Annotated in this window: 52 protein-coding genes, 1 pseudogene and 3 other annotated features (1 of these 56 cut by a window edge); of the genes and pseudogenes, 8 read left to right on the top strand and 45 right to left on the bottom strand. The window is 36.9% G+C overall.

From position 1 onward, the window contains the following. Positions 1-91: 91 nt before the first annotated feature. Together H9655_RS01150 and zapA are read right to left on the bottom strand one after the other, a co-directional pair. Complete coding sequence (locus H9655_RS01150) at positions 92-631, bottom strand: CvpA family protein (protein ID WP_191810089.1); 540 nt, start codon at positions 629-631, stop codon at positions 92-94. 8 nt (positions 632-639) lie between these two features. Further along, positions 640-903, bottom strand: coding sequence for a cell division protein ZapA (zapA, locus tag H9655_RS01145; protein ID WP_225230364.1), 264 nt, complete (start codon positions 901-903; stop codon positions 640-642). 110 nt (positions 904-1,013) lie between these two features. On the opposite strand from zapA, the gene rnhC reads away from it, so the two are divergent. Continuing rightward, positions 1,014-1,961, top strand: coding sequence for a ribonuclease HIII (gene rnhC / locus H9655_RS01140; protein ID WP_191810086.1), 948 nt, complete (start codon positions 1,014-1,016; stop codon positions 1,959-1,961). 410 nt (positions 1,962-2,371) lie between these two features. Here the strand turns inward: rnhC and pheT are convergent, their stop codons facing one another. From pheT to H9655_RS01125, 3 genes are all read right to left on the bottom strand, one after another. Then, entirely contained in the window at positions 2,372-4,786 is a 2,415-nt protein-coding gene (pheT, locus tag H9655_RS01135; protein ID WP_191810083.1) for a phenylalanine--tRNA ligase subunit beta, read from the bottom strand. Positions 4,787-4,803: 17 nt separating this feature from the next. Next, positions 4,804-5,841 carry a phenylalanine--tRNA ligase subunit alpha gene (pheS, locus tag H9655_RS01130; RefSeq protein WP_191810081.1) on the bottom strand — a complete coding sequence of 346 codons (1,038 nt, stop codon included), beginning with the start codon at positions 5,839-5,841 and terminating at the stop codon, positions 4,804-4,806. Between the two features lie 54 nt (positions 5,842-5,895). Further along, positions 5,896-6,144, bottom strand: a binding site (T-box leader). 73 nt (positions 6,145-6,217) lie between these two features. After that, the gene (locus tag H9655_RS01125) at positions 6,218-6,976 is read right to left on the bottom strand and encodes a TrmH family RNA methyltransferase (RefSeq protein ID WP_191810079.1); all 759 of its coding nucleotides are present in this window, start codon (positions 6,974-6,976) and stop codon (positions 6,218-6,220) included. 127 nt (positions 6,977-7,103) lie between these two features. On the opposite strand from H9655_RS01125, the gene sspI reads away from it, so the two are divergent. Then, positions 7,104-7,310, top strand: coding sequence for a small acid-soluble spore protein SspI (gene sspI, locus H9655_RS01120; protein WP_095372333.1), 207 nt, complete (start codon positions 7,104-7,106; stop codon positions 7,308-7,310). 33 nt (positions 7,311-7,343) lie between these two features. Here sspI and H9655_RS01115 read toward each other — a convergent pair whose 3' ends face one another. Beyond that, entirely contained in the window at positions 7,344-8,429 is a 1,086-nt protein-coding gene (locus tag H9655_RS01115; RefSeq protein WP_191810077.1) for a M42 family metallopeptidase, read from the bottom strand. A gap of 134 nt (positions 8,430-8,563) precedes the next feature. Beyond that, a complete protein-coding gene (gene dut, locus H9655_RS01110; RefSeq protein ID WP_191810075.1) occupies positions 8,564-8,998 on the bottom strand; it encodes a dUTP diphosphatase in 435 nt (144 codons plus the stop codon). A gap of 215 nt (positions 8,999-9,213) precedes the next feature. On the opposite strand from dut, the gene H9655_RS01105 reads away from it, so the two are divergent. Then, entirely contained in the window at positions 9,214-9,606 is a 393-nt protein-coding gene (locus H9655_RS01105) for a sigma-w pathway protein ysdB (RefSeq protein WP_191810073.1), read from the top strand. 180 nt (positions 9,607-9,786) lie between these two features. Here H9655_RS01105 and H9655_RS01100 read toward each other — a convergent pair whose 3' ends face one another. The 23 genes from H9655_RS01100 to H9655_RS00990 form a co-directional block, all read right to left on the bottom strand. Continuing rightward, the gene (locus H9655_RS01100; protein WP_191810071.1) at positions 9,787-10,374 is read right to left on the bottom strand and encodes a TVP38/TMEM64 family protein; all 588 of its coding nucleotides are present in this window, start codon (positions 10,372-10,374) and stop codon (positions 9,787-9,789) included. 83 nt (positions 10,375-10,457) lie between these two features. Further along, on the bottom strand, positions 10,458-10,721 hold the full coding sequence (locus H9655_RS01095; RefSeq protein WP_191810069.1) for a DUF1294 domain-containing protein: 264 nt from the start codon (positions 10,719-10,721) through the stop codon (positions 10,458-10,460). Positions 10,722-10,960: 239 nt separating this feature from the next. Beyond that, positions 10,961-11,320 carry a 50S ribosomal protein L20 gene (rplT, locus tag H9655_RS01090; protein ID WP_095372327.1) on the bottom strand — a complete coding sequence of 120 codons (360 nt, stop codon included), beginning with the start codon at positions 11,318-11,320 and terminating at the stop codon, positions 10,961-10,963. 25 nt (positions 11,321-11,345) lie between these two features. Next, complete coding sequence (rpmI, locus tag H9655_RS01085; protein ID WP_095372326.1) at positions 11,346-11,546, bottom strand: 50S ribosomal protein L35; 201 nt, start codon at positions 11,544-11,546, stop codon at positions 11,346-11,348. A 15-nt stretch (positions 11,547-11,561) separates the two neighbouring features. Next, positions 11,562-12,065, bottom strand: a complete 504-nt coding sequence (gene infC / locus H9655_RS01080; protein WP_191810067.1) for a translation initiation factor IF-3 — start codon at positions 12,063-12,065, stop codon at positions 11,562-11,564. 103 nt (positions 12,066-12,168) lie between these two features. Further along, positions 12,169-12,289: a sequence feature (ribosomal protein L20 leader region), on the bottom strand. Between the two features lie 232 nt (positions 12,290-12,521). After that, the gene (thrS, locus tag H9655_RS01075; protein WP_191810065.1) at positions 12,522-14,456 is read right to left on the bottom strand and encodes a threonine--tRNA ligase; all 1,935 of its coding nucleotides are present in this window, start codon (positions 14,454-14,456) and stop codon (positions 12,522-12,524) included. Positions 14,457-14,502: 46 nt separating this feature from the next. Continuing rightward, positions 14,503-14,735: a binding site (T-box leader), on the bottom strand. 47 nt (positions 14,736-14,782) lie between these two features. Continuing rightward, a complete protein-coding gene (gene ytxC / locus H9655_RS01070; protein WP_191810063.1) occupies positions 14,783-15,655 on the bottom strand; it encodes a sporulation protein YtxC in 873 nt (290 codons plus the stop codon). A 92-nt stretch (positions 15,656-15,747) separates the two neighbouring features. Next, a complete protein-coding gene (gene dnaI, locus H9655_RS01065; RefSeq protein ID WP_191810061.1) occupies positions 15,748-16,680 on the bottom strand; it encodes a primosomal protein DnaI in 933 nt (310 codons plus the stop codon). After that, positions 16,681-18,099 (bottom strand): replication initiation and membrane attachment family protein, encoded by a 1,419-nt coding sequence (locus H9655_RS01060; RefSeq protein WP_191810059.1) that lies wholly within the window; start codon positions 18,097-18,099, stop codon positions 16,681-16,683. 79 nt (positions 18,100-18,178) lie between these two features. Further along, complete coding sequence (nrdR, locus tag H9655_RS01055) at positions 18,179-18,640, bottom strand: transcriptional regulator NrdR (protein ID WP_191810057.1); 462 nt, start codon at positions 18,638-18,640, stop codon at positions 18,179-18,181. 146 nt (positions 18,641-18,786) lie between these two features. Beyond that, complete coding sequence (gene speD, locus H9655_RS01050; RefSeq protein ID WP_191810055.1) at positions 18,787-19,170, bottom strand: adenosylmethionine decarboxylase; 384 nt, start codon at positions 19,168-19,170, stop codon at positions 18,787-18,789. 477 nt (positions 19,171-19,647) lie between these two features. Further along, entirely contained in the window at positions 19,648-20,673 is a 1,026-nt protein-coding gene (locus H9655_RS01045) for a glyceraldehyde-3-phosphate dehydrogenase (RefSeq protein ID WP_191810054.1), read from the bottom strand. Between the two features lie 284 nt (positions 20,674-20,957). Then, entirely contained in the window at positions 20,958-21,560 is a 603-nt protein-coding gene (gene coaE, locus H9655_RS01040; RefSeq protein ID WP_191810052.1) for a dephospho-CoA kinase, read from the bottom strand. Positions 21,561-21,587: 27 nt separating this feature from the next. Then, positions 21,588-22,229, bottom strand: coding sequence for a sporulation membrane protein YtaF (gene ytaF / locus H9655_RS01035; protein WP_191810049.1), 642 nt, complete (start codon positions 22,227-22,229; stop codon positions 21,588-21,590). Positions 22,230-22,328: 99 nt separating this feature from the next. Next, a complete protein-coding gene (gene mutM, locus H9655_RS01030) occupies positions 22,329-23,162 on the bottom strand; it encodes a DNA-formamidopyrimidine glycosylase (protein WP_191810047.1) in 834 nt (277 codons plus the stop codon). 40 nt (positions 23,163-23,202) lie between these two features. Continuing rightward, positions 23,203-25,839 carry a DNA polymerase I gene (gene polA / locus H9655_RS01025; RefSeq protein ID WP_191810045.1) on the bottom strand — a complete coding sequence of 879 codons (2,637 nt, stop codon included), beginning with the start codon at positions 25,837-25,839 and terminating at the stop codon, positions 23,203-23,205. 426 nt (positions 25,840-26,265) lie between these two features. Beyond that, positions 26,266-28,020 carry a two-component system histidine kinase PnpS gene (gene pnpS / locus H9655_RS01020; RefSeq protein ID WP_191810043.1) on the bottom strand — a complete coding sequence of 585 codons (1,755 nt, stop codon included), beginning with the start codon at positions 28,018-28,020 and terminating at the stop codon, positions 26,266-26,268. After that, positions 28,017-28,730 (bottom strand): response regulator transcription factor, encoded by a 714-nt coding sequence (locus tag H9655_RS01015; protein WP_191810041.1) that lies wholly within the window; start codon positions 28,728-28,730, stop codon positions 28,017-28,019. Before H9655_RS01015 ends, pnpS begins: the two co-directional genes overlap by 4 nt. Positions 28,731-28,905: 175 nt before the next feature. Beyond that, a complete protein-coding gene (locus H9655_RS01010; RefSeq protein WP_191810039.1) occupies positions 28,906-29,379 on the bottom strand; it encodes a MaoC/PaaZ C-terminal domain-containing protein in 474 nt (157 codons plus the stop codon). A gap of 201 nt (positions 29,380-29,580) precedes the next feature. Beyond that, a complete protein-coding gene (gene mdh / locus H9655_RS01005) occupies positions 29,581-30,528 on the bottom strand; it encodes a malate dehydrogenase (RefSeq protein WP_318245431.1) in 948 nt (315 codons plus the stop codon). 231 nt (positions 30,529-30,759) lie between these two features. Further along, positions 30,760-32,031 (bottom strand): NADP-dependent isocitrate dehydrogenase, encoded by a 1,272-nt coding sequence (gene icd, locus H9655_RS01000; RefSeq protein ID WP_191811315.1) that lies wholly within the window; start codon positions 32,029-32,031, stop codon positions 30,760-30,762. 152 nt (positions 32,032-32,183) lie between these two features. Then, positions 32,184-33,302 (bottom strand): citrate synthase, encoded by a 1,119-nt coding sequence (gene citZ, locus H9655_RS00995; protein WP_191810035.1) that lies wholly within the window; start codon positions 33,300-33,302, stop codon positions 32,184-32,186. A 392-nt stretch (positions 33,303-33,694) separates the two neighbouring features. After that, positions 33,695-34,150, bottom strand: a complete 456-nt coding sequence (locus tag H9655_RS00990; protein ID WP_191810033.1) for a DUF441 domain-containing protein — start codon at positions 34,148-34,150, stop codon at positions 33,695-33,697. A gap of 209 nt (positions 34,151-34,359) precedes the next feature. Between H9655_RS00990 and ytvI the strand changes: the two genes are divergently transcribed. After that, the gene (gene ytvI, locus H9655_RS00985) at positions 34,360-35,481 is read left to right on the top strand and encodes a sporulation integral membrane protein YtvI (protein ID WP_191810031.1); all 1,122 of its coding nucleotides are present in this window, start codon (positions 34,360-34,362) and stop codon (positions 35,479-35,481) included. A gap of 186 nt (positions 35,482-35,667) precedes the next feature. Here ytvI and H9655_RS00980 read toward each other — a convergent pair whose 3' ends face one another. From H9655_RS00980 to dnaE, 9 genes are all read right to left on the bottom strand, one after another. Beyond that, positions 35,668-36,057 (bottom strand): FxsA family protein, encoded by a 390-nt coding sequence (locus H9655_RS00980; RefSeq protein WP_191810029.1) that lies wholly within the window; start codon positions 36,055-36,057, stop codon positions 35,668-35,670. Between the two features lie 100 nt (positions 36,058-36,157). After that, entirely contained in the window at positions 36,158-37,789 is a 1,632-nt protein-coding gene (locus H9655_RS00975; RefSeq protein WP_225230362.1) for an SLC13 family permease, read from the bottom strand. Positions 37,790-38,039: 250 nt separating this feature from the next. Beyond that, positions 38,040-39,800 (bottom strand): pyruvate kinase, encoded by a 1,761-nt coding sequence (gene pyk, locus H9655_RS00970; protein WP_191810027.1) that lies wholly within the window; start codon positions 39,798-39,800, stop codon positions 38,040-38,042. 29 nt (positions 39,801-39,829) lie between these two features. Then, a complete protein-coding gene (gene pfkA / locus H9655_RS00965; RefSeq protein ID WP_191810025.1) occupies positions 39,830-40,789 on the bottom strand; it encodes a 6-phosphofructokinase in 960 nt (319 codons plus the stop codon). Between the two features lie 368 nt (positions 40,790-41,157). Continuing rightward, positions 41,158-42,135: an acetyl-CoA carboxylase carboxyl transferase subunit alpha gene (gene accA, locus H9655_RS00960; RefSeq protein ID WP_191810022.1), complete on the bottom strand. Its 978-nt coding sequence runs from the start codon at positions 42,133-42,135 to the stop codon at positions 41,158-41,160. Further along, entirely contained in the window at positions 42,129-42,998 is an 870-nt protein-coding gene (gene accD, locus H9655_RS00955) for an acetyl-CoA carboxylase, carboxyltransferase subunit beta (RefSeq protein ID WP_191810020.1), read from the bottom strand. The genes accA and accD overlap by 7 nt, the downstream gene beginning before the upstream one ends. Positions 42,999-43,191: 193 nt before the next feature. After that, positions 43,192-43,773 carry a FadR/GntR family transcriptional regulator gene (locus H9655_RS00950; RefSeq protein WP_318245430.1) on the bottom strand — a complete coding sequence of 194 codons (582 nt, stop codon included), beginning with the start codon at positions 43,771-43,773 and terminating at the stop codon, positions 43,192-43,194. Positions 43,774-43,824: 51 nt separating this feature from the next. After that, the gene (locus H9655_RS00945; protein ID WP_191810018.1) at positions 43,825-45,063 is read right to left on the bottom strand and encodes an NAD(P)-dependent malic enzyme; all 1,239 of its coding nucleotides are present in this window, start codon (positions 45,061-45,063) and stop codon (positions 43,825-43,827) included. A 344-nt stretch (positions 45,064-45,407) separates the two neighbouring features. Further along, entirely contained in the window at positions 45,408-48,779 is a 3,372-nt protein-coding gene (gene dnaE, locus H9655_RS00940) for a DNA polymerase III subunit alpha (protein WP_318245429.1), read from the bottom strand. Positions 48,780-48,939: 160 nt separating this feature from the next. Here dnaE and H9655_RS00935 point away from each other — a divergent pair, with 160 nt between their 5' ends. Further along, entirely contained in the window at positions 48,940-49,278 is a 339-nt protein-coding gene (locus H9655_RS00935) for a YtrH family sporulation protein (RefSeq protein ID WP_191810013.1), read from the top strand. Then, on the top strand, positions 49,275-49,781 hold the full coding sequence (ytrI, locus tag H9655_RS00930) for a sporulation membrane protein YtrI (protein WP_095372297.1): 507 nt from the start codon (positions 49,275-49,277) through the stop codon (positions 49,779-49,781). Before H9655_RS00935 ends, ytrI begins: the two co-directional genes overlap by 4 nt. A 21-nt stretch (positions 49,782-49,802) precedes the next feature. Here the strand turns inward: ytrI and H9655_RS00925 are convergent, their stop codons facing one another. Beyond that, positions 49,803-50,747: a DHH family phosphoesterase gene (locus tag H9655_RS00925; RefSeq protein WP_191810011.1), complete on the bottom strand. Its 945-nt coding sequence runs from the start codon at positions 50,745-50,747 to the stop codon at positions 49,803-49,805. Positions 50,748-50,879: 132 nt separating this feature from the next. Between H9655_RS00925 and H9655_RS00920 the strand changes: the two are divergent. Next, positions 50,880-51,189: pseudogene (locus tag H9655_RS00920) on the top strand (YtpI family protein). Positions 51,190-51,298: 109 nt separating this feature from the next. Here the strand turns inward: H9655_RS00920 and H9655_RS00915 are convergent. From H9655_RS00915 to H9655_RS00905, 3 genes are all read right to left on the bottom strand, one after another. Next, positions 51,299-52,615, bottom strand: a complete 1,317-nt coding sequence (locus H9655_RS00915; protein ID WP_191810009.1) for a CBS domain-containing protein — start codon at positions 52,613-52,615, stop codon at positions 51,299-51,301. A gap of 79 nt (positions 52,616-52,694) precedes the next feature. Next, complete coding sequence (locus tag H9655_RS00910) at positions 52,695-52,940, bottom strand: hypothetical protein (RefSeq protein WP_191810007.1); 246 nt, start codon at positions 52,938-52,940, stop codon at positions 52,695-52,697. Between the two features lie 287 nt (positions 52,941-53,227). Next, on the bottom strand, positions 53,228-53,908 hold the full coding sequence (locus tag H9655_RS00905) for a metal-dependent hydrolase (protein WP_191810005.1): 681 nt from the start codon (positions 53,906-53,908) through the stop codon (positions 53,228-53,230). A 170-nt stretch (positions 53,909-54,078) separates the two neighbouring features. Here H9655_RS00905 and H9655_RS00900 point away from each other — a divergent pair, with 170 nt between their 5' ends. After that, positions 54,079-55,176: a M24 family metallopeptidase gene (locus H9655_RS00900; protein ID WP_191810003.1), complete on the top strand. Its 1,098-nt coding sequence runs from the start codon at positions 54,079-54,081 to the stop codon at positions 55,174-55,176. 39 nt (positions 55,177-55,215) lie between these two features. Here the strand turns inward: H9655_RS00900 and H9655_RS00895 are convergent, their stop codons facing one another. Together H9655_RS00895 and panF are read right to left on the bottom strand one after the other, a co-directional pair. Continuing rightward, entirely contained in the window at positions 55,216-56,712 is a 1,497-nt protein-coding gene (locus tag H9655_RS00895) for an SLC13 family permease (protein WP_225230361.1), read from the bottom strand. A 355-nt stretch (positions 56,713-57,067) separates the two neighbouring features. Next, positions 57,068-57,671, bottom strand: the 3' end of a protein-coding gene (panF, locus tag H9655_RS00890; RefSeq protein WP_191810001.1) for a sodium/pantothenate symporter. The gene runs 869 nt beyond the window's last position; the window shows 604 of its 1,473 coding nt (coding positions 870-1,473); its start codon lies beyond the right edge, outside the window; its stop codon occupies positions 57,068-57,070.

The raw sequence follows: 57,671 nt of genomic DNA, 5'->3' as shown, positions 1-57,671 counted from the left end.
AGTTCTAGACAGTCTTGACCCTTAATGGTAGCCCCATCCAATAAAAGATTGGCTTCAAATAAAGAAAACTTCTCTTCCTAAGGTAGAGAAGTTAAGAAGCTACATAATCAATCCATAACTCTTTTATCTGCTGGGAAAACACTGGTGTATGCTCAATAATAAGGTTTGCCATAAACGAGCCGTCCAGAGTTGACTGCACACTATCTATTGGCAATAATGCTGCTATGTATAATAAGATAAACATGATAAGATAAACTTCTATAAATCCTATAATACTTCCAGCCCAACTGTTTAATTGTTTTAATATCGGAAAACTTGCGAGAAAATCTAGCATACTGCCGATAATTTGTAATACAATCTTAACTGCAAAGAAAATGATTGCAAATGCAATTGCGCGATAATAAGCTGTCTCTAAGTCTGTGTTACCTAAAATCGTTTCAAGCTGTGAGTTCCCGAAGTTCGGATATGGAATCCATAAGGTTAATTTAGGAGCTAACGGCTCATAATATAGTCTTGCCACAACAAAGGCGACAATAAAGCCTAATAGATGGATAGCTTGAAGAATTAATCCTCTTCGTAGACCTATGAAAAACCCGAAGATTAACATAATAATAATGGCAAGATCAAGCATAATTCGTGTCAGTCCTTTACTCTATTTAATTCTTCTTTAAGACGTTCTACTTCGTCTTTAAGTTTCAAATAATCGTTCATTGTGTTCACAGCTGTTAAAACAGCAAGTTTACTAATATCGAGCGAAGGATTCTTTGCACTAATATCTCTCATTGTTTCATCCACCATGGATGCAACTAAACGGATGTGGCTGGAGCTCTCCGTGCCGACAATTGTATACGGGATACCATATATATCAACCCTTGTCCGGTTTTTATCAGTATTTGACAACATGTAAGCCCCCATTCTGAAGAATCCTAAACATTATCATAACACGAACCATTTTTTGAGGGAAGTCAAAGCTTGTCAAAAAGACAGAGGAATTGTCAAAATAGGAGGAATCAATGATGAGCCAAATTGTATTAAAAAAATCAACAGCAGAACTGCAACAAATGAAAACACATTACCAAGCTCTACTATCACCGAAACAGCCTCCCGGTAGTATTTTTACTGCTAAAACAAACAACTGTACAATAACTGCCTACAAATCAGGTAAAGTATTGTTTCAGGGAGCTGGCTGTCAATCGGAAGCAGATAAATGGGGTGGCTCTAGTAGTGCAGTCGCACCGAAAAAGAAAGCAAGCGCGCCGAAAGGATCTAAATTACCGGATCGTTTTGCATCCTTATCCGTTGTTGGCTCAGATGAAGTTGGGACAGGAGATTATTTTGGACCAATGACAGTGGTAGCTGCTTATGTAAGTGCAACGAATATCCCGCTATTAAAAGAGCTGGGCGTGCAAGATTCTAAGAATTTAAACGATCAAAGAATTATCCAAATCGCTAAGCAAATTAAAGAAGTCATTCCCTTTAGTTTACTTACACTTCATAATGAAAAATATAACAACATGCAACAAAAAGGAATGTCTCAAGGCAAGCTAAAAGCCCTCCTTCATAACCAAGCTATTAATAGTGTGCTTGGAAAAATGTCACCGGAGAAACCAGACGCTGTCTTGATCGATCAATTTGCTCAAGAAGGAGTCTATTATAATTATTTAAAATCTCAAGCCAATATCCAAAGAGAAAATGTATATTTCAGTACGAAAGGTGAATCTGTCCATCTCGCTGTCGCAGCTGCATCGATTCTTGCGCGCTATGCGTTTCTCCTTCGTTTCGAGGAATTAAGTAAAAAAGCTGGCTTCCCACTAACAAAAGGTGCCGGCCCTAAGGTAGACGAATGCGGAGCGAAATTAATACATATACATGGTGAAGATTCTCTAAAGTACTTTGTGAAACTTCATTTTGCTAACACCGAAAAAGCAAAGGCTCTTTATAGAAAAAAGTATAAAGCTTAAGGCAATAGGGTGAGGTTGGGACATAAGTATGCTAGCTAATGATTTATCCGAATGATTAGGAGTTCTAGCATCTAATCATTCGGTTTTTTGTTGATTTGAACCCTTATATGAAAAGAATAGTGAAATGGAGTAGAAGACACTCGACTCCTGCGGGAATAGAGGGAAAGCAAGTGACTGTAGCGCTATGGAACGGACTTTTTTTCAAATGATATTTTAAGATCAATTTGTTATTGTTCTTTTTTGAGGTTAGCTCATTTAGTTATGTCTCAGCCTTTTTTGAGACCTGTGATTCTTCCTTTTGCCCCCACTCTCTCACGCTTATTTCTATAGCGAAGTTCCCCTTTTACCTAAACTGTGCAAAAAAAGTGATACTACCGCAAAATAACGGTGAGTATCACTTTTATGATTATTTATCCGCGAAGGACAGCACCAGCTTTTTCTTCTAATGCTTTTAATACTTTGTCATGTGTTTTTACTACTTCTTCATCTGTTAATGTCCGTTCTGGATCAAAATATTTAAGTGAGTAGGCAATGGATTTTTTACCTTCTTCCATTCGATCGCCTTCATATAAATCAAATACATGAACGTCTTTTAATAATTTACCGCCTGCTTCACGAATGACAGTGCTTAATGCTTGAGCCGTTGTTGTTTGATCGACCACTAAAGCAATATCTCTCGTAATAGATGGGTAACGAGGAATAGCTTCATAGCGTAATGGATTCATTTCAGCATGTAGTAATTTCTCTAATGATAGTTCAAAAACATACGTTTCTTTTAAGTCTAATTCTTTTTCAACATTTGGATGAACTTGACCAATAAACCCGATACTCGTTTCATTTAAGAATACTTCTGCTGAGCGACCTGGATGTAGACCGTCTTTCTCCAATTTGGCAAACGTGATTTGCTCTAACAAGCCAAGCTTACTAAATAATCCTTCTAGAATTCCTTTCAGAACAAAGAAATCAACTGGCTTTTTCTCCCCTTGCCATTGGTGTAGCTCCCATAAACCTGTTATGGCCGCAGCTAAATGTTCTTTTTCTTCAGGTAACTCATTCTTAGCTGTACTTAAGAAAACAGATCCTGTTTCATAAACAGCAGTAGCGTCAATTTGTCTCGCACTATTATACTTAAGGACTTCTAATAAATGCGGAATTAAGCTAAGACGTAACACACTACGCTCTTCACTCATCGGCATCGCAAGCTTGATTGGCTCTCTTACTTCCAAGCAATAGTTTTGCGCTTTTTCTGCACTCGTTAATGAGTAAGTGATGGCTTGATATAATCCAGCACCTTCCAAGTATTGACGAACAATACGTCGTTTCTTTTGATAAGGCGTTAGACTACCTGCTGAAGCCGTTCCACCTGGCAATGTTGAAGTAAGATTATCGTATCCGTATAGGCGACCCACTTCTTCTACAAGATCCTCTTCAATCGTAATATCACCACGTCTTGTTGGCACTGTTACTGTCATTTCATTCTCTTCAACCACTGTCGTGAATTGCAATCTTTCTAAAATGTTATTTGCTTCGCTCACTGATAACGTTGTTCCAAGGACACGATTGATTTTATCAATGGTAATGGAAATAACAGCAGGTTCTACTTTTAATGTGTCAACTTCTACTGATCCCTCTAATACTTCTCCGCCTGCATATTGCGTGAGTAATTGCGCTGCTCTTTCTGCAGCTGGACGGATACGCTGTGGATCAACACCTTTTTCATAGCGGGCACTCGCTTCACTTCTTAATCCGTGATCTTTCGAGGACTTTCTAATTGCACCGCCAGTGAAATAAGCTGATTCAAGTAGTACGGTCGTTGTTTCATTACCTACTTCTGAATTTGCTCCACCCATTACACCAGCTAAAGCAACTGGTACTTCCCCATTTGTGATAACTAGGTGATCAGTTGTTAATTCTCTCTCAGCATCATCAAGCGTAGTGATTTTTTCACCTTGGTTGGCACGGCGAACAAGAATTTCTTTCGAACCTAGGCGATCATAATCAAACGCGTGTAATGGCTGACCGTATTCAAGTAAAATATAGTTCGTAATATCAACAACATTATTATGTGGACGAATACCAGCTGCTGTTAAACGAGCTTGTAACCATAGTGGTGATGGAGCGATTTTTACATTTTTGATTACTTTAGCGACATATAAAGGATTATCATCTGCTGCTTCAACCTTTACAGTGATGTAATCAGCCGCTCTTTCAGAAACAGTCTCTACCTTTGGTTGTGGTAACTTCACATCTTTTCCTAAAATAGCAGCGACTTCATAAGCCACACCAAGCATACTTTGGCAATCTGCACGGTTAGGTGTTAACCCTAATTCTAATACTTGATCATCTCTGTGTAATTGCTCTAATGCATTGGTTCCAAGCTCTGTATCTGCTGGAAACACATAAATACCTTCACTATACTCTTTAGCGACTAGCTTACTTTCAAAACCTAGTTCTTGAAGAGAACAAATCATTCCATTCGAAGCTTCGCCACGTAATTTTGCTTTTTTAATTTTAAAATTCCCCGGTAATACTGCACCTACAGTTGCTACTGCCACCTTTTGTCCTTTATCAACATTAGGAGCCCCACAAATGATTTGCACAAGTTCACCATCACCAAGGTCTACTTGACAAATATTTAATTTATCAGCACTTGGATGTTTTTCTTTTTCAGACACATAACCGACGACAACACCTTTAATTCCTTCATCAAGTGTCTCTACACCTTCAACTTCAATCCCGCTCTTTGTGATTTTCTCTGCTAATTCTTCTGGTGTAATCCCAGATAAGTCAACATATTCTTGTAACCATTTATATGAAACGTACATTTCGTTGTCCTCCCCCTTTATTCATGAATTGAGAATTGCTTTAAGAATCTACTATCATTTGTATAGAAATGACGAATATCATCGACACCATACTTTAACATTGCGATACGCTCAGCGCCCATTCCAAAGGCAAACCCTGTATATTTTTTAGAATCAAAACCTGCCATTTCAAGTACATTTGGATGTACCATTCCTGCACCTAGAATCTCAATCCAACCGGTTTTTTTACATACATTACAGCCTTCTCCAGAACAAATCATACAAGAGATATCCATTTCTACAGATGGCTCAGTAAATGGGAAGAAACTTGGACGAAGGCGAATTTCTCTCTCTTCTCCGAACATTTTTTTCGCAAATACTTCTAGCGTACCCTTTAAGTCTGTCATACGAATATTTTCATCTATAACAAGTCCTTCAATTTGCATAAATTGATGAGAGTGAGTCGCATCATCATTATCACGACGGAATACTTTTCCTGGACAAATAATTTTCACTGGACCTTTCCCCTCATGCTTTTCCATCGTTCTAGCTTGCACAGGAGAAGTATGTGTGCGTAATAAAATATCCTCTGTAATATAGAATGAATCTTGCATATCGCGGGCAGGGTGACCTTTTGGTAAGTTCAGCGCTTCAAAATTATAATAATCCTTCTCCACTTCAGGTCCTTCCGCTACGGTATAGCCCATTCCGATAAATAAGTCTTCAATTTCTTCTACAACCCTAGTTAAAGAATGATGATTACCAGTATGTACAGGGCGACCTGGTAATGTGACATCAATCGTTTCTGCAGCAAGCTTAGCTTGAATTTGCGCTTCTTCTAATTGCACTTGTTTTGCCGTTATTCCTTGCGTAATTTGATCACGTACTTCATTTGCTAATGCACCCATTTTTGGGCGTTCCTCCGCTGAAAGCTTCCCCATTCCTTTTAATACTTCTGTGATCGGGCCTTTCTTACCTAAATAAGCAACGCGGATATCATTTAATTCTTTTAAATCCATGGCCGCAGAAACCTTCTCTAACGCTTCTCCTTGCAATTCTTTTAAACGCTCTTGCATCTTTAAATTCCTCCTTTTAATACTTTTTTGGCAAAATAAAAAACCTTATCCCATGAAAGGGACGAGGTTTGGAATCGCGGTACCACCCTTTTTAATACAACAATAACAAACATGCTGTATTCGCTTCATTTCGATAACGGCAAAAAGCCGGCGCATCTTTACATCAAAAATTTTCGATGGTCCCGATGTCTGCTCCAGAGCTGAAATTTCGAGTAAGCCGCTCATAAAAATGCTTTCAGTCACAGGCATTTTCTCCCTATATGAACAAAACATACTTTACTTTGTCTCTATCATAGCTTTTACTTATTTCATTTTGCTATTTATTATATTACATTATGAGTTGACATTCAAATTGTTCTCACGTTTTTTTTACGCATTATACATTTCGCAAATAGTATAGCAATATACCTGCTGCTACAGCTACATTTAAGGACTCACTCTTACCATATAAAGGAATATACAGATTGGCGGATGTTTGGGTAAGTAAATCTTTGTTTACACCATTCCCTTCATTACCAACGAGCAAGGCAAAATCATCCAGTGGTGCAAAGCTTTGATACTCCTTACCTCCTTCTAATGCTGTACCGTATACAGGAATATTATTTTCCTTTAATGCCGTCATCCATTCATCCAACTTGCCATGGATAATTGGTAAATGAAAATGACTGCCTTGAGCAGATCGTAAAACTTTGGGATTATACGGATCCACTGTTCCGTGACCGATGATAACCGCATCCATGCCAGCCGCATCAGCTGTACGAATCATTGTTCCTAAGTTTCCGGGATCTTGCACTTCATCTAATAGTAATAATTTCTTCGCAACAAGCGAATCGAAAGATCTTTCTTCTTCTTGATAACAGACGGCCACAATTCCTTGTGGTGTTTGTGTATCAGTTAAGTCTCCAATTACATGTGCCGGTACAATATAAACGGAACAGTCTCCTATATTCCAACTTTGTGGTATATCCTTTTCCTCACTAATAATTAACTCTTTTACACGATTTTCTTTTAATGCTTCTTCAACAAGGTGAAACCCTTCAACGATAAACGTACCTGTTATATCTCTTTCTTTCCTCTTTAGAAGCTTTTTCCACTGCTTCACCTGCGGATTTTTTGCTGATTGTATGTACTTCATTTTTTCGCTCCTTCAACATCACACGTGCCATTAATATTTCATTATACCGAAAAACTCATACATAATAAATCTTAAATGAGAAACCCTATAATCGTAACGAATTCTAACGAAGGATGTGTTTACTTTTATGAACTTAAATTTACGTAATGCCATCTTACACAATGTTTCAGGTAATTCACAAGATGAATTAAAAGATACCATTGTTGATGCGATACAAACAGGCGAAGAAAAAATGCTCCCTGGCCTTGGCGTATTATTTGAAGTCATTTGGCAAAATTCATCTGAAACTGAAAAAAAAGAAATGCTAGAAACGTTAGAAAACGGATTACAATAAGAAAAAAACAGCCTATCATCAGGCTGTTTTTTCTTATTCAAAAGTTAATTTTGCAACTGTATCACTATCTAGTCGTTTAATCACAGCTGTAATTAGTTTTACTGCGTTTTCAAAATCATCACGATGAAGAATACCTGCATGTGAATGAATATATCTTGTCGCAATTGTAATTGAGAGCGCTGGCACACCTTTATATGTTAAATGTATCGATCCTGCATCCGTGCCACCACCTGGTACAGAATCAAACTGATAAGGGATATTGAGTTCATCAGCTGTATCTGTTACAAAATCTCTTAAACCTTTATGTGACACCATAGAAGCATCATAGAGAATAATTTGAGGACCGTCACCTAATTTACTTAGCGCATCCTTTTCCGTTACGCCTGGTGTATCTCCTGGTATACCCACATCAACAGCAATGCCGATATCCGGCTCAATCATGTGTGCAGCTGTTTTGGCCCCACGTAAGCCAACCTCTTCTTGTACTGTACCTACAGCATATACTGTATTTGGATGGTTTTCATTTTTCAATCCTTCAAGTACTTTAATGGCAATCGCCAACCCAATTCTGTTGTCCCACGCTTTCGCAAGTAACATTTTCTCATTATTCATCACAGTGAATTCGAAGTATGGAACAACCATATCACCTGGTTTTACGCCCCAATCTAATGCTTCTTCTCGGCTAGAAGCACCGATATCAATAAACATATCTTTAATCTCAATTGTCTTCTTACGCGCTTCTGCTGGCAAGATATGCGGCGGTTTCGAACCAATTACACCAGTCACATCACCTTTTGTAGTGACAATTGTCACACGTTGGGCTAACATCACTTGTGACCACCAACCTCCAACTGTTTGAAACCGTAAAAAGCCTTTCTTATCAATACTTGTCACCATGAAGCCTACTTCATCTAAATGACCGGCAACCATAATCTTGGGTCCATCTGCTTGACCGACCTTTTTAGCAATCAAACTACCAAGTCCATCAGTTGATAATTCATCTGCTAACGGTTCTATGTATTTTTTCACCACTTCACGTACTTCTCGTTCGTTACCTGGAACCCCTCTTGCATCAGTTAGTTCTTTTAGCATCGTTAATGTTTCATCAAGCTTAGACATATTTCGACTCCCTTAATATATTTTAAGCCCATTATACATGGTCAGTCCCTCTTTTGTAAAAACTGAAACTACTTCTTACTGTACTTCATTTCTATAGAACTTATACATATATGTGTTAACAAGCGGTACCTAACTTATTTTCCGGAGGAACCAAACCCGCCGCTGTTTCTCTCTGATTCTGTTAACTCACTCACTTGTGCAAGTTCAACATGGAAAACTGGCGCTATCACCATTTGGGCAATTCTCATATGTTTTTCTACGTGAAAGTCTTCTTTTCCATGATTAATCAAGATGACCTTCACTTCTCCTCTATAGCCCTCATCAATCGTTCCTGGACTATTTAAAACCGTTACACTATGTTTTAAAGCTAAACCACTTCTTGGCCTTACTTGTGCTTCCGTCCCTTTTGGTAACTCCATCTGAATACCTGTGCTAATTAATGCCGACTGTCCTGATGGTATGATTACCTCTTCAATTGAAAACAAATCTAGCCCTGCGTCACCCTCATTTGCACGATAAGGCATTTTAGCATCATTGCGTATCAATTTAATGTTTAATATGTTTGTCATTGTTTATCCCTCATCTTATTTTAGAATATGTTCATCGTGTTGCATGAAATACTTACTAATGGGTATATAAACCGTAAATGTCCCTCAGGCTTTCTTTCAATTGAAAAGCCAATTATTTTTTCATAACAAAAAAATTATAACAAATTTAAACAAAGTTGAAACCTTTTTCAGTCTTATTCGTAAACACTTAAAAAATGTATAAAGGAGTATTCTTTATGTTATTGATCATTCGTCTATTACTGATCATTTTGATTATTTTGCTCATATATAGCGCCGTTAAGTATGTTACAAATCCGATGCGTAAATTAGAAAAAGCCCATAAGCAAAAAAAATACTTTTTTTATGACGACGCAAATAACGCTCAGAAAAATTTCTTTATTACTTATAAAGGGGTTATGTTTGAAGGGGAAAAATATTTAGGTACAACAGATAATTCCTTTGATGTGGTTTCAATTTTTATTTGGCCTCATCAGCCATCAGAATTACAAGGACTTGTTGGTGAGGACTTTATGTTTATCGAAGGCAAATTAAAAACCCATTATATAAATGCGAAAATCGACTGGAAGAGCCCCGTGAAAGAGCTGATGGATAAAAAGCGTAATCAATGAAGAAGAGCCCAAACTTCTAACCCCAACAAATTTTTTTGTTGGGGTTAGATTTTATTTCCCTAAATAGACAGGTAATAGATTTACTACAATTGGTATATGCCTCTTTTGCTACAATCAAAACATTCCCCTCTCTTTAGCCAATAAATAAAAAGGTCAGGATCCACGACCCTAACCTTTCATTTAAGAAACTTTTTTCACCTTCGTTGCTTTAAAAAATTCTTGCCATTTTATCACAGTCACTTTCTCTCTAATTAGATAAAGAAGAATGGATAAAGAGAGTAAGATCATCACAATCATTGTTGGTGTAAATCTACTGATAAATTCACCAAACACAGTATAAAAAATAGCTAATGGAATATTTGTTATCAAAGCACCTTTGCAGAAATCACGAAATTTCGGGTTTTTTTCTAGCAAGCAAAAGTTAAGTAAATGAAAATGGATAAATGGAATCAAACGGAGAATGGAAATTTGGCCAATGGTTAAATTACGATATTCTCCAAACCATTTCTTTTTTAAATGAGACAGTTTTTCATGAAAGGTCGGGAGCTGATAAATCAATACATAAAAAAATAAACAAGATAACATTAACCCAACTAGAGATAAGATACTACCAAATAAACTGCCAAATAAGACGCCACCGGCAATACAAACAAGTGGCACAGGGATAAAAAGGAACTGCCGCAAAATGTGAAACAAAATAAACGCAAATGGCGCGAGTATACCTGCTGTCTCAATAATCCCCTTAGCAAGAGCAAGATGTTCATTCACCTGATATACGCCCACCTTCCATGAACTACAAGATTCTTGGATGTTAGTACATCATATGGCAAGAGCAATAAAATTATGCTCACTCACTCCATTATGAAGTAAACAAGGAATATCAACTGTACTATAGCTAAAAAAGGGAGACCGTATTTAAAGGAAAAATGCTTCGTCTTATGTCTATAACGCCTCATTCCCCAAGTCATCCCTATAGCTCCAAAGAAAAGAGCAACCAGCCATAGATTCTGCTCACTAATGCGGTATTCCCCCCTTTGCGCTTTTCTTTTATCTATTTTCATCATGATTGCTGCAATACAATTCATCATCAAAAACACGATTACCATTACTAACATTACTTTTTACGCTCCTATTCTCATTTCGTTATCGCTATTATAGCTAATAAGGTAGGTAGATGGCATCTTATAAGTAGGATGCGGTATATTGTTCTAACCATTCGCTAAGGTCATCACTATGCCAATATGCTCACTTCTTTACTTTTCACCCTCTAAAAAAGGAGGATTGATTGTAGAACGGTTTATTGCCCTTCCATAACAAAAAAAGCCACCCCCGAAAGAGCGACTTTTAAACTTTCTTATTTAGAAAGGTTTTGTTTTGCAACATTTGCTAATTCTGCGAATGCATTTGCATCAGAAACAGCTAATTCTGCAAGCATTTTGCGGTTTACTTCGATACCAGCTAGTTTTAAACCGTGCATTAAACGGCTATAAGAAAGACCGTTCATACGAGCAGCTGCGTTAATACGAGTAACCCATAACTTACGGAAGTCGCGTTTTTTCTGACGACGATCACGATAAGCATAGTTGTAAGATTTCATTACTTGTTGGTTAGCAACTTTATATAATGTATGTTTAGAACCGTAATAACCTTTAGCTAATTTTAATACCTTTTTACGACGTTTGCGAGTAACTGTACCGCCTTTTACACGTGGCATAATATTTCCCTCCTAGTTTGCGAGTTTACTTAAGACCTACTAACATATTGCGGATACGCTTGAAATCACCAGTAGACACAAGAGTACCTTTACGAAGCTTACGTTTTTGTTTTTGAGATTTATTCGCGAACATATGGCTTCTGTAAGCGTGAGAACGTTTTAATTTTCCAGATCCTGTTCTTTTAAAACGCTTAGCAGAACCACGGTGTGTTTTCATTTTTGGCATGTGGAATTCCTCCTCTTACTTTTCGTTTTTAGGTGCAAGTATCATAAACATGCTTCGGCCATCCATTTTCGGATGAGATTCAACTGTTGCGACTTCAGAGCAAGCCTCTGCAAATCGAACAAGAACACGCTGTCCAATTTCCTTATGCGTAATCGCACGACCTTTAAAACGAATAGAAGCTTTTACTTTATCGCCTTTTTCAAGGAATTTGATTGCGTTACGAAGCTTTGTATTAAAGTCATGTTCCTCAATTGTTGGACTAAGACGAACTTCTTTAACACTGATAATTTTTTGATTTTTACGTGCTTCTTTCTCTTTTTTCTGTTGCTCGAACTTAAACTTACCATAGTCCATGATACGGCCTACAGGAGGCTTTGCATTCGGTGCTACAAGAACAAGATCAAGATTTACACGTGCAGCTATTTCTAGCGCTTCATTTTTAGATTTGATTCCTAGTTGCTCGCCATTTTGGTCAATAAGACGAACTTCACGGGCGCGGATACCCTCGTTTAACAACATATCTTTGCTAATAGTTAGACACCTCCATGGTTTTATATGAACACAATGTTTGGGTCACTTTTCTTAAAGAAGCTTCCAGCTGCACCGAATGATTACGTTTAAGGCAAATAAAAAAGTGCGGGTGAAGACACCCACACATTACGTACAATGTTAAAATTCACGTAAACCTGCTAACTGCCTAAAAGCGTCAATCAGGTGAGAAGCGGGTGCTTCTTCTTTACTCAAACTGTATTCAAATTACCTTAGAAACTATATCACAAAGCATAATGTTTGTCAAATGGAATTGTTTTTTCACAACATAGAAAATGATATCAAAAGTTGCGGTGTTTGGCAACAATTTTTGAATTTTTTTTGTACCCACCTTTATCCAGCTCAACAACATGCATGAAATGATGTGAAGTTAAGACACGGAAAAAGGCCCTTGGTACAATCAAACACTTTGTCTGTAATAATTTTTTATCCTCTTTGAACTTCCTTCTCAATCAATTGTTTAAATTCATTGAAGGAAATCGTTTCTGATTTTTGTTCCCCATATTTACGTACATTAACCGCCTGTTCACTTACTTCATTGTCGCCGACAACGAGCATATATGGGATTTTCTGCATTTGTGCTTCACGAATTTTATAACCCATTTTTTCATTACGATCATCAATTTCAACGCGAATTCCTGCAAGTTGTAAGTCTTCTTTTACTTTTTTCGCATAATCAAAATGGATATCATTAGAAACAGGAATAACCTGCACTTGAACAGGTGCTAGCCATGTTGGGAATGCACCTTTGTATTCTTCGATAAGGAAAGCAACAAAACGTTCCATCGTAGAAACAACACCACGATGAATAACAACAGGGCGATGCGGCTTGCCATCTTCCCCAACATAAGATAAGTCAAAACGTTCAGGAAGCAAGAAGTCTAACTGAACAGTTGATAAAGTTTCTTCTTTACCTAGCGCTGTTTTTACTTGGACATCAAGCTTAGGACCGTAGAATGCCGCCTCTCCATCTGCTTCATAGTATGGCAAACCAATTTCATCCATTGCTTCTTTTAACATTGATTGTGCTTTTTCCCACATTTGATCATCATCAAAGTATTTTTCAGTATCCTCAGGATCGCGATAAGACAGACGGAAAGAATAGTCGTTAATGTCAAAGTCTTTGTATACTTCGAGAATTAAATTGACAACGCGAATAAATTCTTCTTTAATTTGATCTGGACGAACGAATAGGTGGGCATCATTTAATGTCATACCACGCACACGTTGCAATCCTGATAATGCTCCAGACATCTCATAACGATGCATTGTACCTAATTCAGCGATACGGATTGGTAATTCTCTATAGCTATGGATGCCTTGTTTATAAATCATCATATGGTGAGGACAGTTCATTGGACGAAGAACAAGCTCCTCATTATCCATTTTCATTACAGGGAACATATCTTCTTGATAGTGATCCCAGTGTCCTGAAGTCTTGTAAAGTTCTACATTTGCCATAATTGGTGTGTATACATGGTCATAGCCTAAACGCACTTCTTTATCAACGATATAACGTTCAATATTACGACGAATAGTCGCGCCTTTTGGTAACCATAGCGGTAAACCTTGTCCAACCTTTTGCGAGTTCGTAAAGAGGCTTAATTCCTTACCAATTTTACGGTGATCACGCTCTTTTGCTTCTTCAAGCAAACGCAAGTGCTCCTTTAAGTCATCTTTCGTAAAGAATGCAGTACCATATATACGTTGTAGCATCTTATTGTCGCTATCTCCACGCCAATATGCACCAGCAATACTTAGAAGCTTAAATTCTTTAATCTTCCCTGTAGAAGGAACATGGACACCTCGACAAAGGTCAAAGAATTCACCTTGTTCATAAAGAGTAACTGTTTCGCCTTCAGGAATGGCGCCAATCAATTCAATTTTATATTCATCGCCAATTTCTTCATAGATTTTTAAAGCTTCTTCTCTGCTTACTTCTTTACGAACAATCTCAATATTTTCATTGATGATTTTCTTCATTTCTTTCTCGATTTTCGGTAGATCATCAGGTGTTAATGACTCCTCCATGTCGATATCGTAGTAGAAACCACTCTCAATAACTGGACCTACACCTAATTTAACATTTTTATATAAACGTTTAATTGCTTGTGCCATTAAGTGGGCTGAACTGTGACGCATAATTTCAAGCGCCTCATCACTGCCTTGGGTAATGATTTCCACAGCCGCATCCTCTTCAATTGGACGACGAAGGTCGAATAATTCATTATTCACTTTACCTGCTATGGCTTTCTTTTTTAAGCCAGGGCTGATTGATGATGCAATTTCTTCCGTTGTTGTTCCTTTGGAGAACTCCTTTATTGCTCCATCTGGAAACGAAACTTTAATCATTTCTGACATCATAAATTCCTCCTTGTTTTTGAAAAAATAAAAAACTCGCCCCTAAAAAAGGGACGAGTATCATATACACGTGGTTCCACCCTACTTCTCACTTTAAATAAGTGACTCGTAGCAAGTTAACGGTCTTGTCGCCGCCAATACTTAATCGAAGCCATAGACATCTTTACGTATTGGAGTTCAAAGGTGGTAAGCATTCCATTCGTGTTAGGAAGATTGCAGCCTTGTCTTCCCTCTCTATAAACCGTAAAAGAATACCCATATCCTTATCATTACTGTTCATTGATAATTTCAATATGTAAGTATTATAGTTTTTAATTTACGGAAAATCAAGAGGGTTCACTTATATTTTTACACGCATGCTGTTTACGCAGATTAAATTCACTTATATGAAGGGTTTCCAATCTTTCTTCAAAGATATTTTTAATTGTACGAACTAAAGGTTGTTCTTCGTTTTCACTATATAAACATATTTCCTTAGGAGCGATTGAGAGTAATGGTGCGATTGTAACTGAATCTACATAGACAGGGTGATTAATTAATAACCTTCGATCCATCATTGCCGTTAGGTCCATTCGAGAAAGCTCTTCAAAATCCTGATTAAAAAAGCGGACTTCTTCTCCTAGATATAAGTGAATGGTAGGGTACTTATTTTCTCTATCCTTAATAAAGTCTCTTAACGTTTGAATAAACATTTGATATTCCTGTTCCATTTTATATTCATCAATGGACAGCTCGACATACTTAGTCATATCGTCTAAAAGCGGTTTAAGACGGAACTTTATAAAAGCATCATAGGAAAAAGAGATATCATCATGCACTAGGCGATCTATAGCCGCTCGTAATTGCTCATACATATCCACTCTCTGTAAAAAAGTAGATAAATCTTCTCTTTGCCCTTCTAATATGGAATGAATGATTTCAAGGATTTGTTGTTGTTCTTCCGAATCTTGATAATAAAACTTCTCAGCCATTATCTTTCTAAACCAACTATCGCATTTACTCTCCATTAAAAAAGCATAAAATGTTCGTTTCACTTCTTCAATAGACCGTCCACTACATTGCTCAGGATACATTCTTACTATATATTGACCTTCATTATGAAGAATTGTCGTTTCGCCTTCCGTATAGTTCTGAATCCGGATTGCGTGCTGAAACAGCTCCTCGGCTTCGTGCTTATTCCGGAAAATGATCTCTATCAACCAAATCCCCCCTTAATATTATCTGATTCATATATATGGGAGACTTGGCCAAAATAGAAGTCATGAAGAAAAACTATTGAAAATTATCTTTCCTAAACTCTGCGATTCGGTCCTTCGACAAGCACAGGATCGGTTAAATACTTGATTCTTTCCATCACTCTTCTCGCCTTCATCCGCTCCTCTTCCCCTCGTTGACTATAGGTAAGATGATGCTCAAGTCCTTTATAATCAAAATTCGATGTAAAAAAGGTCGGTAACTTTTCAAGCATACGATATTGTAGAATCGGTGACAAAATCTCATCCCTTGTCCAACTTGACATCGTTTCTGCACCAATATCATCAAACATAAGGACAGATGATGTTCGAATCGCTTCAAGTTTATCATTTAAAGTCGAATCACTAATCGAGCTTTTCAATTCCCTAAACAATTCTGGCACATAAACAATCATTGATGAAACTTGCTTCAGTGCAAGTTCATTAGCAATTGCACCTAATAAATAAGATTTACCGACACCAAATTGGCCATATAAATATAATGCCTTCTGACCATCACCCTTTTTAAAGTTCATACAATAACTAAGAGCTTTATTAACTGCCTCCATTCTTTTGCCATCATCGTTGTACACCGTATCAAAAGTGGCATTTAGTATATCTTTAGGTACATACAAACTCTGAATCAATTTCTCATTTTTTCTTTTTTCATCATGGATTTGCTTTCTTGGACATTTATCATATTTAATATCAATCAGTCCACGTTCAATGACGAGCTCTGGGTGGTAGCCTTGCATAAAATTGATACAACTACCTAAGCTCGGACAACGATTACATTCCTTACTTAGCTTGCTATATTCATACAATTTAATTAAGCTTCTCTCAACCATATCTGCTGATAGTTCATCCTTATGTGCCGTCAAAAAAGCACGGACATCTGGATCATTTAATGTTTCTGCTCGTTGCTTTTCATATCTCGTTTTAAAATCTTGATTACCAGCGAGTTTTTTAAGCGTATCATTGATTCTTTCCACTTATTGTCCACCCCCATTTCTTCTTTTCATCAGTTCTTGAAATTCTTTCATATTAAGATCTAAATGTTCATCTTTCTGCTCCTGCTTCTGTTGGACAGGCTTATTTTCACTCGTTTCTTCTTCAAACCAATCAGGTAAAAGCTCTGTTCTCGTCACAGCTTTTTTCGTATTAGATTTTGAAGAACGCTTTCCTACTTTTTTATTCTCTGCCCATTTTAAATATTGTTGATGTTCTTTTTTCGCTAAAGCCATGGCATTGGCTGTAGTTTGAATACTCTTTCTCGCCCAATGACTTGCAATCGTTTCCACATATGCCTTTGTCAGCTTTTTATCTGTTTTACGCATCACATAATCAATCAAGACATTCATCACGCCAGGAGGCAACTTCTGATGAAACATCACATCTTCAAGTATTTTTATTTCGGTTTTAGAAGGTTCTGCACCTCCAGATAAATCTTTCAAAAATTGAATAGGAGAAGTTGTATCAAAGTAATGAATAAGCTCCTCTTCTTTGCTTTTTGGCTTTTCAGTTATTGAAAGACTATGAACAGGCTGAGTTTGCGTGATTAATGATGGCAGTTCGTCACGATGGTTCATTTGATACCAATCCCTTGCCGATTTTCGCAATTCATCCATCTCAACTTCATCATCTTCATTCATCGCGCTTATAACAATATTCTTCATTTCCATGACATCAATATTATATAAAAACGCTAAATTACTAATGGCATCTTTTACTGTTTGCGTAAGTGCTTTTCGAGGGACAAGCGACTCACTAAGGCCCGCTTCTAATAACGAAAAATTAAATGTTTGCCATGGAATTTGAATCTTCACCGATTCCATTCTATCTACCCATTCACCCTTTGGAGAAATAGATAAATCATCATTATATTCTTTAGCGATCTGTTGCCCAGATGTATAAACCTCATGAAAGGCGGTTGTTACTTCCTTATAGTCAGAATGAAGGTTTGAATACTCCTCATCACTAAAAAAGCGCTTTAGTCTCGTATATTGCGTTTTCCCGATTTTTTTGTAAAGAAAGATATTGAGCATGCCATCTAGGAAAAATGTACTTGGAGAAAGGGGTGGTTGTAATTGATAAATAAATTCACGATTTTCTCCTTCTTTTACATACACTTTTAACAAACCGATTCCTTCAAGTTTTTTTCTTGCCTCATATATTTCTTTCAAGCTTAGGTCCATCATACTCATCAGTCCATGATGGTTACGCGAAGATGATGACCAAATACGGTTTTCCTCTACTTCCATCCATAAAGTCATATATAAACTATACGCAATGGTCCCAATAAGTGGCTGATAAAGAAATACTAAGATTTTCCGATCGTAGTCATGTAACAGCCCATTTAAAGCCACTGTATAATGATCACTTGGGATGACTTCAGTCCAATGCTGGGCCATGAAAAATACCTTCTTTCTTTCATATGTTGAAAAAAATGAGCAAAGAAGCTAAATTCACCTTTAGCCTATTTGCTCACCTTTACGCTTGTTCCTTCTTCATTAACTCTTTTAGCTCTTCTATAAATACATTAATATCTTTGAATTGACGATAAACAGAAGCGAAGCGAACATAGGCAACATCGTCAACCTTCACTAGCCTGTCCATAACCATTTCGCCAACATCATCACTTTTTACTTCTGAAACTCCGTTGCTTCTTAATTCCTTTTCAACTTGAAAAGTGATATCTTCGAGTCTTTTTAATGCAACCGGTCGTTTTTCACAAGCTTTTATTAGTCCACGCAATATTTTCTCTCTGCTAAACTCTTCTCTTGTTCCTTCTTTTTTCACGACAATCAAAGGAATTTCTTCTACCTTTTCAAAAGTTGTAAACCGATAACCACATTTTTCACATTCTCTTCGTCTTCGTATCGATTTACCTTCATCAACAGGACGAGAGTCTAGCACACGAGTATTATTATGTTGGCATGAAGGACATTTCATACAATCAACTCCGTCTCTTCTTTACATTCCTAAAATGTATCTTTACTTACTATCATATAAAAAAGGAGTTGTCAGTACAAGTAGATATGTTTTTTTCATATTAAAAAGAGTGCAATGATTCGCTTGCACTCTTGAAAACTTCTTTATTATAACACATTGGCTTTTGTTGCGTTCTTAACTTGAACAGGACCCATTCCACGAGGAATTTCTATATTCTCACGTGTATCAGCACCTAAAGCTTCTGCGATATGGTCAGCTGCGATATGAGGATTAAGATCACCGCAAGTATAAACATCAATGCTTGCATAACCATGCTCCGGAAAACTGTGTATAGTTAAATGCGACTCTGAAATAATGACAACCCCACTTACACCTTGTGGTGCAAATTTATGGAATGCCACCTCTCGCACTTCTGCTCCTGATTTTAGTGCAGCTGCTACAAATGTTTGCTCAATAAATGACATATCATTCAATTTTTCAAAATCGCATCCCCAAAGCTCTGAGATGACGTGACGACCCATTGTTTCCATATTCAAATTTCCCCCTTTACTAATTGACATGAATTTCTACTGGGTAAAGCATATAACTACCACGGGGGAAAGTTAGTCCAAAGAGGTCCTAACCCTTTAAGTAGCCATTTAGCGCCTTACTCGTTGAGAAGTTCACGATTTTTAGTATACTTTGTTTAATGTTCTTTTGCAATAAATCCTAGAAAATTTATTTAAGTGAATTTCAATTATAATTACATCTTCACATGAAGGAAAGTAGTGAATCATTGTTATTATCAACGTTTATCCCCTTCGTTAGCCAAGGAAAATGTCACAATTTATTCAAACTTTTTTAGTCATCATCTTAAAAAATTTACATCAGGACAAACAAACATTCTGATTTTGAAGAATTGACTGTATAGGTGATAATTTATGAAGTATTCACTTTAGTTTCTTTTTAGCTTTCTAGTAAGAATGTAAAAAAATAGGCAATCCTTTAAAAGGATTGCCTACATCAAATTATGCGTTCACTGCAGATTTATTTAACTCTTCCGCCACGTATTTCACTAAATCAACTACGCGACAAGAATAACCCCACTCGTTATCATACCAAGCTAAAACTTTTACTTTGTTCTCACCGATCATCATTGTGGACAGTCCATCAATAATGGCAGAGTGTGGATTTGTTGTAAAATCAATTGAAACAAGTGGTTCTTCTGTTATATCTAAAATGCCTTTTAATTCATTTTGTGCCGCATCTTCAAACGCAGCATTTACTTCATCAATTGTTACATCCCGCTTTAAATCAACAACTAAATCAACAAGTGATACATCTGGCGTTGGCACGCGCAGAGCCATACCATGTAACTTACCTTTTAATTGTGGTAATACAAGAGACAATGCTTTCGCCGCTCCTGTTGATGTAGGAATGATTGACTGCGCACAAGCTCTAGCACGGCGAAGATCCTTATGTGGGTTATCAAGGTTCTTTTGGTCATTTGTATAAGCATGTACAGTCGTCATTAAACCGTTTTCAATCCCGAATTTATCTTCTAATACTTTTGCCACTGGCGCTAAACAATTGGTTGTACAAGAAGCATTAGAAATAACATCATGTTCAGCAATGTTAAGCGCTTCATCATTAACACCCATCACAATTGTTACATCTTCATTTTTCCCTGGAGCCGTTAAAACAACTTTCTTAGCACCTGCATTTAAATGAAGCATCGCTTTATCTTTAGAGTTGAATTTACCTGTAGCTTCAACAACAATATCAATCTCCATTTGTTTCCAAGGAAGTTCCTCAGGGTTACGATTGCTAAGTAATTGAACTCTTTTTCCGTTCACTACAAGCGCATCATCTTCGGGAATCACTTCGCCTTGGAATGCACCATGTGTTGAATCATATTTAATTAAATGTGCTAAAGTTTCTGGTGGATAACTAGCATTTACTGCTACTACTTCCAATGTATCATCAAGAATGGCCTTTCTAAACACCATTCGTCCTATTCTCCCAAACCCATTAATCGCTATTTTCGCCTTCATCTTACGGCCCCTTCCGTATAAATGTTATACTTTTTTAACCATTTTCATGCTAATAGTATAACATATTAACCACAAAATGTGATGAGCAAATTGCGGATATTTTAAAGTTCCACTATTCAGAAATATCGCGTGTGTAAAGAAGCAATAAAACGCGTGACATTACGTAAAAAGGCCATCGCTACAGCTATATTTCTTTAGTGGCAAAAAAACATCCACTTATTATTGTGGACGAAAAGGGTTGAAATATTACTTCTGAAACAAGAAGTCTAAGTTGTAATTGTGTTTTACTGTTTATCTTTTAATTGTAACAGTAAATCATCTAATTGCTTCTCTGTACTTGCAAGTTCGCCATTATTATCAATTAAGAAATCCGCTAGTTGCACTTTTTCTTCCAATAGCATTTGTGATCGAATACGTGCATTCGCTTCATTTGCATCAAATCCATTTCTCTTCATTAAACGCTGAAGCTGATTTTCTTTATTCACATATACTAAAACGGTGTAATCCACCATATATGTGAGTTTACTTTCAAATAAGAGCGGAATATCTAAAACGACCATTTTTTCACCATTAGCAACGGCTTCGTCTTTTTGCTCGTTCATTCTTCTCCTTACAGCTGGATGGACAATACTATTGAGCATCATTCTTTCCTCTTCACTATAAAAAACAATGGAACCTAATTTTTGACGATTAATCTCCCCATTTTCAAGCAGAATCTCTTGACCAAAATGGGAGACAATTTCATCATAAGCAGGCTCACCTTTTTCAACTGCTCGTTTCGCTTCAACATCTGCATCTATTACTGTAATCGCTCTTTCTTTTAACATGGTGGATACTGTACTCTTGCCGCTTGCAATACCACCAGTGAGTCCGATAATTACTGCCATTTTAACATTCACACCTTTTTTATCAAATTAAATTTTCCAGATTCCAAGTATAATTAAAATTAATCCTGGTATAAACGAACACCGTTGCATCCACTGAGATTTAGAAAATACCGAGCCAATACTCATCCCACCGAAAACAAACAATGAACTCATAACCGCCACACATACAGCTAAATAATAGGGGGAATACCCAAGCATAGCCGCTCCAATACCTGCACCAAAGGCATCAAGTGATAAAGCAAACCCTAATAAAAAGGCTTCAATACCAGTAATTGTACCAGATTTATCAATATCGGCTACCATTGGCTTTCTTAAAATGTTAATAACTACACCAAGAGACTTGATTTCAAAATTCAAAAGAATTTTCTCATGCGGGAGGGCATCCTTATCCTTTTCCTTTTCAGGGCGGAAAAACTGATACAGTACCCAAGCACCTAATAGAATAAGGATGATACCGCCAATACTATTTGCAAAGGTAGGCGAGATAAACTTTGCTATTGTATGTCCAATTCCCATTGAAATGAGGAGAGTAAAGGCTGAACAACAAGCAATAATTAAAATTGATTTAATTGGAATTTTCATTTTTCTTAATCCATACGTTAAACCTACACTAAAACTATCTAAGCTAACAGCTATAGCTAGTATAATAAGTGTCATCATTTGCGTCATATAAAAGAGCTCCTTCCATGAAATGGCTAACATATTATATGGAAGAAGCCCATCCAATGTTATCTATAATCTAGGCTTAGATGACAAAAGAAAATATAATTATTTTATTTTTGGCTGACAATGTGGACAATAAACGGTTCCACGTCCACCGGCAATGATTCTCTCGAGCGGTGTAGCACAAACTTTACAGTCCTCTCCACGACGACCATACACAAAAAGCTCTAACTGAAATAACCCTATTTGGCCTTGGGAGTTCACATACGAACGTATCGTACTGCCCCCTCGTTCAACAGCTTCAGACAGTGTTGCTTTAATTTCCCGATAAAGTTTGTCTACTTCCTCTTTTGTTAATGTTTTAGCAGAGCGCTCTGGATGAATACCTGCTTTAAACAAAGATTCATCGACATATATATTACCCAAGCCTACAATTAGCTTTTGATCCAAGAGAGCTGCCTTAATAGGCCTTGCTGTCTTATTCAATGAAAGTTGTAATATCTCTGGAGAAAAGGCATCTGATAAAGGTTCTACACCTAATTGCGATAGCGGAAGTTGGCCGAGCTCTTCACCGCGTTTAAATAAATGCATGGTGCCAAATTTGCGCACATCTTTATACCTTAACTCTGTTCCATCTGTAAAGGAGAAAATCACATGTGTATGTTTATCAATCGTTTCCGATTTCGGATATACCCCATATCTCCCTTCCATTCGCAAATGAGAAACAAGGGCTAAATCATCCGTATAAAGGATCAAAAATTTCCCTCGACGCGCAACCGCTTTAAATGTTTCACCTTCTAACGCCTTTGCAAATTGAACAACATCGTCTGGTTCTTTCACCATTTTCGGCCAGTGTACTGTCACTTGGTCAATGGTTTTCCCGATAATCAACTCTTCTAAAGTTCTTCTTACTGTTTCTACCTCAGGTAATTCAGGCATTCATAATAACTCCTTTTTTTCAATCCGATTGCGAACTCACTTATTTCGCATCAAACCATGTTGGGCCGTATGAATAATCTACTTTTAACGGCACTTTTAACTCCACGGCATGCTCCATTACATCTGGAACAATTTCTTTTAGTTTTTCAATTTCTTCTACCGGTGCTTCAAATATCAGTTCATCATGCACTTGTAATAAAAGCTTGGATTGTAATTGTTCCTTCTCTAGGCGGTCAGCCATATCAATCATCGCTTTTTTAATAATATCTGCGGCACTACCTTGAATTGGTGTATTCATAGCCGTTCTTTCCGCAAAACTGCGAAGATTAAAATTCCGACTTGTAATTTCCGGTAAATATCTACGACGGTGAAGTAATGTTTCTACGAACCCTTTTTCTTTTGCCTCTTGCACAATGTCGTCCATATATTGTCTAACAGCAGGGTAGCTTGTTAAGTAGCGATCAATAAATTCTCCAGCTTCTTTTCTTGTAATAGATAGACTTTGTGAAAGGCCGTAATCACTTATTCCGTAAACAATCCCAAAGTTAACTGCTTTTGCATGACGGCGCATATTTCCCGTTACTTCTTCTTTAGAAACATGAAAGACTTCCATAGCTGTCTTCGTATGAATATCTAGATCTTCCTTAAATGCAGAGATTAGTTTTTCATCAGCTGCAATATGAGCGAGAACCCTTAATTCTATCTGTGAATAATCTGCGGCAAAAATAACCCAATCTTTTTTTGAAGGAATAAATGCTTGTCTAATCTTTCTACCTTCTTCTAAGCGAATTGGGATATTTTGTAAGTTAGGATCAGTAGAACTTAATCTTCCCGTTTGCGTTAACGCTTGATTAAATCGGGTATGCACTTTATCTGTTTCTTTATTGACCACCTTTAGTAAACCTTCAATATAGGTGGATTGTAGTTTCGCTAATTGACGATATTCAAGGATTTCTTTGATAATCTCATGTTTGGATTCTAATTTTTCTAATACATCTGCTGACGTAGAATAGCCCGTTTTTGTTTTCTTCATAACTGGTAAACGTAGCTTATCAAATAAGATTACCCCTAATTGTTTCGGAGAATTAATATTAAATGCTTCACCAGCATAGGCGTGAATTCGATTCTCAATGGCTGCAAGTTTCTCTAATAACTCTGTTCCCATTGAACGCAGACGATTCAAGTCCACTTTAATACCTGCCGATTCCATATCAGCAAGGATCAATGATAAGGGTAATTCTAATTCATAAAAAAGTGCAGACTGCTGGTTCGTTTGTAGCGAAGTATCCAACTTCTCATAAAGCGAATCCATTGCCACTGCTTTCCTTAGAATATGAGGGGCAAGTTCTTCTTCGTTTGGAATACTCCTTTTTGCTCCTTTTCCATAAAAAGCTTGATCAGATTGAATTGCAGAGTATCCGTGATTGCGCGCAATAGAAGCTAAATCTTCAATTGTTTCAGAAGGATTGATAATATAAGCTGCTAAAAGGATATCAAAATGGATACCTTTTAAATGAATACCATGATGTCTTAGTGAAACTTCAGACCTTTTCGCATCATATACAACCTTTGGAGAGGCATCATCTTCTGCCCATTTTTTAAACACTTTCGATTGACAAGCGTTTTTTGTTGAAATAAAGAAGTGTCCATTTTTGTTGGTGACTGCTATTCCAAGAATATCTGCGTAATGATAATTATCCTCTAACACTTCAATATATAATGCGCTATCTCCATCTAACTGTTCCTCGGTAAAATCTGTAACAATCTCATAATTAATTTCTTCAAGCTCAGCCGTTTGGTCTTCTGCTAAATCAAAGCTTATTTTTTCTAATAAAGAATTAAAACCGAGGTCTTTAAATAAATGATATAATTTTTCTTCATTCCCACCTTCGTAGGCTATTTTATCTAGCTCTACTTCAATCGGCGCTTCTCTTAAAATGGTTGCTAATTCTTTACTCATTAAAGCTTGGTTTTGAAATTCCTCTAGCTTTTCTTTTAATTTGTTACCACTCACTTGATCAATCGATTGCATTAAATGTTCTAATGTACCAAACTCCTTTAATAATTTGAGTGCGGTTTTCTCCCCAACACCCGGCACACCCGGAATATTATCAGAGCTATCTCCCATTAGGCCTTTCATATCAATGATTCGTTCAGGTGTGATACCATACTTTTCCTCGATATGCTGAGGGGTGTATTCTTCAATATCAGTAATTCCCTTTCTCGTAATTCCTACAGTTGTCTTTTCTGAACTGAGCTGCGTTAAGTCTTTGTCCCCTGAAATGACCTTCACTTCGAAACCATCTTGCTCAGCTCTTAAAGATAGGGTACCAATAATATCATCCGCTTCATAATTCGCTAACTCATAACGAGCAATTTGATAAGCATCTAGCAGCTCTCTAATCACCGGGAACTGTTCTGAAAGTTCTGGCGGCGTTTTTTGTCTGCCACCTTTATATTCTGTAAATGTTTTATGTCTAAATGTAGTTTTACCGGCATCAAATGCAACGAGAATATGAGTAGGTTTTTCATCTTCCAAAATTCGCATAAGCATCATCGTAAATCCATAGACTGCATTCGTATGTATGCCTTTATCGTTATTTAATAAGGGAAGAGCAAAAAAAGCCCGATAAGCTATACTATTTCCATCTATTAATACGAGTTTTTTCTTTGACATCTCGTCACCAACCTCCTTCGCTTTTCACAAAGTCATTCTATTGAATGCACCTCGAAAAAAAGCCATTATCTATTTTATATTTTATCATGTCTAAAAGAATAAAGAAAAATTAGAGGTGGAATTCATTAGGCAATTGTTCGTTATCGTAAAAGATTTACATAATTTGATGAAGTATTTTATATTTATGGAGGAAAAAACGGTAGGGATTTATAGGTGAGGGCATCACCAAAATAGGAGATGTTTAATATCATTCATTTGCATTTTACTTAGTGCTGATTCACATAACTGAACTTCAGTTTAAAAAGAGAGAGCGGGGTAGCTCTCTCTTCTTCACATCATGTGATGAAGGGGTTTTACAAGACTAATTGTAACTCCCTATTGTTAATGGCATTAAAAAACAATGTAAACTTTTTGTAAAAACTCTCATTATTCGCTATCTGGAAACTCCTTATAAAACGTGAGTAAAAAGGCCGTGCCTTTCCCACTCTTGCTTTTAACAGTAATCAATCCTTTATGTGCTTCTAATAAATGCTTAACAATTGCCAGACCAAGGCCTGTACCACCTGAATTCCTACTCCTTGCTTTATCTACGCGATAAAACCTTTCAAAAATCCGCGGAATCTCACTTTCTTTAATGCCTATCCCTGTATCAATGATTTTTATATACACTTTTTGTTGATCTTCCGTTACACGAATAGACACTTTACCTTCATTCGGCGTGTAAGAAATAGCATTAGAAACAATATTAAGGAAAATCTGCTTGATTCTGTTTACATCTGCTTCCATTTCGATAACTTCATCATCACATTTTAAATCTATGGTAATATCTTTTTCCTCTGCTCGCCTCTTAACCATCATCACTACTTCATTTAATACACCAATAATATTTACCTCTTGGATAGAAAGGTGAAATCCTTGTTGCTCTATTTTGGATAAATCAAGTAAATCTTGAATCAGTGTTTGCAATCGTTCACTTTCTTGGAGGATAATCGTTAAAAATTGTTTAAGAGTATCTTGATCATCCATTGCTCCATCTAAAAGTGTTTCCGAGAACCCTTTAATAGAAGTAATAGGTGTTTTTAATTCATGTGAAACATTTGCGACGAAATCTCTCCGCACCTGCTCTAATTTCTTAATCTCAGTAATGTCATGGAAAACAAGAAGTACACCTTTCCATACATCATTCGTGCCGATAATCGGAACACCGTAAACTTCAAAATGTTTGCGATGAATACCAATAAGTATTTGTATTTGCTTTCTTACCTTTTGCTCTGTCATAAATAATTCTTCAATAAGCTCAGTGATTTCTTTATATTCAATGACATCATAATAAAGTTCGTCCATGTATTCTGTCACATCAGCATGAAAAACTTCCCTATATGTACGATTCACAAGGTTAATATAACCTTTACTATCTATTAAGATTAGCCCACTGCCCATGTTTTCAATGAGTGTACTGAGTCTATCTTGATGCATTTCTCTAGATTTCTCCATATCTTGCAAGTTACGTGCAAGAATATTAATTGAGCTATTTAACTTACCTGCTTCTCCAACATCATTATCATATGTTCTCGCTCGATAATTACCTTTCGCTAACTCAATAGCCACTCTTGTCGCTGAATCAATTGGCCTTGTATATCTATTCGTAATAGAAGCTCCTAAAAATATAATCAAAACCAATGCTAAGCTAAGACAAATAATTAAAATCCACCAAATTTGCGAGTAACCACTTTTTACTTCATCTATTTCGGCACTTAAAAACAAATAATAGTAATCTGTACCTTCATTTAATTCCTTCCAAAAATAATGGTAATCGTCGCCTACGACTTTACCAGCCTGCTCACCAGAGTCAGATGTATCTAAAACTTCATCTATTGTTTTACGATTCATCCTATTCTTATTCACGCTATCAAATATTACTTGGTCATTTGCATCAGCAATTGTAACACTGACACCTAACCAGTTAGCAAACTGGTCGACCTTCTCTTGAGTCAGTTGTTCTATTCCACCTATTTCCTCAATCTGGCCAGCTACTAGCTGAATCTCTTTAGACAACCGTTCATCTATCACATTTATATAATAAGATTTAAACAACTGACCTAATAATAAGCCTAAACAAAGCAAAACAGCGATAATCAATGTGATAATAGCAAAAAATAGTTTTGAACGAAATGTTCTCATTCAGGCTTTGGCTCCTCTAGCTTATAGCCAAGCCCACGAATCGTTTTAATATATGTCGGTTTTTTTGAATTTTGCTCGATTTTATCTCTTAGGTGACTAATATGAACATCAACAATCCTTGTATCACCTGCAAAATCATAATTCCAAACGGCACTAAGTAATTGATCCCGAGTTAATACTCTACCTTTATTTTTAGCGAGATATAATAGCAATTCGAACTCTTTCGGTGTCAGTTCAAGTAATTCTTCTTGATAATAGACCTCATATCGTTCTGGATAAATTTTCACGCCGGCTATACGAATGCTATCATTTTCATCTTCTGCAACAGGTTCTTCAAATTGGGCTTGTGATCTTCTTAAAATAGCCTTTACCCGCGCCACTACTTCTCTCGGACTAAATGGCTTTGTCATATAGTCATCTGCCCCAAGCTCTAAGCCAAGAACTTTATCGAATTCATCATCTTTTGCAGTTAACATGAGAATGGGCGTATTCACTTTTCTTTGTCTGATTTGTTTACACACTTCAATTCCGTCTAACTTAGGTAACATCAGATCTAATACAATCAAATCTAGCTGTTCACTTAAAGCAAGATTTTTACCTTCTTCTCCATCAGATGCTGTTAGTACTTCATAACCTGCTTGTTGCAAATTATATTGTAGTAACGTTACAATCGACTGCTCATCATCAACCACTAGAACTTTTTTATCCATAAAAGCCTCCGATAAATAGATTCCCCATTAGTATAAGCCAATTTCTTTAGTAAAACCCCTTATATAAATGTATTATAATATAAAAAAAGAAAAAAAGCGTGCCACGACAAAAAACTAAGCAGTATTAATTACTTTTGCTTAGTCTTTTGGTCAACTATACCTAATGATTTCATGATTAGAAGTTTTCTATCACTTTACTGTTAAGACTCTCAAGTGGATAGGGTGGACAGACTTTCATTCGACCATATAAAACCGTTTCACCTTCCTCATTCGTTGCTTGTACCTTCATATCAATATTATGCTTCTCTTCATCTAAGTGAATAATTTCCATCAAGAATTCAATTGTAGAATAGTGATAAACAGGTTTTACATATTCTAATTCTTGCTTCAAAATATGGCTACCTGGTCCAGGAAGATATTTTGAAACACTTGATGAGACCATACCATTCAGCATAATATTGGGTACAATCGGTTTTTTATAAGGCGTTTGCGAAGCATAATCATGCTGCAAATATAGTGGATTCGCATCATCTGTTAACCCTAGATATAATAATATATCCCTATCTTCTATTTTTTCAGTAAAGGTCAGCTTCTCACCAACCGAAATTTCCTCAAGTCTCCTACCTATTTTTCTCTTTTTCCCTAACATGGATGCACCTCCGCTTTTTGTAAACGCTTGCAAAAAATGATAGTATAAACTAATTTTTCTGTTTATTTATAATTATATTAACATTTTATTTTAATAAGTAAAAGAAAAAGAGGAAAAATAATTTTCTTTTTATCGCAAAACATAAAATAAGCGAAGCTCAGTTAAAAGACCGAACTTCGCCAACAAGGCTTTCTTTATATATTAGGTTTGTGACAATATTGATATCACCTGACGAACCGACTCAACTGACTGATCTAATGCATCCTTTTCTTCTTTTGTTAGATCTAACTCGATAACTTTTTCAATTCCATTTGCACCAAGGATTGTTGGCACACCTAAATAAATCCCATGGTAGCCAAACTCTCCTTCTAAATAAGCTATTGCAGGAAGTATTCTTTTTTGGTCCTTAATCATAGCCTCTACCATTTCTACTAAAGCTGCTGCTGGTGCATAATAGGCACTACCATTCCCAAGTAAACTAACAATTTCTCCTCCGCCCTTACGCGTTCGATCAACAATTTGCTCTAAACGATCTTTAGAGATTAACTTTTCTAAAGGGATGCCACCTGCATATGAATACCTGACAAGTGGAACCATATCATCACCATGCCCTCCAAGAACAAAGCCTGTTATATCCTTGACGGAAATCTGTAACTCTTGAGCGATAAACGTCCGAAATCTGGCACTATCCAGCACGCCTGATTGTCCAATTACCCGATTTTTTGGGAATCCTGTTTCTTTAAATATCGTATATGTCATCGCATCTACCGGATTGGATAACACAATAATAAATGTATCGGGAGAATAATGCGCAATTTCCTTCGCTACATTCTTCATAATCGTTTCGTTTGTTTGAACAAGATCTTCACGACTCATTCCTGGCTTCCGGGCAATTCCAGCAGTAATAACCACGATATCCGAATCTTTTGTATCTTCATAATTCGCTGTACCAAGGATATTTGCGTCAAATCCTTGAACTGGGCTTGCTTCTAACATGTCTAAAGCTTTTCCCTTTGTCGGATTTTCCATTTGGGGTATATCAACTAATACAACATCTGCTAATTCCTTTTGTGCCAATAAAAACGCAGTCGTCGCTCCAGTAAAACCGGCTCCGATCACAGAAACTTTTTTTCGCTTGAGTGTAGACACTTGCAACATCTCCTTATGTATTCATTTACAACTATTCAATTTATAACCGCTTCTTATGAGATTAAAACATGGGGAAGTAACATAATTTCAGATATGATGGAAAGGATCTTCAACTGGATATCACAGTCAATATAGATGAGGTGTTGATTCTTTTTAATATATTTAGCAAATTATCCTATATATAAAGGAAAAGCAGGTTTAATTTTTAAATTAAACCTGCAAGAAAGTTAATTAGTCCATGTTTTTAATTAGGACATCACCGAATTCAGAACATTTCACTTCTGTTGCTCCGTCCATTAGACGAGCAAAGTCATAAGTTACAACTTTAGAAGCAATAGATTTTTCCATAGATTTCTCAATTAAGTCAGCCGCTTCATTCCAACCTAAATGTTTAAGTAAAAGTACACCTGAAAGAATAACAGATGAAGGGTTTACTTTGTCTAAGCCAGCATATTTAGGAGCTGTTCCATGTGTAGCTTCGAAAATCGCATGTCCAGTTTCGTAGTTGATGTTTGCTCCTGGAGCAATACCGATTCCACCAACTTGTGCTGCTAGCGCATCAGAAATGTAGTCACCGTTAAGGTTCATTGTTGCTACTACATCAAATTCAGCTGGACGAGTTAAGATTTGTTGTAAGAAAATATCAGCGATAGCATCTTTAACGATGATTTTACCAGCAGCTTCAGCATCAGCTTGTGCTTTGTTTGCTGCATCTACGCCACTTTCATCTTTAATGCGATCATATTCAGCCCATGTGAATACTTTATCGCCGTATTCTTTTTCAGCTAGTTCGTAACCCCAGTTTTTGAATGCACCTTCAGTAAATTTCATGATATTACCTTTGTGGACAAGTGTTACTGATTTACGACCTTCGTTGATTGCATATTCAATTGCAGAGCGAACTAGACGAGTTGTTCCCTCTTGAGAAACAGGTTTAATACCGATTCCAGAAGTTTCTGGGAAGCGAATTTTATTAACGCCCATCTCATCTTTTAAGAAAGAGATTAATTTGTTTACTTCATCTGTACCTTTTGCATATTCAATACCAGCATAAATATCTTCCGTATTTTCACGGAAAATAACCATGTCTGTATCTTGTGGACGCTTAACTGGTGAAGGAACACCTTCAAACCAACGTACAGGACGCAAGCATACGAATAGATCTAATTCTTGACGCAAAGCAACGTTTAAAGAACGAATTCCGCCACCGATTGGTGTTGTAAGAGGTCCTTTAATTGCGATTAAGTATTCATTAATAACATCTAACGTTTCTTTTGGTAACCATTCACCCGTTTGGTTAAATGCTTTTTCACCAGCTAAAACTTCTTTCCAAGCAATTTTACGTTCACCTTTATAAGCTTTTTCAACCGCTGCATCTAATACACGAGAAGCAGATGCCCAAATATCGGGGCCAGTACCGTCACCTTCGATAAAAGGAACGATTGGTTCGTTTGGTACATTTAGTACACCATTATTTACTGTAATTTTTTCTGCTGCCATAATAATTTCTCCCTCCAATTTCCTTGTGTTAAAAATAACACATTACAAACTTATCAGAATCAAAGGCTAGAAGGCAAACCCTCTAACCTCTGACTGGTAGCTTGTTTATCTTTATTTATTGTTATCATCTGTATTAAAAAAACGCAATAAAAAGTTTATCCTCTTTGTTCTACTGGAATATAAGCTTGCATTCCTGGACCAGTATAATCAGCACGAGGGCGGATTAAACGGTTGTTAGAGTATTGTTCTAAAATATGTGCTAACCAACCAGAAACACGGCTAACCGCGAAGATTGGTGTGAAAAGGTCGTGATCGATACCTAAGCTGTGGTATACAGATGCTGAATAGAAGTCAACATTAGGAGGAAGGTCTTTCTCTCCAGTCACAATGCCTTCAATTTTTGTAGACATTTCATACCAATGTGGTTCACCCGTTAATTCTGTTAGTCTTTTTGACATCTCTCTTAAATGTTTCGCTCTTGGGTCACCTTTTCTGTATACACGATGACCAAAGCCCATAATTTTATCTTTATTGGCTAATTTTTCACGAATTGCAGGTTCTACATTATCTAAAGTACCAATTTCTTTTAGCATTTTCATTACCGCTTCATTCGCACCACCATGTAGAGGTCCTTTTAATGCACCGATAGCTGCTGTAATACCAGAGTACACATCAGATAATGTAGCTACACAAACACGAGCTGTAAATGTAGATGCATTTAATTCATGATCAGCATGAAGTACAAGTGCTTTATTCATTGCTTCAACTGCTACATCTTCTGGTACTTCCCCATTTAACATATACAAGAAGTTAGCAGCAAAACTTAATTCTTTTTTAGGAGCAATTGGCTCTAAGCCTTTTCTTACACGCGCAAATGCAGCAACGATAGCAGGCATTTTCGCTTGTAAACGAATAGCTTTTCTATAGTTCGCACCCTCTTCCATTACATCTGCTTCTTCATCATAGAGACCAAGAAGAGATACAGCGGAGCGAAGAGCTGCCATTGGATGAACTTGATCAATTGGATAAGTCTTAAAATGAGCAAGAACCTCTTGTGGCAAATTCATATTTTCTGCCAATTGTGCTTTTAATTCATCTAGTTGTGATTGTGTAGGTAATTTACCATGCCATAATAAATAGATGACTTCCTCAAAACTAGCATTCTCTGCCAAATCATCAATGTTATAGCCTACATATGTTAAAGTATCATCAATGATTGAACTGATAGCAGATGTAGTAGCCACTACACCCTCCAGACCGCGTGTTGCTGTCATAACAAACCATCTCCTTCTTTGAAATATTTTCCCCAAACCCTCTGTCTGCATGAAACTTATTCATTAAGTTGTTATCAGATAAAACCTGATAGCTCTATTGGCTATTGTAGCCGATTTAATCCAGCTAATATGTATTAAGCTGGGAGACAGACTAAATGACATTCTCAGTCAGATTTCCACTGACTAAACAATCTCTGAACGTATGCTCAGTACAAACATGTACAAACATTATTGAAAGAAAATGCTTACATTTTCTTTTTGGTATAAAGTATCTACTATTTTCATAGACTCAACTATCAAACCTATTTGTACATGTATATTATAAACAATTATCTGACTTTTGTGAAACGAAAATTTCATAAAAATACAAGTGACTGATAGCTTGCAAACAATTAGTGAATATACTCAAATATCTTCATGAATAAATAGGCGATACCCGCTCCAATTAGCGGACCTACTGCTACTCCTTTAAATAGAGTAATAGCTAGAATTGTTCCTAGAACAAGAGCAGTCGTAATATGTGGATCTTCTGATAGGAGGGTAAGCCCGCCCTTTGCTAATAATGCAACGATAATACCAGAGATACAAGCAACCCAAGCATAAGGTGATTTAAATGCATCTGCTAGATCTTTGAACCCGATTGCTCCACTTGCTATAGGAGCTAATACAGCAATCGTAATAATCGTTACACCCCAATTAATACCCTTACTTTGGATAAATGAAAACACTTTTAACTCTGTACCGACTAATTTTAACAATAGGAGGACAGCAATCGCAAATATAAGAGATTGATTTTTAGCCACAATACTAATAGCTAAAAGCAATAGTAAAAACAGGAATGACTCCATATTCTATCTCACCTTCCTGTTAATGATGTTATTTTAACATAATTTCGAAAAAAGATAAAATTAATTTCTTTTTCGCCCATTATGCCACTATAGATAATTAGGACAAAAGAGCAGATTTTCGGCTAAAAGATTGAAATTAGCGTTCAGAAAACAATTTCAGATTATTCAACCTTTTTCACTTAAAATACACTAAGGAGGAGCGCCAAACAATGACAAGTACTCTCCATTACCAAATCATGAGATTCTTTTTTGTCTTAATAATCATAGTTACTTTCTTATTTGTTAGTTTTTACTTGTCATCCATTGCTTATCCTTTTCTAATTGGATTAGGTATTGCATACATCATTAATAGGACAGTCAATTTTTTTCAATATTCATGTAAAATACCACGATCTTTTTCTGTTTTCATTTCTTTAACATTACTTTTAGGTGTTATTCTGGGCGGCGCAGTTATTTTGATTACTGAATTGGTCTCTGGAGCAGCTCACCTATCAAAAGTTGTGCCAGCACATGTCCAAGTGTTTATTACCCATATAGAACACTGGATTGCCAATCAGTTTATGCCTGTGTTAAATAAACTCACCAGTTTATTTAATCATTTAGGAACAGAACAACAAGCTAGCATTATGACCAATATAGAAGAAATAGGTAAGAATATAGGACAATCATTAGGGCTTTTTCTGCAATCTTTTTTTGAAAAGCTACCAGCATTATTCTCATGGATACCTAATGCAGCAACTGCCATTATTTTTTCTCTTTTAGCCTCATTTTTCATTAGCAAAGACTGGGAAAAAATAAAACGATTTTTTCTTGATTTGACACCTGAATATGTAAGACGAAGTAGCATTACCGTCTTCTCTGATCTAAAATCAGCCCTTTTTGGCTTTATAAAAGCACAAGCGACTTTAATTTCAATTACGACTCTTATCATCTTGGTGGGATTATTAATATTAAACATAGATTATGCGATGACGATTGCCATCATCGCGGGTATGGTTGATATTCTTCCTTATTTAGGAACAGGTATCATCTTTATTCCATGGATTATTTATTCCTTTTTCATTGGTGAAACAACCATTGCAGTTGGACTCTCTATCCTGTACGTGATTATTATTGTCCAAAGACAAGTGATGGAACCAAAGATTTTATCATCCAATATTGGTTTAGATCCATTGGCGACTTTAATCGCTTTATTTATTGGTTTTAAACTATTTGGATTTCTCGGCCTCATTATTGGTCCAATTATTCTTGTCATTCTTTCTACTTTATACAGAGCAAAAGTATTCACAGATATTTGGCTTTATATAAAAAATGGAAAAGAGGAGAAATAGAAGCTAGCCATTATAATAGCTGCTAAATTTGAGTACCTATTTCCATCACTTTTTGAACCTTGTCTCCAAAAACTCTCGCCAATAAAAAAATCCGAACATCTTCGCACTCATAAATGAATTGGAATATGTTCGGATCTTTTTTTGACTATTCTTTTTTAATATATGGCATCATCTTTGTCTAAATGCTCACCATTTTATCACTTTGATGTTGCCATGATTTATACGCCTTCTAAGGAAGTGATACAAAATAATTTTTAATTTATTTCTTATAAAAGGAATCAATAAGAGAATACCTATGAAATCTGAAATAAATCCCGGTAATACAAGGAAGATACCTGCTATGAATATACAAACACCATCTAGCATGGAATCTCCCGGCATTTCTCCTCGGCGCGTTTCCATCTGCACCTTCTTCATTACTTCTATCCCTTGCCTTTTTGCTATATAAACGCCAAAAACACCAGTCAATATAATTAGAAGAAATGTTACGGCAACACCTAAAGCCTTACCAGCAAGAAGCAGTACAACAATTTCAATCGCCGGTATTAAAATTAGCGGTAATAATATATAGCGCATTTAGCCACCTCATTATATTTTGTATATATAATGATATCAAAATTATTGGCTCCCGAGAAATATAACACATTTCCATCATTGGAAATTTAAGAACAACATGTTACTTAAACGAATTCGGGAAAGTACCTATATCGATACCCCAAGCAATTGGCATATAGAAATAAATCATGACAACAACAAGGAAAATGGTAAACAGACTTAACCAAAAACCGGATTTAGCCATATCACCTATTTTTAAATAGCCAGATCCAAAGACAATAGCATTAGGCGGTGTAGCAACAGGAAGCATAAAAGCACACGAGGCAGCAATTCCAGCTGCGACCATAAGTGCATAAGGATGAATATTTAAAGCCAATGCTAAAGATGCCATGATAGGAAACATCATTGTTGCCGTAGCCGTGTTTGATGTAATCTCTGTTAAAAATGTAACAAGTGCTGTTACGCATAAAATGACAATAACAAGATGTACACCTTCTAAAACAGTTAATTGTTCACCTATCCAAGTTGCTAAACCTGAATCTTTAAACCCTTTGGCAATAGCTAATCCTCCACCAAATAGTAGTAGGATACCCCAAGGTATATTTAAAGCATCTTTCCAATTTAAAAGCTGACCATCTTTACTACTTTTTGAAGGTAAAAGGAATAATATAATGGCTGCAGCAATAGCTATTATCGTATCATCAATTCGGCTGATAAAATCAAAAGGGATAAATGATCGCGTGATCCATGCAACTGCAGTAGCTAGAAACACAACTAATACTAACTTCTCTTCAAAGGAGATTTTACCTAAATGCTGTCTTTCAGAAGAGATGATCTCTTTTCCACCTGGAAGCTCTTTTATACTCATAGGAAAAGCTATTTTCACCAAATAAACCCATGCAGCTAGTAGTAAAATACATGCAAAAGGAACGCCAAATAACATCCAGGTAGCAAAAGAAATCTCAATACCATAAATTTCTTTTACAACACCTGCAAAAATCATATTTGGTGGTGTACCGATTAATGTACCTAATCCACCTATCGAAGCAGCATAAGCTACCCCAAGCATTAATGACTTACCAAATCGGTTAGCTGATTCTCTCTCCGACTTCATGGAATCGTTTACATGAGTTATTACAGCAATAGCAATCGGCATCATCATCATGGCCGTTGCCGTATTCGATATCCACATAGAAAGGAAACCTGTAGCCACCATAAACCCAAGGATAAGCCTAGATGTACTGGTACCAACCACAGTAATGATACCAAGTGCTATTCTTAAATGTAGATTCCACTTTTCCATGGCAATAGCAATTATGAATCCACCTAAAAATAGGAAAATAGTATTATCGGCATATGAACTTGTTACTCCTTCTGATACTGCACCAGTGACAGGAAAGAGAATAATTGGTAGTAATGATGTTACTGGAATGGGTATAGCTTCTGTAATCCACCAGACAGCGACCCAAAGAGTACTTGCTAGCACCGCTTGGGCTTCTCTGGACATTCCTTCAGGTGAAACAAATAGGAGCGTTAGAGCAAAAAGAATGGGTCCTAATAATAATCCTATATTCTGTTTATTCGTTCTTTTTCTCTGTTTCGGATTTTCTCCATTATTTTCATTTGATTGATTCAATTCACTTGATTGATTCTTATTAGGCTCGTTCTTCACTGAGAATAACCGTAATAAATCCTTTATTTGATCATGCAACCTCCACATTTCCATCCAAAATCCTTGCATATAATTCAGCATATCTTCACCACTCCCTTTAATTATGTATTTATTTCTTTTAGTATCTCTATTCAAAATAATTTAAGAAATATGTTATCATTGTAATTATGATACATTATATTACCTATTATGTTATACTAATATATCGATATTGGCAACTATTATATTCTATTATGTGTTAAAAATTTAATTAGGGTATCTAAATATCTTTTCACCCCTCTACATAAAAAAAGAACTGCCGAATAATAGTATCCGACAGTTTCTTCCATGTTTATAAGACACTCGCATGTCCGTTATAAATGACACCTCTTTGTGAGTCTACTGTAATGTCTTGGCCATCCTTAATTAATTTTGTAGCCATATCTAAACCGACAATAACCGGTATACCAAGGTTCAAACCAATTACAGCACCATGGCTCGTTAGACCACCTTCTTCAGTAATTAAGGCACTACATTTTTCAATAGCTGGAACCATTTCGCGATCAGAGCCAATCGTTACGAGTATTGAGCCCTCTGTAACCTTTTCCATCGCTTCTTTCGCATTGCGAGCAATAACCGCTTTACCAAATGCTGACTTTCTGCCAATTCCTTGAGCTTTTGCAATGATATCGCCAACTACATGAATTTTCATTAAGTTTGTTGTTCCTGCTTCTCCAACCGGAACGCCAGCCGTTATAACAACAAGATCTCCCGAATGAACGATTCCTGTTTGTAGACTTTCTTCTACAGCTATATCTAGCATATCATCTGTTGTTTTTGCTTTTTGACCGACTTGAGAATACACTCCCCAAACAAGTGATAGGCGACGAGAGACGTATTCATGTGATGTGACAGCTACAATTGGATTTACTGGTCTAAATTTAGCAATCATTCTAGCTGTATGACCGCTCTCAGTAGGGGTAATAATGGCGCTAACTCCTAAGTTTAATGCTGTATGCGCAACAGATTGACCAATGGCATCTGTCACATTATGTTTATTATTTTTACTTCTCTCAGATAAAATTTCTCTATGATTCAACGCTGTCTCTGCACGTGAAGCAATATTATGCATTGTTTTAACTGCTTCTACAGGATAAGACCCCGCTGCTGTTTCCCCTGATAACATGATAGCATCTGTGCCATCAAAAATGGCGTTAGCAACATCACTTGCTTCCGCACGAGTTGGGCGAGGGTTTCTTTGCATGGAATCTAACATTTGTGTTGCTGTAATAACTGGCTTTCCAAGCTCATTACATTTTTTTATTAATTGCTTTTGTACAAGTGGTACTTCCTCCGCTGGAATTTCAACTCCCAAATCCCCGCGCGCTACCATTAATCCGTCTGACACTTCTAGAATACCTTCAATATTATCTACGCCTTCTTGGTTTTCGATTTTGGGGATAATATGAATATATTCCGCATTATTTTCTTCTAGTAATTGACGAATTTCTAAAACATCTGATGGTCGTCTAACAAAGGAAGCGGCAATAAAGTCCACTTCTTGCTCAATTCCAAAAAGAATATCCTTAGCATCCTTTTCGGTGATGCCAGGAAGGTTAACTGAAACACCTGGTACATTCACACCTTTTTTATTCTTTAACGTCCCACTATTTAAGATTTTTGCATGAATTTCTTCTTTCTCTTTATTGATAGCAATGACTTCCAGAGCAATCAAACCATCATCTAAAAGAATACTAGAGCCAATGTGAACATCATCAATGAGACCACTATATGTAACAGAGAATTTGTCTGTTGTCCCTTCCATTTCTTTCATACTTACAATAATATTGTTACCCGCTTCTAATTCAATCGCACCGTTTTTCATATCATTCGTACGTATTTCTGGCCCTTTTGTATCTAAAAGGATCGCAACTGTTTTTCCAGTTTGTTTGGAGGCTTCACGGATATTAGCGATTCGCTCACCATGCTCTGCAAAATTCCCATGTGAGAAATTTAATCTTGCTACATTCATGCCAGCATTTATTAATTCTATAATCTTTTCAATACTTTCACTAGCTGGTCCAATTGTACAAACAATTTTCGTTTTACGCATATTTATATATACCTCCTAATTATGTACGCTTAAATTGAGAGCTCTCTTGATAACTCGTATAGGTCTAAATCTAAAGTATTATGTTGGCTTAAGACATCACGCAAGCTATTGGCAACGACTTGGTTATTGTTCAAACCAACTGCTTGCCCACCTTTTCCTTTGGCAAGTAACTCCACCGCATGCGCCCCTAAACGACTAGCTAAAACACGATCAAATGCCGTTGGAGATCCTCCTCGTTGGATATGACCAAGCACTGACACCCTCGTTTCAAGTGAGGTTGCGCTCTCCACTTCTTTTGCGAATGCTACACCACTACATACACCTTCGGCCACAATGATAATACTATGCCTTTTTCCTCTTTCAAGTCCACTTTTGAGTTTTGTTGCAATTTCATCTATATCGTAATTCACTTCAGGAATAAGAATTGTTTCTGCCCCACCAGCTAACCCTGCCCATAAGGCAATATCTCCTGCATCTCTTCCCATTACTTCTATAATAAAGGTTCTTTCATGTGAGCTCGCTGTATCCCTGATTTTATCAATGGCATCAATGACCGTATTTAATGCTGTATCGAAACCAATGGTATATTGTGTGCCCGCAATATCATTATCAATCGTCCCTGGTACACCTACACATGGAAAACCCGCTTCAGTGAGGGCAAGTGCTCCTCGATAAGATCCGTCTCCGCCAATCACAACTAGACCTTCTATTTGATGTGCTTTTAAGTTCTCTATCCCCTTTTGTCTTCCTTCTTCTGTTTTAAACTCTTCACATCTTGCAGAATAAAGGATCGTACCGCCACGGTGAATAATATCACCAACGGATCCTAATTCTAGCTTCTCTATATTACCATGAATTAGACCTGTATAACCGCCATAAATACCATATACCTCAATACCATCATGAATAGCTTTTCTAACAACTGCGCGAACAGCCGCATTCATTCCAGGTGAATCTCCTCCACTTGTTAATACACCAATTCTTTTCATTTTCTCTATCACCTCTATTATGGGAAAACAATTTGTATTCTATAAATATGAACGAACCTAGGGGAAAGGAAAAAGAGGACCTATAAAAGGTTATTAAGCTTCTTCTACTGTTAAAATAGCACGAAAAAATAAACATCACAATTATAATTTATTAAGTTTAGTTAAAGAATTCTTACTTATCGACATTCAAGCCAAATGAACAAAGTGATACATTCCATTGAACCCTATCAAAGATTGTATTAACTACCTTACTTTATAGTGCAAATAAACCCTTGTTTATCTCGTGATGTTCTCATTGGTACCGATTAGAATCGTCTTCCATTTTTAAATATCATCAATAATAGGAAAAACGTGCAATTCGCACGTTTTTATTTTACCCCAATATAATCTCTTAAAAACGAATATTTCCCAATTGATTTATATTTCTCATAACGATGGTCAACTAATTGGTTTTCATCTAGTTGAGATAATTCTTTTAATGACTGATAAAGAATATCTTCAATTGCAAGTGCTTGCTGCTCAACATCCTTATGCGCTCCACCTTTTACTTCAGGGATGATTTCATCGATGACTCCAAGCTCCTTTAAATCTGGAGCAGTAATACGCATCGACTCAGCAGCTGTTTGTGCTTTCGTCGCATCTTTCCAAAGAATAGAAGCAGCTCCCTCTGGTGAAATAACAGAGTAAGTAGCATTTTCCAGCATATGAATATAGTTTCCAATGCCTAACGCCAATGCTCCGCCACTTCCCCCTTCTCCAATTACTATGCATACAACCGGTACTTTCAAACTAGCCATTTCAAAAAGGTTTTTAGCTATCGCTTCGCTTTGCCCTCTTTCTTCAGCTGCCTTTCCTGGATAAGCACCTTTCGTATCTATGAAACAAACAATTGGTCGGCGAAACTTCTCCGCCTGCTTCATTAAACGCAGCGCTTTACGATAACCTTCAGGATGCGGCATACCGAAGTTTCTACGAATATTTTCTTTTGTATCTTTTCCACGTTGATGGCCGATTACTGTAACCGGGTGTCCTCTAAACTTAGCAATCCCACTAACAATCGCTTCATCATCTCCGAATACGCGATCGCCATGACATTCAAAAAAGTCATCAAATAAATACTCTATATAATCTAATGTAGTAGGACGATTAGGATGACGAGCAATTTGCACTCGGTCCCACGGGCCTAGATTTTCATATATATCTTTTTCTAACTTGGCTAATCTTGTCTCGAGCTTATTAATCTCAGATCCTAAATCAACATCCGCTGTTTTCGTAAATTCTTTTAATTCAGCTATTCTTTTTCTTAGTTCAATAATCGGTCTTTCAAATGTTAATTCAGTTACCATTTAAGCTCACCTCCTGGCTGATGAATAGAAAGAATGTTAGCAATCTCCTCTCGCAACTTAGAACGGTGAATAACGGCATCAAGTTGCCCATGTTTCAATAAAAATTCTGCTGTTTGGAAGTCCTCTGGCAACTCCTCACGAATCGTCTGTTCAATAATACGGCGCCCCGCAAAACCAATTAACGCTTTCGGTTCAGCAAAATTATAATCTCCTAATGAAGCGAAACTAGCAGATACTCCACCAGTAGTCGGATGTGTCATAATCGATATAATTAAACCGCCATTATCACTGAATCGCTTAAGCGCCACACTCGTCTTAGCCATCTGCATCAAACTCAATACACCTTCTTGCATTCTTGCACCACCAGAAGCAGTAAAGATAATGAATGGCACTTTCAATTCGTCCGCCTTTTCAATGGCCCTTGTGATCTTCTCTCCGACCACAGATCCCATGCTTCCCATTCTAAAAGTCGAATCCATTACGGCAATAACAATCTGAAAACCATCCAATTCTCCAATCCCTGTCATTACCGCTTCATTCATACCTGTTTTCTTACGGTCTTTTTCAACTTTATCAAGATAATCTGGGAAAGATAGCGGGTTTTCTGATATCATTTCACGGTCTAACTCTTGAATTGTTCCCTTATCTAGAAAACTCTCAAACCGTTCGGCAGCGTTCATTGGGTGATGATGCCCACAATTAATACATACCTTCATGTTTTTCATTAATTCTTTCGTATACATTATCTTCTTACATTCAGGGCATTTAGTCATGATTCCTTCTGGGACATCTTGCTTCGCTGCCTCAGAAGGAATGGTTGCATATTTTTTCTTCTTTGATTTTGTAAAGATGTCTTTTAGCAAGGTGAAACCTCCTTGTAATTACAAAGTAAATAACAAAAGTGAAATTTACCTTTCCTACTTTAGTAATCATTACCATTTTCCTAAGTGGTCAGACCACTTAGAAAAAACAATTGCCTATCGACGTAAGTGCGAGAAAAAAGCTTGTCTCATCACTATACAATAATAGGCTTAAAAAAGATGGAAAACATTGTCGTTAAATGCTCGACAAATTTCTTATTAAACAATATTGAATTTTAGCTGCTTGTTCATCTTTCTGTATCATCGCATCTATTAATAACTGATAGTTTTTTGGATCAACTACAGCTGAACCGAAGTCTAGCGAATTATAATAATCCGTTAAAATCGTCCATAGACGCTTAAATAAATGGTTATCTGCTATGAGAACCATGCGATAAAAATACTCATCTTCTTGAAATACTTCAGAAGTGACCCAATTTCTAAAAGCTTCAAGTTCTTTGACGGTTGCTTTTCTCATCGCTAACCATATACAATCCCATTCTACCAAATATTTCGTTTCTTTAATATCAGTTTTTGCTTGTTTGTCTTGTAGAATAAATGTACTTAGTAATTGTACCAAATTATGACCGCGAAAATCTTTTATAAAGGTTCCTTCGCCTCTTCTCGTCTCTATTAAACCTAAAAGCTCTAACGCACGAAAAGCTTCCCGAACAGAAGAACGCCCAACTTTTAGGCGTTCTGACATTTCACGTTCTGAGGGTAGCTTATCACCTGTTTGATAACCTTCTTCTTGAATAATATTTCGCAGTTGTTTCACGATTTCTATATATAATTTCGTTGAATTTTCCAGCGAACCCACCGCCTATCGTTATTTATCTTTTCCGATAGCTGCAAGTTGTGCTGTTCTATGCTTCACTTCTTCTGGGTCAACTTTGATTCTAGCTACGCCCGTTTCCATAGCTGATTTAGCTACCGCAGATGCTACTGCAGGTGCCACTCGCGGATCAAATGGAGCTGGAATGACATAATCAGAATGTAAGTCTTCTTCAGCAATTAATTCAGCAATTGCTTCAACCGCAGCAATTTTCATATGCTCATTAATATGAGTCGCACGAACATCTAAAGCACCTCTAAAGATCCCTGGGAAGGCAAGAACATTATTTACTTGGTTCGGGAAATCTGAACGACCTGTACCAACAACAAGCGCTCCAGCAGCTTTTGCTTCTTCTGGCATGATTTCTGGTGTTGGATTAGCCATGGCAAAAATGATTGCCTTGTCGTTCATTGATTGTACCATATCAGCTGTCAAAGCGCCCGCTACTGATACACCAATAAATACATCTGCATCCTTTATTGCATCCGTTAAAGTACCTTTAACTTGGTCACGGTTTGTGAAACGTGCAACTTCACTCTTAATATCATTCATCCCGTTTGGACGTCCTTCATAAATAGCACCCTTTGTATCGCACATAATAATATCTCTTACACCATAACGGTATAGCAATTTAATAATAGCAATACCTGCCGCACCAGCACCGTTTGCAACTACCTTTATTTCGCTCATCTTTTTACCAGCAAGTTTAAGTGCATTGACAAGTCCAGCAACAGTTACAATGGCCGTCCCGTGTTGATCATCATGGAACACTGGAATATTTGTCTCTTTTTTCAAGCGTTCTTCAATATAGAAGCAATTCGGTGCTGCAATATCCTCTAAATTCACCCCGCCAAATGTTGGCTCCATTAGTTTTACCGTATCTACAATCTTATCAATATCATTGGTATTCAAGCAAATTGGAAAAGCATCAACACCTGCAAAACTTTTAAATAACACAGCTTTCCCTTCCATTACTGGTAATGCTGCTTCTGGTCCGATATTACCAAGACCAAGAACAGCAGTCCCATCAGAAACGACCGCTACCATATTGCCTTTCATTGTATAATCATAAACCGTTTCTGGTTTATCATAGATTTCTTTACATGGCTCTGCAACGCCGGGAGAATAAGCTAAGCTTAACTCTTTCGCATTTGTAACAGCTACTTTTGATTTAGATTCTAATTTACCTTTATGAACCTTATGCATATTTAATGCTTCATCTCTTAATGACATGACCTACACCCCTTAGTGCTTTCTTGGAATTCTTCACAAACGCAAATACTAGTTGTCTCTTCTCTTCTTAATGTAAAATTTCTCTTCATCACATATATCAAGAATGTTAGCTAAAACAACTAAATACCTTGAACGTTATAAAATAGCAGTCGACCGCACATTAAACATATACTAGAAAAATGATTCAGTATTCATTAATAAGAATTACTTCAGTACTAGAGACCCATTCACCTATAAACAAGGAAATGAAAGCAGTACTTTAAGCAGATTCTTTAAAAATCAACTTCATGGTGGTCTGACCAGTTTATGATAACAATATAACATATCTGAAAAACTTGTAAAGGCTAACGCTTAAAAACAATATTCTCTCTTCCAAATAATCCTTTTAAGCGTTCAGTCAATTTTTCGCTGTATGATACATACTCATCTTGACTTAATTTGATAGACCGCCGATCATTTTCATAGAATAAAACGACAGGTGATTGCCCTACTTCATAATGTAAAATTTCTTTTAACAAAGTCAATTTCTCATCTGATTCATTCTCTTTCGTCACTTTAATGTAGAGGGTAGGTGGCTTTGATTCTTCCTTCTCAATCACTTCTTCCACCTTCTCAACACTTCTAATAATCCATTGTTTTTTTTCATTCCTTACCTCAATTTCGCCTTTCATAAAAACAATATCGCCAGCTTGAATAAAAGAAGAATATTTATTATAGATTTTCGGAAAAGCGACTGCTTCCATATCTCCAGTCTGATCGCTAAGATGTAAAAATGCCATCGCTTCTCCTTTTTTCGTCCTAATTTTCTTCACTTCTGAGATATACACAACTGATTGAACAATGGCTTTTCTCTCTTGACTCTCAATGTATTGAAGTGTTTGAGATTTTAACAACGGGAAGAATGATTCATAGGTCGTTACTGGATGCGCTGAAAGATATAACCCTAAAGCCGCCTTCTCGTTAGCAAGTTTATCTAATAAGGGAATCTCTTCAACAGTTGCGTATTTCGGTTTAGGAAAGAATTCCTCTTCACTAAACATATCAAATTGTTCATCATCTGGCTGAACTAACTCCGCATGCTCTAAGGCAATATCTAAGCTAGCAAGTAGTGTCGCTCGATCCTCACCAAACTCATCAAAACTCCCGGAATGAACAAGCATTTCAAGCATTCGCCTATTGAACACTTTTCCTGACATACGTAAACAAAAATCAAATAAATCTTGGAATGCTCTACCTGCTCTCACTCGAACAATTTCCTTCCAAGCATTTACCCCAATCGTTTTCACTGCTGCTAAACTATAGCGAATTCCTTCATTTTCCACCTGGAAAGAAAAGATACTTTTATTAATAGAAGGGGGTAGGATAGAAATCCCCAATTGCTTCGCCTCATTTACATATTGGGCTATTTTCGCATCATTACCAATAGCTGAGGTTAACAATGCCGCCATGAAATGTAGCGGATAATGGGCTTTTAAATAGGCCAGTTGATAAGAAATCATACTATAGGCTACTGCATGACTTCTATTAAATCCGTAATTAGCAAACTTGACGATGTAATTATATATTTGATTGGCTGTTTCTTCTGTATATCCTTGGGTAATCGCACCTTGCACAAAATGTGCTCTTTCTTTATTCAGAACTTCTTCTTGCTTCTTACTTACGGCCCTTCTTAATAAGTCCGCTTCCCCTAGTGAAAATCCTGCCATCTTTGCTGCGATCTGCATAATTTGCTCTTGGTAAACAATGACACCATAGGTAGGCTTCAATATATCTTCTAAATCTTGATGAGGATAGGTAATTTCCTCCTCACCATGCTTTCTCGCAATAAATAATGGAATATTCTCCATTGGGCCTGGACGATATAATGCATTAACTGCAACAATATCCTCAAATGTAGTCGGTTGCAGTTTCTTTAATACATTTCTCATCCCACTTGATTCTAATTGAAAAATTCCTGTTGTTTCTCCTCTAGATAGTAATTGATAAGCTTTTTGGTCCTGAAGTGGCACTTCTTTGATTGAAATAAGTTTCCCTGTTCTCTTTTTGATAGACTGCAAAATATTTTCAATAAGAGACAAATTACGTAAACCAAGAAAGTCCATCTTTAATAAGCCACGATCTTCTAAGTGCTCCATTGAGAATTGTGTAAGAAAGACATCTCCATGCCCCCCCGTAATTGGTACCACTTGAACGAGAGGGCGCTCACTTATGATAACGCCAGCAGCATGTGTAGAAGTATGTCTAGGCAATCCTTCTAGCTTTAAAGCTGTATTAAATAATTTTTTATATAATGATGATTGATTAATCAATGTCTGCAAAGAATGTGACTCTTGCCAAGCTGATTTTAAGGTAATACCCAGTCGACTAGGTACTGCACGAGATAACTGATCAAGTTCCTTTGAGTTTAAGCCAAAAGCTCTCCCAACGTCTCTGAGTGCCGCCTTAGCTGCTAATGTTCCAAACGTAATGATTTGCGCGACATGTTGCTGACCATATTTGCCCGCCACATACTGGATTACTTCATCTCTGCGATGGTCAGGAAAATCAATATCAATATCAGGCATAGAAATCCGCTCAGGGTTCAAAAACCGTTCAAAAAGCAAATTGTAACGAATCGGATCAACATCTGTTATATAAAGCACATATGCCACAATTGAGCCGGCAGCCGAACCGCGTCCTGGTCCAGTGAAAATTTTTTCTCTTCTACAAAACTGCATAAAGTCAGCAACGATTAAAAAATAATCACTAAAGTTCATTTTCTTCAAAATAGAAAGCTCATATAAAAGGCGATTCCTGGCTTCCTCATTTCCATCAGGATACCTCTCACCCCACCCTTTCATACAGAGCTTCTCTAACTGTTGATCGGCTGTCATATCGCCCTCAGTGGGGAATTTCGGCAAGCTTTTTATGCCAAGGTCCATCTCCACATGACATTCACTGGCAATCCTATTCGTCTGGATAATAGCCTCTTCCTCTTCTACAAAAAGGTCCACCATTTCTTTGACACGCTTTAAAAAATATTGATCAGATTGTAATCTTTCCCAACTCTCGTCTTCTAATTTTTCTCCATTGCGTATAGCCAATGCACATTGTTGCGCAAAGGCATCTTCTTTATTTAAATAATGAACAGCATTTGTCACAACTAGAGGTATATGACTTTGCTCTGATAAATTCTTCAGCAACGGCAATAATTTCTCTTCCTCTTCTAGCCCATGTCTTTGCATAGAAAGATAAAAGTCACCAGAAAAAATCTCTTTAAACATACGAGCATATTTTTCAGCATCCGGATAACGGTCTTCTAGCAGGTAATTCTCAATTACGCCTTCTATACCAGGTGTTAAAGCAATTAATCCACTTGAATAGGCCCTCAACCACTTGAGCGGGAGCCCGCCTTCTGCTGCCGTTTGCAGACTACTCGTTATTTTGAGTAAGTTTTGATAACCTTGGTTATTTTTCGCCAATAATACTATTGGGTTCATCCCTTCTTCATGTTCCTTTTCAATATCGACAGTCAACCCAATAATAGGTTTAATATTATTTTTTTTACATTCATTATAAAACTCTGCTGTCCCGTACATTACATTTCTATCTGTAAGGGCAATTGCTGGATACCCTTTTACTTTGGCATCTGCTACGAGTTGTTCCACACTAGCTGTGCTCATTAGTAAACTATAGGCACTATATACTTGCAAGTGAATAAAAGACAACTTTCTCACACCCTTATTTTTCTTCTTCTTTTATTATAGAACGTTTGTTTCTTAATGAAAACTATCATTGTACATTCGCATTTGAATTCATTTAAGAATAAACATAATTTATGATGTTCGTCCATATGATGGAATAGAGAGAATTCATCACTTAAAGGCGGTTATGTAAATGAATGAGCAACCCTTCTTTGCTTCTCTTTTAGAAAGTTATTTTATTGCTCTTGGTGTTTTGATTGGCGGTTCAATCATCGGTGGCATTGCCGCATTTTTCACAGGGAAACCTCCCTTAACAGAAATTTTCAATCTATCTAATTCTATTAGAATTTGGGCAATTATCGCTGCTATTGGAGGGACTTTTGATACGGTATATAGTTTTGAGCGTGGTGTCCTTGATGGGCAAACGAAAGATATTATTAAGCAATGTCTCTTGATTCTCTCAGCATTTGGTGGAGCTCAAACAGGTGCTCAAATCATCATCTGGCTAACTCAGGAGCATTTACCTAAATGAGAATTCCCCCGTATTATCGCAGACCTTCTTGGCAGCGTTTTTTTGCTGGAATGGCTATTGGAGGCGTATTAAGTTGGTGTGTGTTCGTCTACATTTTCGGTGAATGGCAAGAGCGTTATAGTTTAGAAATCCACACTCAGGAAGCAGAAATTAAGGAATTAGAAAATGAAAAGGAGATATGGCAGAAGGAATTTAAAAAATTAAATAAAGAAAACGAAGAATTATTAACCGTTCAAGAGATCGTTGTTAAGATCGACCAATCTGCGCTTAAGAAATATAATTTAGACGAATACAGTCTCTATCAAACGGAGGATGCAATCAAAGAAGATATCAGTATTTTAATGGCGCGGGATATAAAAAGCGTCGGACAAAGTATCGAACTCGTTAAACGGATTATTGTGAATAAAACCCACCCCATTAATGGGAAACGTTACCGAGCTGATATTCAATCCATTATAATAGATACGACACTCGTATTGGAGGTTGAGCTATTATTAAATTAATTGCCCAACCTCTTTTAATTACTATATGGTCCACGATTCACAAATGTCATTTAAGGCGGAAATCACATTTTCGGCTTCATCCCAACTATATATAGATGCACCTGCTGCAAATGGATGTCCCCCGCCTTTATAGCATCGTGCTAGTTGATTAATGATCGGACCTTTCGACCTGAATCGCACTCTAATTTGATCTTCTTCTTCAATAAAAAACACCCATGCCTTCATTCCCTTTACATGGCCGAGCTCACCAACTAGAACCGACGCCTCAGCAGGTGTAGCTTCATATTTTTGCAATAAACGACTGTCCATTTTCACCACTGCCGCTCCACTATCAAGCATTTGAAAATGTTGTAGAATATAACCTTGAAGCTGAATTAAATTTGGTGCTAATTCATACATTCTATCGAAAAGCTCTGTCCGTGAGAATTGATATTTAATTAGTTCACCTGCATAAGCAAAGGTTTTATTCGTTGTACTCGGATAGATAAATCTCCCTGTATCACCGACAATGCCAGCGAAAATCAGCCTTGCTGCCTCATCTGTCATTACTAAACCATTCTTTTGTCCACTTAAAAAAAACTCATAAATCATTTCACTTACAGAGCTTGCCTCTGTATCCACCCAAAGGATATCTCCATACGGATCCATATTAGGGTGATGATCAATCTTTATTAATAGATCACCCTTTGTGTAACGTTGATCACTAATGCGCTCTGTATTGGCGGTATCACAAACAATCACTAAAGCTCCTTCATAGACTTCATCACTTATCTTGTCCATTTTACGCAAATAAACAAGAGTTTCGTCCTCTTGCCCCACTGTATAAACTTCTTTCTGTGGAAAAGAAGCTTTTATTATTTCTGCCAACCCACCTTGCGATCCGTAGGCATCTGGATCTGGACGAATATGACGATGGATAATGATTTTGTCATACATTTTGATCGCGGACAGGATTTTATTCTTCATTGTATACTCCTCTCAAATAACGCACAAGAAAGAAAAGCATCTTGCAATTATAATAATTATTCTCTCTCTTCTAGCAATTTCCTCTTACAGAAGTTAAAATAAAGACATATGTTCATTTATGGAGGTTTGTACATGCTTGTACTTGCAGTTTTTATTGCGCTATCTTTTGCTTTGTACGTATTCTATAAAGTGAAATACGTACGCTCTAAACGTCCTGCAGAAAAAGAGTGGATTTCTGCTAAATCACGTATGGCGCTAGGTGCCTTTATTTTCTTTTTCGGTATCAATCAGCTATTTCTTTACAGTGGCACGATAACATACGTCATCTCCGCTATTTTTATCATTATAGGCGGACAGTATTTGGGCTGGTATGAAAGCTTATAAGTATTTTCTTCCTCGTGCGATTGAAGAATCAGAATGGATTAAATCTAACCAAAACTAAAACCTTACAATTTTACCTGTGAAGGCTGAGGATTGTAAGGTAGTAAGTAAACTCGGTCTAGTTGATGTTCTATCTTGTAAAAGATGTATCATCAACTAGCCGATCGTGCTTATCTTTCTGTTAATTGACACATCATCATCGCTTTTCCAACCAATATCCCACCATTGAAGACTTCTACATCTACTTTTCCAAACTTTCTCCCTACATCAAGCACTCTTGGAAAAATATCAAGCATACTCTCGATTTGTACTGGTTTTAGAAAGTATATAGTCATATTTTCAACCACTAGGTCACCTTTTTTGTACATGCGTAAAACGCGATTAGCGGCTTCTGTCACTATTGTCGTGAAAACACCATATGAGATGGAACCAATATGGTTCGTCATTTGGGGTGTAACTTCACAGCGATACATCGCTTCATTTTTTGTTTTTCCATTCGCTAATACGAGCTGGTTTGTCACCGTATCATCAATTGTTTCACCAACTTGCGGTTGTCGTTGAATGACCTGGAGCGCCTTTAACACATCCTGGCGACTAATAATCCCCTCTAACTTATGCGATTGGTCCACAACCGGGAGGAGTTCAATTCCTTCCCAAACCATCATATGTGAGGAAGAAGCCACACTTGTTTTCCCACCAACTGTCATCGGGTTTTTCGTCATGACTTTTTCAATAGGGGTATCTGTTTTATGCCCCATAATATCTTTGGAGGTGACCATTCCTTGAACCTTCATATGCTGATCAACCACCGGGAAGCGACTATGACTCGTCTCTCGATTATGCTTTAAATAATCTTCAATCGTATCTGTGGTTTGCAAGCTAATCGTTTGATTGATAGGCGTAAGCACGTCTTCTACTAACACAATCTCTTTCTTAATTAACTGATCATATATTGCTCGGTTAATCATCGTTGCTACTGTAAAAGTATCGTAGCTTGTTGAAATCACTGGTAACTCTAATTCATCGGCAATCCGCTTCACTTCTTCTTCCGTATCAAACCCACCCGTAATAAGAACGGCAGCTCCAGCTTTTAACGCTAGTTCATGGGCATTCGTACGGTTTCCGACGATTAGTAAGTTCCCGGCACCCGTGTATCTCATCATTGCTTCTAGCTTCATCGCACCGATTACGAATTTGTTCAATGTTTTATGGAGTCCTGCTCGTCCTCCTAGCACTTGTCCATCAACGATATTGACAACTTCTGCGTAAGTAAGCTTTTCAAAGTTTTCTTTCTTCTTTCTTTCTATTCTAATGGTACCGACTCTTTCAATCGTACTCACATACCCTTTATTTTCAGCATCTTTAATGGCACGGTAAGCTGTACCCTCGCTCACCGAGAGTGCCTTTGCAATTTGTCTAACGGAAATTTTTTCTCCGACTGGTAATTCATCAATATAATGTAAAATCTGTTCATGCTTTGTAGCCAAGACATCACCCTCTATTTTCATCCTTCATATGCTTATTATAGAATGAAAAGTTGTGATGTTCAACGAACGAGCAATATTATTAATAAGACCTCATTCGTTTACGATTAGATGTAACTACTTTTCGCCTTGTTCTTACATTTGCCTTCGATTTCGGCTCATATAATAAGGCTGTCAAATTTCCAGCAATAACAATCAATGCAAATGCTAACCAGGAAATTGTAAAAACTCCCTCAAGACCACCGCTATAAACATCTAAACGAGGAACTGCGTAATAGAGCATAGCACCTGCCAGCAATAAACAAATAATATAACGATATCTCCTCATCTCATCCTCTCCTCTCATAATCTATATTTATGCAGAGAAGCAGGCGGAAATGACCAGTAATAGACTTCATTACTAGTGTATCTATTATGTAAAATAGTGTGGATCAGGTCCCCGTTATCTTTTCAACACTAAGCCCACGATATAAAAGAAAATTGAAATTTACTCACTTGTTTTCGTTTACGCACATTCTCTATGAAAAAAAGTACCTCGATGGGTCCCAAATTGAAATTAAAAATACCACAGACAGTCATCTGTGGCATGAACTCAGTTTCTATCATAAATACTTTCTATAACTCAACAACTTCTCCAGCATCCATTACTTTTACATCAAATCCTTTTACTAATTTAGCAAAAGCGTGTGGATCTTGTTTAATTGGCGGGAATGTATTGTAATGAACTGGAACGACTTGTTTCGGTTGTAGTAACTCTACTGCATAAGCAGCGTCCTCTGGTCCCATTGTAAAATTATCACCAATCGGGATAAATGCTAAATCAATCGGATGTCTCTCTCCAATTAATTTCATATCTGAAAATAAACCTGTGTCTCCTGCATGATAAATTGTCTTACCATCAATCGTTAGCAGGACACCTGCCGGCATGCCTAAATAGACAATTTGGTTATCCTCAGTTACGAGCCCTGTCCCATGTAAAGCTGGTGTTAATTTCACTTTACCAAAATCAAAATCATAAGCACCACCAATACTCATGCCATGTGCTTCAATACCATGGAAGCCTAAATAGTATGAGAGTTCTGCATTACATATCACTAGCGATTGATTTTTCTTAGCAAGCTCAATGGTGTCTCCTAAATGATCACCGTGTCCGTGTGTCACGATAATAACATCCGGTTGTTCTTCTTCAACTTTAAGGTCTGTTAATTCATTACCTGTAATAAATGGATCAAATAAAATGGTTTTATCCTCTGTTTGTACTTTTACAATTGAATGACCATGAAATGATACTTTCACAAATAATTCTCCTTTCTATTTTTCCTATGTAATTTTTTCAACATAAATATGAAGTTATCCTGTTTCTTCCCTTATTTCTTTCAATTTAAACAGTTCAAAAAGTTTACTTTTTCATATATAGTTGATACGCTTGCTTATAGCTTACTACATAAAGACCAGGAGGGACTACCATGAAGCAAAGAATGGATATATTATCATCATGGATGGAAGAAAACAATATTGATGTATCTTTTATTACATCAACAGAAAATGTATTTTACTTGAGCTCTTTTCACAGTGATCCTAATGAGCGTTTACTAGGATTAGCCGTTTTTCAAGATGCTGACCCTTTCCTTGTCTGTCCAAAAATGGAAATAGAGGATGCAAAAAACGCAGGTTGGAATGGCGATATTATCGGATATACAGATATCGAGAATCCGTGGACAATGATTAATGATGCCATTGTTTCACGTATTTCTACAGTTAATAAAATAGCGATTGAAAAAGAACATATGAATGTTGAACGTTATGAAGCTGTGAAAGAACTTTACCCTCATGCAAATATGGTATCCGCTGAAGAAAAGCTTCGTACATTACGCATGGTAAAGAGTGAAGAAGAGCTTGCGATTATTAAAGAAGCTACTGCACTTGCAGATTTCGCTATTGAAACAGGCTGTGCTGCCATTGCTGAGGGGAAAACAGAGCTTGAAGTATTGGCGACAATCGAATATGAATTAAAGAAAAAAGGCGTTAATGAAATGTCCTTTTCGACAATGGTCTTAACTGGTAAAAACGGGGCATCACCGCATGGTACACCTGGTATGACGAAAATTCAAAAAGGCGATCTTGTTCTATTTGACCTTGGTGTTGTTTGGAAGGGCTATTGTTCTGACATTACTAGAACGGTTGCTTTTGGTGAAATAAATGAGAAACAAAAAGAAATATATGACACTGTGCTCAAGGCACAATTAGCCGCAATATCAGCCTGCAAACCGGGTGTAAAAGCATCAGAGGTTGACTTAGCGGCAAGGAAAATCATTACAGATGCAGGATATGGCGACTACTTCCCACATCGCCTTGGTCACGGACTTGGTATTTCCGTCCATGAATATCCTTCATTAACAGAAACAAATGACTTGCTCCTACAAGAAGGCATGGTGTATACAATCGAACCAGGTATTTACGTTCCAGGAGTTGCTGGTGTCCGTATCGAAGACGATCTCGTTTTAACAAAAGACGGAGCTATACCATTAACAAAATTTCCAAAAGAGCTACAAGTCATCAAATAACACAGAGAAGACCCCGTCAAAATATAACGGGGTCTCTTTTTATATCGTAATACCAAAGACGATTGGCATCCAGTAATATACTGCTAATGTAATCACGACCACACTAACTGCATTTAGCCATATACCCGCTTTAGCCATATCAGCTACTTCCAGTTCACCCGCACTAAAAACAGCGGTATTCGGTGGAGTTGCAACAGGAAGCATATAACAAGATCCCGCCGCTAAGGCAACAGCAGCCATCATAATTAAAGGATCAATTCCAATAGCCACACCTAAACCTGCCGAAATAGGTAAAACGAGGTTAGCAACAGCAGTATTTGATAATATTTCTGTCATACCTAGTACAATGACAACAAGTAAAAGAATAATAATAAACGGCGTATACGCTTCTAATCCTTGTAATGCCACAGCAATAAAGTCATTCACACCCGAATGCTCAAGACTTGATGCTAACGCTAAACCACCACCGAACAAGATTAATACACCCCATGGTAGTTTCGCTAAATCTCCCCACTCTAAGATTCTCTCACCTTTTGTACTCGGTAAGAAGAATAAGAGAATAGCACCCATCATAGAAATACTTGCGTCAGGTAATGAACCCAACCTTCCTAAGAATGATAGGAAACTTACTTGATCTGCAACCCAAGAAATAGCCGGTTTGCCTACCCATAAAGAAACTGTTAATAAGAAGACAGTAATAACAACCCACTCTTCGGTTTTTACCTTCCCAAGATTTCTTTTCTCTTCCTTAATAAAAGAGACTTCTGTTTGGTTCTCAGCATTTACTTTAAATTTCATTTTCGTTAAATAGAAATATAAGAAAACAAACATGATCAGCGCAACTGGACCTGCAAAGATTAACCATTGCAAAAAGGTGACCTCTACATCAAATTGAATCTTAGCAATACCCGCGAGCGCAGCATTTGGAACAGCCGCAACCAGTGTAGCCAAACCGCCAATTGTTGCTGTATAGGCAACAGCAAGTAAGATCGACTTAGCAAAAAAGTCAATATTTTGTCCTTCTAAAATTTTCTTATCACGCATTTCCGAAATTAAAGCTAATGCAACTGGTAACATCATTAATGCAGTCGCAGCATTCGATATAAACATTGTTAACAATCCTGTGGCAAGCATAATACCGAGAATAATTTTATGGCTTGACGTTCCAATCATGTCAATAATATTGAGTGCAATCCTTCTGTGTAAATTCCATTTTTCAATGGCAATCGCCAGAATAAATCCACCCATATACATAAAAATAACGGATTCTCCGTAAGATCTTGAAACCACATCAATCGGGGCACCGCCAAATAACGGAATAAGAACCAACGGTAATAAAGACGCAACAGCCATCGGTACTGCCTCTGTCACCCAATACGTACCAATCATCATAATACTAGCAATAACTACCCTTCCCTCATAACCAATCATATCACTTGGTAATAAAAAGAAGACAATTAATGCAAGTATTGGACCGAGAAATAACCCAATTAATTTCCCTTTTGTGTACCCTTGTTTTTTCACCTCATTAGCCAACTCATCTCACCTTCATTCTAATAAAATAAATATTCTAAAATACTATACCATATTTATATTTAGAAAATATAGATATGTAAACGCATTCATATAAATACTATCATACTTCATCACTTCAACGTAATAACAAGATAATTCTGAAAATAATTATTTTAATACAACAATTTCCTTGCTATGATTTTCATTCAGAATAAAAACATCGGAATGAAACCATCACTTTTATCATCATGTCATTGTTACTTGATAAATTAACTTGCTCAAAGAATACGCATTAAAGAAAAAAATAACCTGAACAAACACGATAAACTGTGTTTGTTCAGGTTTCGTTTGACTTTGCATTTGATTTCGATTATTACTACTTTGAAACATACCAAAATTTTTCGATGATCTGCTGTTGTTGCGTTGGGTTTTTATATTGGGTGAACAAACTAACAACCACATAAATAATGAAAGATAGGAACACGGGAACAACAACCGGGTGCATCCCTAATAAATCCGGAAATAAACGATCAATGATAATATAACTGCCTACCCCTGCAATCATAGAAGCTAGTGCCCCATAGGCATTTCCTTTTTTCCAATAAAGGCCCATAATAATTGGCCAAATAAAGGCTGCTTCTAAGCCTCCAAAAGCAAATAAATTAAGCCAGATAAGAAGATCAGGGGGCTCTATACTGACAATATACACAAGAATCCCAATAATGGCTGTCACGGAAAGCGTCAACCTTTTAATAAACTGATCTGTTGCATTGTTGTTAATATAATTTATGTAAATATCTTTCACCAACGATGAACTAACAAGAAGTAACAATGCATTGACTGTTGAGATAACCGCTGCAATCGGAGCCGCTAACACAATCCCAGCTAACCATGATGGTAAAATGGTTAGGGTCAATTGCGGCATCACCGTATCACCTACTTCAATTCCAGGAAGCACTGCTCGTGCAAAAACACCTGTT

The organism is Cytobacillus stercorigallinarum (assembly GCF_014836495.1).
In the GTDB taxonomy this organism is placed as follows: domain Bacteria; phylum Bacillota; class Bacilli; order Bacillales; family Cytobacillaceae; genus Cytobacillus; species Cytobacillus stercorigallinarum.
This window is presented reverse-complemented; position numbering and strand designations above follow the sequence as displayed.

Excerpts from the sequence above, each read along its gene's own strand:
- H9655_RS00935 (WP_191810013.1), top strand. The coding sequence starts at position 48,940 with ATGAATGAGCAACCCTTCTTTGCTTCTCTTTTAGAAAGTTATTTTATT.
- ytvI (WP_191810031.1), top strand. The coding sequence starts at position 34,360 with ATGACAAGTACTCTCCATTACCAAATCATGAGATTCTTTTTTGTCTTA.
- infC (WP_191810067.1), bottom strand. The coding sequence starts at position 12,065 with ATGTTGTTAAACGAGGGTATCCGCGCCCGTGAAGTTCGTCTTATTGAC.
- H9655_RS00925 (WP_191810011.1), bottom strand. The coding sequence starts at position 50,747 with ATGAAGAATAAAATCCTGTCCGCGATCAAAATGTATGACAAAATCATT.
- H9655_RS01095 (WP_191810069.1), bottom strand. The coding sequence starts at position 10,721 with ATGTTAGTAATGGTAATCGTGTTTTTGATGATGAATTGTATTGCAGCA.
- speD (WP_191810055.1), bottom strand. The coding sequence starts at position 19,170 with ATGGAAACAATGGGTCGTCACGTCATCTCAGAGCTTTGGGGATGCGAT.
- sspI (WP_095372333.1), top strand. The coding sequence starts at position 7,104 with ATGAACTTAAATTTACGTAATGCCATCTTACACAATGTTTCAGGTAAT.
- pfkA (WP_191810025.1), bottom strand. The coding sequence starts at position 40,789 with ATGAAAAGAATTGGTGTATTAACAAGTGGAGGAGATTCACCTGGAATG.
- H9655_RS00980 (WP_191810029.1), bottom strand. The coding sequence starts at position 36,057 with ATGCGCTATATATTATTACCGCTAATTTTAATACCGGCGATTGAAATT.
- H9655_RS00910 (WP_191810007.1), bottom strand. The coding sequence starts at position 52,940 with ATGAGGAGATATCGTTATATTATTTGTTTATTGCTGGCAGGTGCTATG.
- nrdR (WP_191810057.1), bottom strand. The coding sequence starts at position 18,640 with ATGAAATGTCCTTCATGCCAACATAATAATACTCGTGTGCTAGACTCT.
- rpmI (WP_095372326.1), bottom strand. The coding sequence starts at position 11,546 with ATGCCAAAAATGAAAACACACCGTGGTTCTGCTAAGCGTTTTAAAAGA.
- ytrI (WP_095372297.1), top strand. The coding sequence starts at position 49,275 with ATGAGAATTCCCCCGTATTATCGCAGACCTTCTTGGCAGCGTTTTTTT.
- H9655_RS01060 (WP_191810059.1), bottom strand. The coding sequence starts at position 18,099 with ATGGCCCAGCATTGGACTGAAGTCATCCCAAGTGATCATTATACAGTG.
- H9655_RS01015 (WP_191810041.1), bottom strand. The coding sequence starts at position 28,730 with ATGGATAAAAAAGTTCTAGTGGTTGATGATGAGCAGTCGATTGTAACG.
- H9655_RS00945 (WP_191810018.1), bottom strand. The coding sequence starts at position 45,063 with ATGTCATTAAGAGATGAAGCATTAAATATGCATAAGGTTCATAAAGGT.
- H9655_RS01010 (WP_191810039.1), bottom strand. The coding sequence starts at position 29,379 with ATGTTAGGGAAAAAGAGAAAAATAGGTAGGAGACTTGAGGAAATTTCG.
- pheS (WP_191810081.1), bottom strand. The coding sequence starts at position 5,841 with ATGCAAGAGCGTTTAAAAGAATTGCAAGGAGAAGCGTTAGAGAAGGTT.
- coaE (WP_191810052.1), bottom strand. The coding sequence starts at position 21,560 with ATGGCAGTAATTATCGGACTCACTGGTGGTATTGCAAGCGGCAAGAGT.
- ytaF (WP_191810049.1), bottom strand. The coding sequence starts at position 22,229 with ATGACGCAAATGATGACACTTATTATACTAGCTATAGCTGTTAGCTTA.
- pheT (WP_191810083.1), bottom strand. The coding sequence starts at position 4,786 with ATGTACGTTTCATATAAATGGTTACAAGAATATGTTGACTTATCTGGG.
- pnpS (WP_191810043.1), bottom strand. The coding sequence starts at position 28,020 with ATGAGAACATTTCGTTCAAAACTATTTTTTGCTATTATCACATTGATT.
- H9655_RS00990 (WP_191810033.1), bottom strand. The coding sequence starts at position 34,150 with ATGGAGTCATTCCTGTTTTTACTATTGCTTTTAGCTATTAGTATTGTG.
- thrS (WP_191810065.1), bottom strand. The coding sequence starts at position 14,456 with ATGTCAGAAATGATTAAAGTTTCGTTTCCAGATGGAGCAATAAAGGAG.
- H9655_RS01045 (WP_191810054.1), bottom strand. The coding sequence starts at position 20,673 with ATGAAGGCGAAAATAGCGATTAATGGGTTTGGGAGAATAGGACGAATG.
- polA (WP_191810045.1), bottom strand. The coding sequence starts at position 25,839 with ATGTCAAAGAAAAAACTCGTATTAATAGATGGAAATAGTATAGCTTAT.
- dut (WP_191810075.1), bottom strand. The coding sequence starts at position 8,998 with ATGACAAACATATTAAACATTAAATTGATACGCAATGATGCTAAAATG.
- H9655_RS01105 (WP_191810073.1), top strand. The coding sequence starts at position 9,214 with ATGTTATTGATCATTCGTCTATTACTGATCATTTTGATTATTTTGCTC.
- zapA (WP_225230364.1), bottom strand. The coding sequence starts at position 903 with ATGTTGTCAAATACTGATAAAAACCGGACAAGGGTTGATATATATGGT.
- citZ (WP_191810035.1), bottom strand. The coding sequence starts at position 33,302 with ATGACAGCAACACGCGGTCTGGAGGGTGTAGTGGCTACTACATCTGCT.
- rplT (WP_095372327.1), bottom strand. The coding sequence starts at position 11,320 with ATGCCACGTGTAAAAGGCGGTACAGTTACTCGCAAACGTCGTAAAAAG.
- H9655_RS01125 (WP_191810079.1), bottom strand. The coding sequence starts at position 6,976 with ATGAAGTACATACAATCAGCAAAAAATCCGCAGGTGAAGCAGTGGAAA.
- pyk (WP_191810027.1), bottom strand. The coding sequence starts at position 39,800 with ATGCGTAAAACGAAAATTGTTTGTACAATTGGACCAGCTAGTGAAAGT.
- accA (WP_191810022.1), bottom strand. The coding sequence starts at position 42,135 with ATGGTAACTGAATTAACATTTGAAAGACCGATTATTGAACTAAGAAAA.
- mutM (WP_191810047.1), bottom strand. The coding sequence starts at position 23,162 with ATGCCTGAATTACCTGAGGTAGAAACAGTAAGAAGAACTTTAGAAGAG.
- H9655_RS01115 (WP_191810077.1), bottom strand. The coding sequence starts at position 8,429 with ATGTCTAAGCTTGATGAAACATTAACGATGCTAAAAGAACTAACTGAT.
- H9655_RS00900 (WP_191810003.1), top strand. The coding sequence starts at position 54,079 with ATGAAGCAAAGAATGGATATATTATCATCATGGATGGAAGAAAACAAT.
- H9655_RS01150 (WP_191810089.1), bottom strand. The coding sequence starts at position 631 with ATGCTTGATCTTGCCATTATTATTATGTTAATCTTCGGGTTTTTCATA.
- H9655_RS00975 (WP_225230362.1), bottom strand. The coding sequence starts at position 37,789 with ATGCTGAATTATATGCAAGGATTTTGGATGGAAATGTGGAGGTTGCAT.
- rnhC (WP_191810086.1), top strand. The coding sequence starts at position 1,014 with ATGATGAGCCAAATTGTATTAAAAAAATCAACAGCAGAACTGCAACAA.